The organism is Pseudomonas sp. PDM27 (genome assembly GCF_019219205.1).
Lineage (GTDB): Bacteria > Pseudomonadota > Gammaproteobacteria > Pseudomonadales > Pseudomonadaceae > Aquipseudomonas > Aquipseudomonas laurylsulfatiphila.
The window spans coordinates 225913-283065 of the sequence record NZ_JAHUWF010000007.1; the positions used below are offsets into that span (position 1 = coordinate 225913).

Annotated in this window: 55 protein-coding genes (1 of these 55 only partly in view); 34 read left to right on the forward strand and 21 right to left on the reverse strand. The window is 61.2% G+C overall.

What is annotated here, in order from left to right; translation table 11 throughout:
* Window positions 1-61: 61 nt before the first annotated feature.
* From lapD to KW838_RS16650, 4 genes are all read right to left on the reverse strand, one after another.
* Window positions 62-2023 (reverse strand): cyclic di-GMP receptor LapD, encoded by a 1962-nt coding sequence (gene lapD / locus KW838_RS16635; RefSeq protein WP_218501806.1) that lies wholly within the window; start codon window positions 2021-2023, stop codon window positions 62-64.
* A gap of 22 nt (window positions 2024-2045) precedes the next feature.
* Window positions 2046-2753: a cysteine protease LapG gene (gene lapG / locus KW838_RS16640; protein WP_218501808.1), complete on the reverse strand. Its 708-nt coding sequence runs from the start codon at window positions 2751-2753 to the stop codon at window positions 2046-2048.
* A 242-nt stretch (window positions 2754-2995) separates the two neighbouring features.
* Complete coding sequence (locus KW838_RS16645; RefSeq protein ID WP_102699488.1) at window positions 2996-3391, reverse strand: YbaN family protein; 396 nt, start codon at window positions 3389-3391, stop codon at window positions 2996-2998.
* Window positions 3392-3401: 10 nt separating this feature from the next.
* Window positions 3402-3989, reverse strand: a complete 588-nt coding sequence (locus KW838_RS16650; protein ID WP_007975277.1) for a YecA family protein — start codon at window positions 3987-3989, stop codon at window positions 3402-3404.
* A 408-nt stretch (window positions 3990-4397) separates the two neighbouring features.
* On the opposite strand from KW838_RS16650, the gene recQ reads away from it, so the two are divergent.
* From recQ to KW838_RS16670, 4 genes are all read left to right on the forward strand, one after another.
* Entirely contained in the window at window positions 4398-6524 is a 2127-nt protein-coding gene (gene recQ, locus KW838_RS16655) for a DNA helicase RecQ (RefSeq protein WP_218501810.1), read from the forward strand.
* Window positions 6525-6643: 119 nt separating this feature from the next.
* Window positions 6644-7078, forward strand: a complete 435-nt coding sequence (locus KW838_RS16660) for a MarR family transcriptional regulator (protein ID WP_102699486.1) — start codon at window positions 6644-6646, stop codon at window positions 7076-7078.
* A 128-nt stretch (window positions 7079-7206) separates the two neighbouring features.
* Window positions 7207-8460, forward strand: a complete 1254-nt coding sequence (locus KW838_RS16665) for a FimV family protein (protein ID WP_218501812.1) — start codon at window positions 7207-7209, stop codon at window positions 8458-8460.
* Window positions 8461-8493: 33 nt separating this feature from the next.
* Window positions 8494-8781 (forward strand): SelT/SelW/SelH family protein, encoded by a 288-nt coding sequence (locus tag KW838_RS16670; RefSeq protein WP_218501814.1) that lies wholly within the window; start codon window positions 8494-8496, stop codon window positions 8779-8781.
* Here KW838_RS16670 and KW838_RS16675 read toward each other — a convergent pair.
* Complete coding sequence (locus KW838_RS16675) at window positions 8775-9668, reverse strand: DMT family transporter (protein WP_102699484.1); 894 nt, start codon at window positions 9666-9668, stop codon at window positions 8775-8777. The two genes, KW838_RS16670 and KW838_RS16675, sit on opposite strands and share 7 nt — an antisense overlap.
* 71 nt (window positions 9669-9739) lie before the next feature.
* On the reverse strand, window positions 9740-10504 hold the full coding sequence (locus KW838_RS16680) for an AraC family transcriptional regulator (RefSeq protein ID WP_218501816.1): 765 nt from the start codon (window positions 10502-10504) through the stop codon (window positions 9740-9742).
* Between the two features lie 134 nt (window positions 10505-10638).
* On the opposite strand from KW838_RS16680, the gene KW838_RS16685 reads away from it, so the two are divergent.
* On the forward strand, window positions 10639-11454 hold the full coding sequence (locus KW838_RS16685; RefSeq protein ID WP_218501820.1) for a UDP-2,3-diacylglucosamine diphosphatase: 816 nt from the start codon (window positions 10639-10641) through the stop codon (window positions 11452-11454).
* 138 nt (window positions 11455-11592) lie between these two features.
* Here the strand turns inward: KW838_RS16685 and KW838_RS16690 are convergent, their stop codons facing one another.
* The gene (locus KW838_RS16690) at window positions 11593-12183 is read right to left on the reverse strand and encodes an HD domain-containing protein (RefSeq protein ID WP_218481648.1); all 591 of its coding nucleotides are present in this window, start codon (window positions 12181-12183) and stop codon (window positions 11593-11595) included.
* 27 nt (window positions 12184-12210) lie between these two features.
* On the reverse strand, window positions 12211-12522 hold the full coding sequence (locus KW838_RS16695) for a DUF962 domain-containing protein (RefSeq protein WP_007975287.1): 312 nt from the start codon (window positions 12520-12522) through the stop codon (window positions 12211-12213).
* A 160-nt stretch (window positions 12523-12682) separates the two neighbouring features.
* Between KW838_RS16695 and KW838_RS16700 the strand changes: the two genes are divergently transcribed.
* The gene (locus tag KW838_RS16700) at window positions 12683-13744 is read left to right on the forward strand and encodes an AraC family transcriptional regulator (protein ID WP_218501822.1); all 1062 of its coding nucleotides are present in this window, start codon (window positions 12683-12685) and stop codon (window positions 13742-13744) included.
* Here KW838_RS16700 and KW838_RS16705 read toward each other — a convergent pair.
* Window positions 13701-15155, reverse strand: a complete 1455-nt coding sequence (locus tag KW838_RS16705) for a TrkH family potassium uptake protein (RefSeq protein ID WP_102699478.1) — start codon at window positions 15153-15155, stop codon at window positions 13701-13703. The two genes, KW838_RS16700 and KW838_RS16705, sit on opposite strands and share 44 nt — an antisense overlap.
* 121 nt (window positions 15156-15276) lie before the next feature.
* Here KW838_RS16705 and KW838_RS16710 point away from each other — a divergent pair, with 121 nt between their 5' ends.
* Complete coding sequence (locus KW838_RS16710; protein WP_102699477.1) at window positions 15277-15843, forward strand: NAD(P)H nitroreductase; 567 nt, start codon at window positions 15277-15279, stop codon at window positions 15841-15843.
* Window positions 15844-15979: 136 nt separating this feature from the next.
* On the opposite strand, the gene KW838_RS16715 is transcribed toward KW838_RS16710, so the two are convergent.
* From KW838_RS16715 to KW838_RS16740, 6 genes are all read right to left on the reverse strand, one after another.
* On the reverse strand, window positions 15980-17323 hold the full coding sequence (locus tag KW838_RS16715) for a HAMP domain-containing sensor histidine kinase (RefSeq protein WP_218501824.1): 1344 nt from the start codon (window positions 17321-17323) through the stop codon (window positions 15980-15982).
* Window positions 17324-17510: 187 nt separating this feature from the next.
* A complete protein-coding gene (locus tag KW838_RS16720) occupies window positions 17511-17960 on the reverse strand; it encodes a Spy/CpxP family protein refolding chaperone (RefSeq protein WP_218501825.1) in 450 nt (149 codons plus the stop codon).
* 243 nt (window positions 17961-18203) lie between these two features.
* Entirely contained in the window at window positions 18204-18881 is a 678-nt protein-coding gene (locus KW838_RS16725; protein WP_007975295.1) for a response regulator transcription factor, read from the reverse strand.
* A gap of 7 nt (window positions 18882-18888) precedes the next feature.
* On the reverse strand, window positions 18889-19302 hold the full coding sequence (locus KW838_RS16730; RefSeq protein WP_102699474.1) for a translation initiation factor 2: 414 nt from the start codon (window positions 19300-19302) through the stop codon (window positions 18889-18891).
* 111 nt (window positions 19303-19413) lie between these two features.
* Window positions 19414-19713, reverse strand: coding sequence for a YciI family protein (locus tag KW838_RS16735; RefSeq protein ID WP_102699473.1), 300 nt, complete (start codon window positions 19711-19713; stop codon window positions 19414-19416).
* A gap of 1 nt (window position 19714) precedes the next feature.
* The gene (locus KW838_RS16740) at window positions 19715-20311 is read right to left on the reverse strand and encodes a septation protein A (RefSeq protein WP_102699472.1); all 597 of its coding nucleotides are present in this window, start codon (window positions 20309-20311) and stop codon (window positions 19715-19717) included.
* 87 nt (window positions 20312-20398) lie between these two features.
* On the opposite strand from KW838_RS16740, the gene KW838_RS16745 reads away from it, so the two are divergent.
* The 7 genes from KW838_RS16745 (at window position 20399) to arfB (ending at window position 28128) form a co-directional block, all read left to right on the forward strand.
* On the forward strand, window positions 20399-21262 hold the full coding sequence (locus KW838_RS16745) for a PHP domain-containing protein (protein ID WP_218501826.1): 864 nt from the start codon (window positions 20399-20401) through the stop codon (window positions 21260-21262).
* A gap of 13 nt (window positions 21263-21275) precedes the next feature.
* Window positions 21276-21905 (forward strand): L-threonylcarbamoyladenylate synthase, encoded by a 630-nt coding sequence (locus KW838_RS16750; RefSeq protein WP_033047950.1) that lies wholly within the window; start codon window positions 21276-21278, stop codon window positions 21903-21905.
* A 60-nt stretch (window positions 21906-21965) separates the two neighbouring features.
* Window positions 21966-22724 (forward strand): ScpA family protein, encoded by a 759-nt coding sequence (locus KW838_RS16755; RefSeq protein WP_173862173.1) that lies wholly within the window; start codon window positions 21966-21968, stop codon window positions 22722-22724.
* Between the two features lie 11 nt (window positions 22725-22735).
* The gene (scpB, locus tag KW838_RS16760) at window positions 22736-23686 is read left to right on the forward strand and encodes an SMC-Scp complex subunit ScpB (RefSeq protein ID WP_218501829.1); all 951 of its coding nucleotides are present in this window, start codon (window positions 22736-22738) and stop codon (window positions 23684-23686) included.
* A 294-nt stretch (window positions 23687-23980) separates the two neighbouring features.
* Window positions 23981-25201: a 23S rRNA pseudouridine(2605) synthase RluB gene (rluB, locus tag KW838_RS16765; RefSeq protein WP_218501831.1), complete on the forward strand. Its 1221-nt coding sequence runs from the start codon at window positions 23981-23983 to the stop codon at window positions 25199-25201.
* An 871-nt stretch (window positions 25202-26072) separates the two neighbouring features.
* On the forward strand, window positions 26073-27485 hold the full coding sequence (locus tag KW838_RS16770) for an amino acid permease (protein ID WP_102699469.1): 1413 nt from the start codon (window positions 26073-26075) through the stop codon (window positions 27483-27485).
* Window positions 27486-27714: 229 nt separating this feature from the next.
* Window positions 27715-28128: an alternative ribosome rescue aminoacyl-tRNA hydrolase ArfB gene (gene arfB / locus KW838_RS16775; RefSeq protein WP_003222786.1), complete on the forward strand. Its 414-nt coding sequence runs from the start codon at window positions 27715-27717 to the stop codon at window positions 28126-28128.
* Here the strand turns inward: arfB and KW838_RS16780 are convergent.
* From KW838_RS16780 to phhA, 6 genes are all read right to left on the reverse strand, one after another.
* Window positions 28125-29324, reverse strand: coding sequence for an MFS transporter (locus KW838_RS16780; RefSeq protein WP_007975306.1), 1200 nt, complete (start codon window positions 29322-29324; stop codon window positions 28125-28127). The two genes, arfB and KW838_RS16780, sit on opposite strands and share 4 nt — an antisense overlap.
* A gap of 100 nt (window positions 29325-29424) precedes the next feature.
* Window positions 29425-29622 carry a hypothetical protein gene (locus tag KW838_RS16785; protein WP_102699463.1) on the reverse strand — a complete coding sequence of 66 codons (198 nt, stop codon included), beginning with the start codon at window positions 29620-29622 and terminating at the stop codon, window positions 29425-29427.
* A gap of 74 nt (window positions 29623-29696) precedes the next feature.
* Window positions 29697-29828, reverse strand: a complete 132-nt coding sequence (locus KW838_RS29540) for a hypothetical protein (protein ID WP_015096286.1) — start codon at window positions 29826-29828, stop codon at window positions 29697-29699.
* Between the two features lie 264 nt (window positions 29829-30092).
* Window positions 30093-31286 (reverse strand): amino acid aminotransferase, encoded by a 1194-nt coding sequence (locus tag KW838_RS16790; protein ID WP_218501833.1) that lies wholly within the window; start codon window positions 31284-31286, stop codon window positions 30093-30095.
* Entirely contained in the window at window positions 31286-31642 is a 357-nt protein-coding gene (locus tag KW838_RS16795; RefSeq protein WP_007975310.1) for a 4a-hydroxytetrahydrobiopterin dehydratase, read from the reverse strand. The genes KW838_RS16790 and KW838_RS16795 overlap by 1 nt, the downstream gene beginning before the upstream one ends.
* A gap of 105 nt (window positions 31643-31747) precedes the next feature.
* Window positions 31748-32533: a phenylalanine 4-monooxygenase gene (gene phhA, locus KW838_RS16800; RefSeq protein ID WP_008001807.1), complete on the reverse strand. Its 786-nt coding sequence runs from the start codon at window positions 32531-32533 to the stop codon at window positions 31748-31750.
* Window positions 32534-32935: 402 nt separating this feature from the next.
* On the opposite strand from phhA, the gene KW838_RS16805 reads away from it, so the two are divergent.
* From KW838_RS16805 to KW838_RS16900, 20 genes are all read left to right on the forward strand, one after another.
* A complete protein-coding gene (locus KW838_RS16805) occupies window positions 32936-34495 on the forward strand; it encodes a sigma-54-dependent transcriptional regulator (RefSeq protein ID WP_095945466.1) in 1560 nt (519 codons plus the stop codon).
* Window positions 34496-34651: 156 nt separating this feature from the next.
* Complete coding sequence (locus KW838_RS16810; RefSeq protein WP_218475398.1) at window positions 34652-34819, forward strand: periplasmic nitrate reductase, NapE protein; 168 nt, start codon at window positions 34652-34654, stop codon at window positions 34817-34819.
* Between the two features lie 37 nt (window positions 34820-34856).
* Window positions 34857-35123: a chaperone NapD gene (locus KW838_RS16815; protein ID WP_095058996.1), complete on the forward strand. Its 267-nt coding sequence runs from the start codon at window positions 34857-34859 to the stop codon at window positions 35121-35123.
* The gene (gene napA / locus KW838_RS16820; protein ID WP_218475396.1) at window positions 35114-37618 is read left to right on the forward strand and encodes a nitrate reductase catalytic subunit NapA; all 2505 of its coding nucleotides are present in this window, start codon (window positions 35114-35116) and stop codon (window positions 37616-37618) included. Before KW838_RS16815 ends, napA begins: the two co-directional genes overlap by 10 nt.
* A 23-nt stretch (window positions 37619-37641) precedes the next feature.
* Window positions 37642-38121 (forward strand): nitrate reductase cytochrome c-type subunit, encoded by a 480-nt coding sequence (locus tag KW838_RS16825; RefSeq protein WP_218501890.1) that lies wholly within the window; start codon window positions 37642-37644, stop codon window positions 38119-38121.
* Between the two features lie 9 nt (window positions 38122-38130).
* On the forward strand, window positions 38131-38727 hold the full coding sequence (locus KW838_RS16830; protein ID WP_218501837.1) for a cytochrome c3 family protein: 597 nt from the start codon (window positions 38131-38133) through the stop codon (window positions 38725-38727).
* 203 nt (window positions 38728-38930) lie between these two features.
* The gene (locus tag KW838_RS16835) at window positions 38931-39671 is read left to right on the forward strand and encodes a flagellar basal body rod protein FlgF (RefSeq protein ID WP_218501839.1); all 741 of its coding nucleotides are present in this window, start codon (window positions 38931-38933) and stop codon (window positions 39669-39671) included.
* A gap of 45 nt (window positions 39672-39716) precedes the next feature.
* Entirely contained in the window at window positions 39717-40502 is a 786-nt protein-coding gene (gene flgG / locus KW838_RS16840) for a flagellar basal-body rod protein FlgG (RefSeq protein ID WP_007975316.1), read from the forward strand.
* A 52-nt stretch (window positions 40503-40554) separates the two neighbouring features.
* The gene (gene flgH / locus KW838_RS16845) at window positions 40555-41250 is read left to right on the forward strand and encodes a flagellar basal body L-ring protein FlgH (protein WP_102699460.1); all 696 of its coding nucleotides are present in this window, start codon (window positions 40555-40557) and stop codon (window positions 41248-41250) included.
* A gap of 18 nt (window positions 41251-41268) precedes the next feature.
* Complete coding sequence (locus tag KW838_RS16850; RefSeq protein WP_218501892.1) at window positions 41269-42378, forward strand: flagellar basal body P-ring protein FlgI; 1110 nt, start codon at window positions 41269-41271, stop codon at window positions 42376-42378.
* An 11-nt stretch (window positions 42379-42389) separates the two neighbouring features.
* The gene (gene flgJ / locus KW838_RS16855) at window positions 42390-43676 is read left to right on the forward strand and encodes a flagellar assembly peptidoglycan hydrolase FlgJ (protein ID WP_218501841.1); all 1287 of its coding nucleotides are present in this window, start codon (window positions 42390-42392) and stop codon (window positions 43674-43676) included.
* Window positions 43677-43699: 23 nt separating this feature from the next.
* Entirely contained in the window at window positions 43700-45745 is a 2046-nt protein-coding gene (flgK, locus tag KW838_RS16860; protein ID WP_102699457.1) for a flagellar hook-associated protein FlgK, read from the forward strand.
* Between the two features lie 13 nt (window positions 45746-45758).
* A complete protein-coding gene (locus tag KW838_RS16865) occupies window positions 45759-47330 on the forward strand; it encodes a flagellar hook-associated protein 3 (protein WP_218501843.1) in 1572 nt (523 codons plus the stop codon).
* A 115-nt stretch (window positions 47331-47445) separates the two neighbouring features.
* On the forward strand, window positions 47446-51039 hold the full coding sequence (locus KW838_RS16870; RefSeq protein ID WP_218501845.1) for a glycosyltransferase: 3594 nt from the start codon (window positions 47446-47448) through the stop codon (window positions 51037-51039).
* Window positions 51040-51931: 892 nt separating this feature from the next.
* Window positions 51932-52705 carry a glucose-1-phosphate cytidylyltransferase gene (gene rfbF, locus KW838_RS16875; RefSeq protein WP_218501847.1) on the forward strand — a complete coding sequence of 258 codons (774 nt, stop codon included), beginning with the start codon at window positions 51932-51934 and terminating at the stop codon, window positions 52703-52705.
* Entirely contained in the window at window positions 52687-53769 is a 1083-nt protein-coding gene (gene rfbG / locus KW838_RS16880) for a CDP-glucose 4,6-dehydratase (RefSeq protein WP_218501851.1), read from the forward strand. The genes rfbF and rfbG overlap by 19 nt, the downstream gene beginning before the upstream one ends.
* On the forward strand, window positions 53766-54326 hold the full coding sequence (locus tag KW838_RS16885) for a dTDP-4-dehydrorhamnose 3,5-epimerase (protein ID WP_218501853.1): 561 nt from the start codon (window positions 53766-53768) through the stop codon (window positions 54324-54326). The genes rfbG and KW838_RS16885 overlap by 4 nt, the downstream gene beginning before the upstream one ends.
* Window positions 54323-55549: a class I SAM-dependent methyltransferase gene (locus KW838_RS16890; RefSeq protein WP_218501855.1), complete on the forward strand. Its 1227-nt coding sequence runs from the start codon at window positions 54323-54325 to the stop codon at window positions 55547-55549. Before KW838_RS16885 ends, KW838_RS16890 begins: the two co-directional genes overlap by 4 nt.
* Entirely contained in the window at window positions 55546-56667 is a 1122-nt protein-coding gene (locus KW838_RS16895) for a DegT/DnrJ/EryC1/StrS aminotransferase family protein (RefSeq protein WP_218501857.1), read from the forward strand. The genes KW838_RS16890 and KW838_RS16895 overlap by 4 nt, the downstream gene beginning before the upstream one ends.
* A protein-coding gene (locus KW838_RS16900; RefSeq protein WP_102699450.1) for a NeuD/PglB/VioB family sugar acetyltransferase crosses the window boundary here: on the forward strand, window positions 56664-57153 show its 5' portion. Its footprint extends 176 nt past the window's final position; the window shows 490 of its 666 coding nt (coding positions 1-490); the start codon lies at window positions 56664-56666; its stop codon lies off the right edge, out of view. The genes KW838_RS16895 and KW838_RS16900 overlap by 4 nt, the downstream gene beginning before the upstream one ends.

Sequence of the window (57153 nt, forward strand, 5' to 3'; positions counted from 1 at the left end):
TTAAACCCTGCCCTGATAGCTTGCCTACTGTCATAAATAACAGGTGCGAGGTGTTTTCCGATCAATGGTCGGAAGTGCTTCGGCTGCCTGGTTCCGGCGGCCCGATCAATCGCCCCATCGCGCCGAATACACCCAGCTCCCGGATGATTTCCAGTTCCCCGGGTGTCTCGACCCTCTCGGCAATCAGCGGCAAATCAATGCTATGGGTCGCGCGAAAGATCGCGTCGATGAACAGCCGTTTGTCAGGCTGCTCGTCGATGTTTCTAATGTAGGCCCCATCGATTTTCAGGTACGCCAAACCCAATTGGGTGAGGTTGCCGATCTGGCTGAAGCGCCCGCCGAAGTGTTGCAGGCCGATGCGAAAACCGGTGTTCAGCAGGCTGTGGCTCAAACGCTGCAGTTCTTCGGGGGAGGGCAACTGGCGCTCGTCGATTTCCAGGGTCAGCAGCGGTGCCAGTTCGGGAAGGGAGTCGAGCAGGTCGAGGATTGTTCGCCATTGCAGCGGATCGCGCAGGGTGCTCCCGTACAGGCTCAGTGCCAAGGGCCTGCGGTTGACCACCAGGTCGTCCAGCGTGGCTTCGAGCATGGCCAGGTCGAAGCGTGCCGACCAGCCCAGACGCTCGATCCACGGCAGAAAATGCCCGGCGGCAATCGCCTCGCCCTGTGGGTCGAGCAGGCGTGCCAGCACTTTGTGATGCAGCACCTGGCGGGTGTCGGCGCATTGCACGACGGGCTGGAAGTACAACTGCATCTTGCCTTCGGTCAAGGCGTCGTCGATCCAGGTGCGCCAGTCGTGCTGGGAGTGATTCGGCGCGGTGTCATGCTGGCCCAGATACACCCAGGGTCGCTCGGGACGCTGCCGGGATTCAGTCAATGCCTGATCGAGGCGCAGCAGTACGTTGCCGATCGGCTCTCCGGGGCGATAGGCGACAACGCCCAGGTGGGCGACCGGCATGCAATCACTGGCGCCGGTCAGGCGCAGGTTCTCCAGGCTGATGCTGACATCGGCGGCCAGGCGCGCGGCGCTCTCGGCGTCCAGGCCCGGGGTCAGCAGGCTGAACTCCCCACCGCGATTGCGCGCCGCCAGCCAGGTGCGACGTTCCGGCAATTGAGTCAGGCGCCTGAGCAGTTCGCCGGCGGCGCTGATCAGTGCGTCGGTTCGTTGGCCCCCCAGTCGCTGGTTGAGCCCGTTCAGGTCGTTGATCCGCAACATCAGCAGATGGCCATCGCGGCTCTGTTCGCAGACTCTCAAGTGGTCGGCCAGTTTTTCGTCGAGCAGGCGCCGGTTGGCCAGGCCGGTAAGGCTGTCCAGGTAGGATTCGGCCCGCAGTTTTTCGCTGCGTGCAGCCTCTTCGACGAACAGCGCCTTGAGTTTTTCGACCATCTGGTTCATGGCCAGCACCACCCGTTTCAGCTCCGGTGTGCGTGGCAGGTTGGGCAGGCTGAGAAACTCGCGTTTACTGATGGCTTCGGCTTGTCGGACCATGCTGTCGAGTGGGCGGAATTGCCTGCGCAGCATCCATCCTCCAATCACCGCACTGAACAGCCCGCACAACAGCAACCAGATCAGGCTGCCGAGGGTGCTGTCCCAGAGCTTGGCCAGGGCGAATTGCGGATTGCTCAGCACTTCGACCCGTGCCAGCTGTTCCCAGCCGCGCATGACCAAGGCGTCGCCACCTTCCGGGCGCAGGTTGACCAGGCTGACGAACCAGTCAGGCACACCGTCGACTTTTGTCGGAGTGCTGCGCTCCACCAGGGTTTGCTGATCCTTGAGCCTGATCACGCGGATGTTGCTGAAATAGCCGCTGTCGAAAATCGAACTGACCATCAGCTCCATCATTGCCGGGTCATCGACCTGTGCCGTCAGCGACAGCCCCAGCGCGGTGGCCGCGTCCTGGGCGTGGGCACGCAGCTGACTGAGCGTTTGCTCGCGGGAGCTTTCGAGGCTGGCAAAAAAACTGCCGCTGAACGCCACCAGCAGGAACAGGCAGATGGCCAGGAACAACTGTTTACGCAGTGTCATGTCTCGCTCCTTGCCATGGCGGTTAGCCGTCGCCGATGTCGAACCCTTCGCTCTGCATCTTTTTCAACACGTCCTGCCAGCGCGACAGCTTCTTCGAGTCGCTGCTGCGTTGGCCGCCGTTCTTGCCCGGCAGGTACAGGCCTTCGGCGTTGAAGGCGTACACCGGCAGCAAGTCTTTGCGTTGGGAGGCGGGGCGGATATCGCCGATCAGGTTGTCCAGCACCAGTGGATCGGCCGTGGGGGTGCTGTAGAACGTCAGCACCATGTGCGCCTGGTTCTGGCTCAGGGCCTTGACGTAGGTGATGCGCAGTTTTTCGCTGGGGAACCCGAGCCGGCGCAGGCTGAAATACTTAGCCAGCGCGTAGTCCTCGCAATCGGCGGCACCCTTGATCAGGGCTTCGACGGGTGTAGCCCAGTAATCGGTCTGTTGCCAGATGCGCGTGTCGTCCTGGAAATTCAACTGCTGATTGAAGAAGCGGTTCACCGCGTTGAGCTGCTCACGTTCGGGCACGCCGCGTGCACTTTGCAGCATCTGACTCCACGCCTCGATCCGGTTCCGTGCCGGTCCCGGCGGGCCGTAGCGTTTTTCCACGGTTTGCAGGATCTGCGCAAAATCCCAGTCGGCCCGGACGCCGTTGATAACGGTCAATAGCAAACCGGCCAGCAGCAACCCGCCGCCGAGCCGAAGTCGGAGCGCTGGCCATCCTGGACTACGCAGACTGCGGGCCATGTCTGGCTGCTCGAGTGTAGGTTCGTGGAGTTTAGGTGGAGATTTTGCAGGGGGAGGGCAGGTCGTCGGGCGAGGGGCGCTCACTGAGCTTTTTGTGGCGAGGGGGCTTGCCCCCGTTGGGTTGCGAAGCGACCCCAAACCATTCAATCCAGATATCCCTGGTACACCGCGGCCACCTGTTTTGCGGCTGCTGCGCAGCCGAGCGGGGGCAAGCCCCCTCGCCACAAGGGGCCCGGGAGCCTTCAGTATTTGCGCAGGGTTTTTTGCCTGAGGATGTAGATCGTCACCAGCACCGCACTGGTCAGCATGAACCCTCGTGCCCAAGGCAGCGGTACCAGATAGCAGGAGAACAGGATGCTCGCCCACATCAGGCCGATGGCGTAGACCTTGCCCTTGAGCGGAATGCCGTTGCCGTCGAGGTAATCGCGAATCCACGGACCCAGCCGCGGATGCTCGACCAGCCATTGATAGAAGCGCGGCGAACTGCGGGCAAAGCAGGCGGCCGCCAGCAGCAGGAAGGGGGTGGTGGGCAATACCGGCAGGAAAATTCCGATGACCCCCAACGCTACGCTCAGCCAGCCGATGGCCAGCAGCACGTAGCGCAACATCAGGGGGCGGTTGCCTATGGGATTGTCCATAGGCAGAACCTTAGTGGTGACGGGGTTTGAGAATCGCCGGTTTTTCGTCTGGCGCGTTGCACAGCAGGTACAGCGCAGTCAGGGCTTCCGGGATCTGCACGATCATGTCGTCCATCAGGTTGGCGTCGGCGGCAATGTCGGAGAACTCCGGTTGCTCGTCGAACAGGCCCGATCCGACCATGATCGGCAGCAGCATTTCGCTGACTTCGTCTTCGGCGGTTTCAAACCAGGCTTCTTCGCGCAGGAACACGCCCTCCATGAAACCGATGCACCAGCCGCGCAGCTCGGAATCGTCCGGGTCGTCGCCCAGGTCCAGGTCGCACGGCAACTCGAATTCCTCGTCGGAGGCCAGTTGACGGGCGATGTGGGCCTTGAGGCCGATCAGCGTGGCTTCGATCTCTTCGCGCTGGGCTTCGCCACTGTAATGCGGCTCTTCGGCGAACAGTGCGTCGATCCATTCACGGTCCGGGACCACTTCGGAACAGATCGACAGCGCAGTGAGGTAGCCGTGGGCGGCCACGTAGTCCAGCGCCTCGTCATGCAGTTCATCAGCGTCGAGGAAGACTTGCAGGCGGGTTAGTTGCTCAGCGAAGGACATTAAAGGACTACCTTGGGGAATGTTCGATGCGGGAATTCTAGGCCTTCTTGAGCGCTTGGGCCAGCCGCACGGCATATTTGCCCGTTTGTGGCAGTTGCCAAGCGATATCCCTGTGGGAGCGAGCCTGCTCGCGATGGCGGTGGTTCAGGCGAAATCAATGTTGGCTGAGATGGCCTCTTCGCGAGCAGGCTCGCTCCCACGGTTTTTGCACATCAGGTTTGCCGGAGTCTTATCAGCGGTGCCCAATGCCTGCCGGGGCTCGGGTATACTCGCGCGTTTTGTGATGCCCTGCTGGCTTCACGGCTGAAATGTGAAGCGTCATGCAATGCGCACTTACGATTTGTCGGTGCAGCGTCGCGGGTTCTGAACCAGCCTTGCAGGGATGTTTCGGTGATTTTTGGAGTTTTTATGCTCGAACAGGCTCAACGCGTCCTCAAGGACATCTTCGGCTACGACAGTTTCCGTGGCCGCCAGGGTGCAATCATTGAGCGCGTGGCCAGCGGCGGCGATGCCCTGGTCCTGATGCCTACCGGTGGCGGCAAGTCATTGTGTTTCCAGGTCCCGGCGCTGCTGCGCGAAGGCCTGGCCGTGGTGGTCTCGCCGCTGATCGCCCTGATGGACGACCAGGTCGCCACCCTCGAAGAGCTGGGCGTGGCCGCCGCCGCGTTGAACTCCACCCTCAGCGCCGAGCAGCAGCGTGACCTCGCCGCCCGCATCCGCCGCGGTGAAGTGAAAATGCTCTATCTGGCGCCGGAACGTCTGGTCCAGCCGCGCATGCTGTCATTTCTGCAAGGATTGAACATTTCCCTGTTCGCCATCGACGAAGCCCACTGCGTGTCGCAATGGGGGCATGACTTCCGTCCGGAATACCTGCAACTGGGCCAGTTGGCGGAAATGTTCCCCGACGTGCCGCGCATCGCCCTGACCGCCACGGCCGACAAGCGCACCCGGGAAGAAATCGTCACCCGGCTGCACCTGCAAGACGCCGAGCGCTTCCTGTCGAGCTTCGACCGACCGAACATCTTTTATCGCATCGTGCCCAAGGAGCAGCCGCGCAAGCAGTTGCTGGCGTTCCTCGCCGAACGCCGCAGCGATGCCGGCATCGTGTATTGCCTGTCGCGCAAGAAAGTCGAGGAAGTCGCCGCATTCCTCAGCGAGCAGGGCTTCCCGGCGCTGCCGTACCACGCCGGTCTGCCCAACGACTTGCGGGCTTACCATCAGAAGCGCTTCCTCAACGAAGAAGGCCTGATCATGGTTGCCACCGTGGCCTTCGGCATGGGCATCGACAAGCCCAACGTGCGTTTTGTCGCGCATCTCGATTTGCCGAAATCCCTGGAGGCCTACTACCAGGAAACCGGTCGTGGCGGCCGTGACGGCCTGCCGGCAGACGCCTGGATGGCCTACGGCCTGCAAGACGTGGTGATGCTCAAGCAGATGCTGCAGAACTCCGAAGGCGACGAGCGCCACAAACGCCTGGAACAGCACAAGCTCGACGCCATGCTTTCCCTGTGTGAAGAAACCCGCTGCCGTCGGCAAACGCTGCTGGCCTACTTCGACGAGGACATGCCCCAGCCTTGCGGTCATTGCGACAACTGCGTCGACGGCGTGCAGACCTGGGATGCCACCGAGCCCGCGCGGCAGGCGCTTTCGGCGATCTATCGCACCGGTCAGCGCTACGGCGTCGGGCACCTGGTGGATGTATTGCTGGGCAAGGACAACGAAAAGGTCCGTAACTTCGGCCATCAGCATCTTTCGGTGTTTGGTGTCGGCAAGGCGATGGCGGAGGGCGAGTGGCGCTCGTTGTTCCGCCAACTGGTGGCCCGAGGTCTGGCTGACATCGACCTCGAAGGCTACGGTGGCTTGCGCCTGAGTGACAGTTGCCGGCCGCTGCTCAAAGGCGAGGTGACCCTTGAGCTGCGTCGCGACCTCAAGGCGCAAACCGTGGCGAAAAGCAGCAAGAGCCAGGCGAGCCAGCTGGTCCGGGGCGAGGAGCGCGAACAGTGGGAAGCCCTGCGTGCCCTGCGACGCAAGCTCGCCGAAGAACATGGCGTGCCGCCGTATGTCATCTTCCCCGACTCGACCTTGCTGGAGATGCTGCGCAGCCAGCCGACCTCGCTGGCGGAAATGGCCACGGTCAGCGGCGTCGGCGCGCGCAAGCTTGAGCGTTACGGCGAAGCCTTCCTCGAAGTCCTCGGCGGCCAGGTCGAGGCGCCGAAACCGGTGGCCGACGTACGTCACGAACTGATCACGCTGGCGCGGGCCGGTATGACACCGGTGCAGATCGCCGGTCAGTTGCAGTGCTCGGAAAAGAACGTCTACACCATGCTGGCCGAAGCGATCGGCAAGCAGCAGTTGTCGCTGGAGCAGGCGCTGGATCTGCCGGAAGACCTGATGGGTGAAGTCCAGGACGCCTTCCTCGACGGCGAAGGCGAATTGCCGCCGGTTTCCGAGATCGCCACGCTGTTCGCGGGCCGGGTACCGGAAGGGGTTTTGTACTGTGTTCGCGCAGCCTTGCAGTCGGAATTCGAGATTTGAGACATCCGTCGTGCTGATGTAACGATTCAGTACAGATCAAGCCTTGCCTCGGATCGAGGCTCATGCTTAGCTGACTAATAATTAGTTTTTATTTATTTCAGTCTAATCATGAGTGTTTTATGCCGTTAACCGATCAACACCGCTTTGGCATGCAATTGGCCCAGATGTCCCGTGGCTGGCGTGCCGAACTGGACCGCCGACTGGCGGGCATGGGCTTGTCCCAGGCGCGCTGGCTGGTGCTGCTGCACCTGGCCCGTTTCGAAGAAGCTCCGACCCAGCGGGAGCTGGCACAAAGCGTTGGCGTCGAAGGCCCGACCCTGGCCCGTTTGCTCGACAGTCTGGAAAGCCAGGGGCTGGTGCAACGCCAGGCGGTGCTGGAAGACCGTCGGGCGAAGAAAATCGTGCTCTGCGCCCCGGCGCTTCCCTTGATCGAACAAATTGAAACCATTGCCACGCAACTGCGTCACGAACTGTTCGAAGGCGTCGATGAGGCGGATTTGAAGGTGTGCATGCGGGTTCACGGGCATATCCTGGGCAACCTTGAAAAACCCTGAGGCATAACCGACTGCCAGGCTTTTTGAGAGACCGCATTGCGCAGACTATAAGAACTACTCGGCAATATCGTGTTCGTAACGGATGTACGAACGCGTACGGGTAGTTTTTGTAGATCTGAAGGATGCTCATGCTCAAGTGTTGGCGGTTGGTTTTGCGTGGTTGTTCACAGGGGTTGCTGGCCGGGGCGGCGGTCACTTACTCGGCATGGGCGCCGGCGTTGGGCCTGGGTGAAATCACCCTGCATTCGGCGCTGAATCAACCGTTGCGTGCCGATATCGCCCTGGTGGATGCGGCTGGCCTGGAAGAGGGCGAGCTGTCGGTGAGCCTGGCAACGGCAGACGAGTTCAACCGTGCCGGGGTCGACCGGGTCTTTTTCCTCGACAATCTGAAATTCACCCCGGTCCTGCGCGGCAAGCGCAGCGTGATCCAGGTGACATCCAGCAAACCGGTCAGTGAACCCTTCCTGAATTTCCTCGTGCAACTCGATCAGCCCGGCGCTCGGTTATTGCGCGAGTACACGGTACTGATCGATCCGCCGGGTTCGCCAGGCATTGTTACTGCCACCGATGAACCGGTTTCCAGTTCCCCTGCGTCCGCATTCCCCAGGGTTCAACCGGTCGAAACGCCGCCACCCGTGGCAAAGACGGCGCCAGCCACAGACGCCTCCATGGTCGACCCCGCTGTGGAGCAACTGGCTGCCAGCACCCTGCAAAACCACCAATTGCAATCCACTGTCGATGAGCTCAATGCGAAGCTGCAAAGCCAGGATGAGCTGATCGATGGCCAGAAACAGCAGTTGGCCGAATTGCAAACCCAGCTGGCTGAACTCAAGAAGGTAAAAGCGCAACCCATGGTTTCTGATGCAGTGGCACCGGCCCCCGCCATTGCTGAAACCCCCGGGGTTGGTTGGTTGCAGATTGCCGGCGTGTCGGCGTTGATGGGGTTGCTGGTGCTGGGCTGGTTTGTACGCCGTCGGCGCCAGCAGCATCAGGCCACGGATTCGGAGGCTCTGTCGCCGCCGCATGAGCCGTCGGCTGAGTTCTTTACCGAACCAGTGATCTGGCCGCCCGTCACGCAATCGCCCACTGCACAGCGTGACGGGGTGCCAGCCAATGATGAACTCGAGTGGGTCGATAACCGTCATACCATCCCGGTCGCTGCTGCCGTGGCGGCGGCTCCGGGTTTGGCGATGTCCGGCGAATCCGCCACTGACGATGAGTACCGGCTCAACCTGGAGGAGCTGTCCATGGCGTCGAGTTGGGACGTGATCAGCCCAGGCGAGACCAGGCAACCGGTGGCGCTGACCATGATCGAGCCCGCGTTCGGGTTAGAGGCACATCCTGATCAGCCGACTCGACAGTCACCGGCCGGGCTATCATAGCGGCGTCGTCAAACTCTGGAGTCAAGCCCCATCATGACCGCCCACAAACCGGAAGTCGTCATCACCTATTGCACGCAATGCCAGTGGCTGTTGCGTGCGGCCTGGCTGGCCCAGGAACTGCTCAGCACCTTCGGTGACGACCTGGGTAAAGTCTCCCTGGTGCCGGGCACCGGCGGGGTCTTTCATGTGTTCTGTGACGCCGTGCAGATCTGGGAGCGCAAGGCGGACGGTGGCTTCCCTGAAGCCAAAGTGCTCAAGCAGCGGGTCCGCGATCAGATCGACCCGGACCGCGACCTGGGGCACAACGACCGCACTCAGTGAGACGCCGCCTCGGCGGTAACGGCCTTCTTGCTCGAACTGCCTGAGAGCCTGCTGGACACCACGATTGCCACAATGATCAACGCACCTCCCAGCAACATGCGCAGGGTGGGGTTTTCGTTGAACAGTAGCCAGGCGACGGTGATGCCATAGACCGGCTCCAGGGCGAACACCACGGCGGCGGTGCGTGCCTTGATCACCGCCAGGCTGGCGACGAACAGACTGTGGGCGACACCGGTACAGAACACACCGAGCAGGCCGATCCACAGCCAGTCGATGGCGCGAACTTCGCTCAATTGAGGCGCCGCCACCGGCAGCAGGCACAGGGCAACCACCACGTTCTGGCACAGCGCCGCCTGCACGGGCGGGACGCGCCCGGAGCTGGCACGGTTGGTCAGCGACAGCAGGGCGAACAACAAGCCGGAACCCACGGCCCACAGCAAGCCGGTGGTGGCGCCGCTGGCCAGGTCAAAATCAGGCGTGACCAGCACCAGGCCGACACTCACCAGCAGCACCAGCACAATCTCATTGGCGCGAATGCGCTCGCGGAAGATCAGCCCTTCGAGGATCACGGTAAAGGCCGGGAAACTGGCGAAGCCGAGCGTTGCAATCGCCACGCCTGCGACTTTCACCGCAATGAAGAAACTCACCCAGTGCCCGGCGAGCAACAAGCCGCTGAGCAGCAGCCGACGCCAGTCCACGGCCTCGAGTTTCTGCCAGCGCGTCTGGCTGGCGAACCGTGCAAAAAATGCCAGTGCGAGCACGGCAAAAGCGGCACGGCCGAACACGATGATCGCCGGTGATGCGGCAGCCAGTTTGCCGAACACGCCGGTCAGGCCGAACATCAATGCGCCGATATGCAAGGCGCCAAGTGCGGTACGGGGAGTCATTGCAATCCTTGATGACAAACGAACAGAGGCCTCATTGAAGCGCGTAATGCCCCGTCAAGTCTGTCGGCAGACTAGCGTTTTTTGTCGCCAGCCTCGCGCCGCAGTTTTCCGGGCGACGCCCCGAACTCGCGCAGCACTGCCGCTGCGAAGGCACTCTGGGAGCTGTAGCCGACGCGGCTGGCAATCTCGCCGATGGGCAGCGCCGAGTTGCGCAGCATGCCCACCGCGATGTGCAGGCGTCGACTGCGGATGTAGTCCATCGGCGTCTGCCCGCATTCAGCCACGAACCGCGCATGCAAACGGGCACTGGAGAGGCCGGCCACCCGGGCCAGGTCGGCCACCTGCAGCGGGTACGCCGCGTACTGATCGATGTGTGCATTCAGCGCGGCATAGGGCAGGCGCCGACCGCCGACGGCGTCGGGCCTGGCGTTGTTCAGGCTGGCCAGCAACAGCACCGCGCCTTGTTGTGCGATCAGCGGATCATCGACCGGACTGTTCGCCAGCCAGCTGACCAATTGGCTTTGTCCCGCGTCCAAGGGCAGGCGGCCGGCGTTGTCGAGCAAGCGTCGGCTGGACTCGGCGTGATCGCCCAACGACTGCGAAACCCATTGTTCGCTGGGCACATCCAGCACCAGGCAGCGACTGCCATTGGCGCTGCCACACGCATGATGCGCACCGGAGGGCACCACCACGAAACTCTGCTGGACCACCTGGCTACCACGGCCGTCGACCTCGAAATCCAGGGCGCCCGAAAGCCCGAACACCAATTGCGCGTGTTCATGGCTGTGGACGATCAGGTCGTGGCTGTATTGGCGCAGCGTGAGGATCGGTCTCATCGCGGGTCTCCCGGTTCAGGGCGTCAGTCTACACCGAGCGGGCCCACTAGCGTTGTCACAGGACTGACTTGACGCTGTCATGGACCATTAACCGGGCCGCGGCAGACTTGGCAAAACTTGCCAGAGGGTTGCCCATGACCAGCGCCGAGCTCGCCAAACCCACCCGTAAGCAACGCGTACGGACGCTATGGATTTCCGACGTGCATTTGGGCACCCGGGATTGCCAGGCTGAACACCTGTCGCAGTTTCTCAAGAGCTACCATGCGGACAAAATCTACCTGGTCGGCGACATCATCGACGGCTGGAAACTGCGCGGTGGCATGTATTGGCCGCAAGCGCACACCAACGTGATCCGTCGCCTGCTGACCATGAGCAAGCGTGGCACCGAGGTGATCTACGTCACCGGCAACCACGACGAGTTCCTGCGCCGCTATTCGAAGCTGATCCTGGGCAATATTCAGTTGGTGGACGAAGCCGTGCACGTCACCGCCGACGGCCGGCATCTGCTGGTGATCCATGGCGACCAGTTCGATGTGATCACCCGTTATCATCGCTGGTTGGCCTTTCTCGGTGACTCGGCCTACGAATTCACCCTGACCCTCAACCGCTGGCTCAATCATTGGCGCGCGCGATATGGTTACGGCTACTGGTCGCTGTCGGCCTACCTCAAGCACAAGGTGAAAACCGCGGTCAGCTTCATCAGCGACTTCGAAGAAGCCATCGCCCATGAATGCGTCAAGCGCGAGCTGCACGGCGTGGTGTGCGGGCACATTCACCATGCCGAGATTCGCAAGGTGGGCGAGGTGGACTACCTCAATTGCGGCGACTGGGTGGAGTCGTGCACGGCGCTGATCGAGCACTGGGATGGTTCGATCGAGTTGTATCGCCTGGCGGATGCCCAGGCGCGGGAGGCGCAGATCAAGGCGGCCAAGGTTGCAGAGTTGGCCTGACAGTCATTCGGTGTTTGTGCTGGCCTCTTCGCGGGCAAGCCCGCTCCCACAGTGGGTGAAGGTGAACACAAAACTTGTGGTCGCCAGATAACCCTGTGGGAGCGGGCTTGCCCGCGAATGGACCGCGCAGCGGTCCTGTCAGGCCGGCGAGTGCTCTTCCATCGCCGCCTTGTAGATCGAGTTCCTCGGCCGCGCAAACAACCGCTCCATCATCGGTTCGAAGAAGCTCAGCGGCAGCGTGTCGTACGCCGGATCAAACGCCGCCGCATCGTATTTGGCACAGAACTCGACGGTCGCCTGGTACTGCGGGTGGTCCTGGAACTGCTCACGCAGATGCCGATCCATGCCCAGGTGATGAAAGAAGTAGTAACCCTGGAAAATCCCGTGTTTCTCCACCATCCACAGGTTCTCGGCGCTGACGAACGGCTTGAGGATCGCTGCGGCGATGTCCGGGTGGTTGTAGGAACCCAGGGTGTCGCCGATGTCATGGAGCAGGGCGCAGACCACGTATTCTTCGTCGCGACCATCGCGAAAGGCGCGGGTGGCGGTTTGCAGGGAATGGGTCAGGCGATCCACCGGGAACCCGCCAAAATCCCCCTCCAGTAACTTCAGGTGCGCCACGATCCTTGTCGGCAATTGTCGCGCGTAGGCAGTGAAGTCTGCGGCGATGATCGCCCAGTCTTCCTGTGTGCCGTCCTTCATGTGGGTGAAGCGGGCATTGGCATTCATAGGCAACTCTCTTGTGACGGATGTTCTCTAGAACGGAACGCGCCCCAGCACCATGTCCCGGTACATGACAAAATCGCCGAGCAGGCTGTAGAAGGGGTGTTGGAACGTTGCCGGGCGGTTCTTCTCGAAGAAAAAATGCCCGACCCAGGCAAAGCTGTAGCCCGCCACAGGCAGGGCCCACAACAGCATCCAGGCTCCGCGACCAACGGTCAGCGCCAGTATCAAGATAACCAGCGTCGTGCCGATAAAATGCAATCGGCGGCAGGTACTGTTGCTGTGCTCGCTGAGGTAGTAAGGGTAAAACTCAGCAAAGCTGTTGAAGCGCTTGATGTTTTCCACGACTGCGATCTCTGTGGTTATTGTTCTGGCTGCAAGTTGTTCTGCGGGTAGCTTATTTGAGTCTAGAGTGATCAATGGCATCAGGCAGTGACAATAGGCGCCACTTTAATATCCTTCGGTCAATAGCCGTCGCACGCGGCTCACCATGTAAGAAAACGCCATGAGCGAACGAACGACTTCTGCAAGCTGGGCGATGGGGATTGTCAAAGCACTGGAGATGGACGGCCTGGATTGCCGGGTTCTGTTCAAACAGCTGGGGCTCGATTACGCGGCACTGGATGATCCGGATGCGCGCTTTCCGCAGGACTCCATGACACGGCTGTGGCAACGCGCGGTCGAACTGTCCGGCAACCCGGCCATCGGCCTGAACATGGGCAAGGTGGTGCGGCCGGCGCAGTTCCATGTGACCGGTTACGCCTTGATGTCCAGCCAGACACTGGCCGAAGGTTTTCAGCGTCTGGTGCGCTATCAGCGAATCATTGCCGAAAGTGCCGACCTGAGTTTCCAACTGCTGGACGAAGGCTACGCGCTGATTCTGACGGTGCATGGCGACCACTTGCCACCGACCCGGCAGAGTGCCGAAGCTTCACTGGCCTGCGCGCTGGCGCTGTGCAGCTGGTTGACCGGGCGTACGCTGCAGCCACGCAAAGTGCTGCTGCAAGGCGCCGAACCGGTCAATCCTGAACCCTATAGACAAGCCTTCCATGCACCGCTGGTGTTCAACGCGCCTTACGATGCGCTGATTTTCGAGCGTGCGGACATGGAAGCGCCCTTGCCGACGGCCAACGAAGCCATGGCGCTGCTGCATGACCGTTTTGCCGGTGAGTACCTGGCGCGCTTTTCCGAAAGCCGCGTGACGCACAAGGCAAGGCAGGTGTTGTGCCGCCTGTTGCCCCAGGGCGAGCCCAAGCGCGACACCGTGGCGCAGACGCTGCACCTTTCCCAGCGCACCTTGCAACGGCGCTTGCAGGAAGAGGGCACGAGTTTTCAGGCGCTGCTGGACGATACCCGGCGCGAACTGGCCGAGCAGTACCTGGCGCAACCGAACATGACCTTGCTGGAAATCGCCTACTTGCTGGGGTTCGCCGATCCGAGCAACTTCTTCCGCGCTTTCCGCCGCTGGTTCGATGCCACACCCGGCGAGTACCGGATGCGGCTGATGCAGGCACCTGAAGCGGTCAATGACGCCAAAATGCCGGAATACACAGCACAAACACAGTGATGATCTCCAGTCGGCCGAGCAGCATGCCGAACGACAGAATCCACTTGGCGGCATCCGGCAGGGTCGCGAAGTTACCGGCCGGGCCGATGGTCTCACCGAGCCCCGGGCCGACACCGGACACGGTACTGGCCGCGCCGGTGAGGGCGGTCATCCAGTCCACGCCGAGCAGCGACAGCAGCAGCGCAATCACGCAGATGGTGATCGCAAAGAAGAACGAAAAGGTCAGGATCGAACGCACGATTTCTTCGTCGAGGCGGTGACCGTTGTACTTCTGCTTGATCACCGCGCGCGGATGAATCAGCTGGTTAAGGTTGGCCTTGAGCAGGATATAGGCCACCTGGAAGCGGAAAATCTTGATACCGCCTGCAGTCGAGCCGGAACAACCGCCGACAAACCCCAGATAGAAGAACAGCATCAGCGAGAAATTGCCCCAGAGGCTGTAGTCCCCCAGTGCAAAACCGGTGGTGGTCACTACCGACGTCACGTTCAGCGCCACGTGCCGCAACGCCTCCAGCCAATGCAGCTGGGTCGTCCACCAATACCAGGTGCCGAGCACCAGCCAGGTCACCAGCAACATGCCGAGCAGGCCTTGAACCTGTTCATCCTTGATCAGCGCCCGACGGTTACCCCGCAACGTAGCGACATACAGGGTGAACGGCAGGGCCCCGAGAATCATGACGACGATCGCGACCCAATGCACCGCAGGCTCCGGCCACTTGGCCAAAGACTGGTCGGAGGTGGAGAAGCCACCGGTGGAAATCGCCGACATCGCGTGGTTGATCGCATCGAACGGGCTCATCCCGGCCCACCAGAACGCCAGGCTGCCGACAATGGTAATGCCGACGTAGGCCGCCACGATCAGGCGCGCCACCATGTGCGAACGGGGCATGACTTTTTCCGAACGGTCCGACGATTCGGTCTGGAACAGCCGCATGCCGCCGATGCGCAGCAGCGGCAGAATCGCCACCGCCATGCCGATGAAGCCGATGCCGCCGAGCCAGTGCAGCAACGAGCGCCACATCAGGATGCCGGGGGACATGCTGTCCAGGCCGCTGAGTACGGTTGCGCCAGTGGCGGTGATGCCGGACATGCTTTCGAAGAACGAGTCGGTGTAGCTGATGTGTTGGGTCAGCAGGAACGGCAGCGCGGCGAAGATGCACACCACCAGCCAACTGCTGACGGTCAGCAGGTACATGTCCCGGGGGCGCAGGTGCACGTGCTCGGGGCGCCCCGGAATCACCAGCGCCAAACCGGCGACAAAGGTGATCATGCTGGCCCAGAGGAACGACGGCAGATCGCTGGTGCGGTCGAAAATGACCAGCGTGGCCATGGGGATGACCATGGAGATCGCCAGCGTGATCAGGAAGATGCCGATGATGAAACCAATGATCCGTAAGGTCGGCAACGCCATGAGGTCCGCTCGGCTGATAGAGGAAAGGGCGCCATTCTACCTGTGAGGCAGGGCATGTAAACCGGCACTGCTGCGGCAGTTACAGCTAGAATAGCCGCACAAATTTTTCAGGAGGTGGCCGATGCAGGCTCTCGACGCTTTGCTCAACCGTGTTTCCGTTCCGCGACTGATTGACCCTGCACCCACTGCCGAGCAGCGCGAGGTGCTGTTCGGCGCCGCCATGCGCGCCCCGGATCACGGTCACTTGCAGCCTTGGCGCTTCCTGACGGTGGAAGGTGCGGCACGTGAGCAAATGGGCGAGCTGCTGGTCGAAGCGGCGAAATTGCAGGACGGCGAAGTCAGCGAAGCGGCCATCGACAAGGCGCGCAATAATCCGCTGCGGGCGCCGTTGGTGGTGGTGGTGATTGCGCGGTTGCAGGATCACGTCAAGTATCCGAAGTCCGAGCAGTTGCTGGCGGCGGGCTGTGCGGCCCACGGGATCTTGCTGGCGGCCTATGCGCAGGGCATTGGCGCGGTGTGGCGTACCGGTGACCTGGCGTACTCGCCGCATGTGGCCAAGGGTTTGGGCCTGGCGGAGGGGGAAGAGGTGATTGCTTTCCTGTACCTGGGCACACCGCAGAAAGAACCGCGGGTGGCCGAGAAGGTCGACCTGGCCGAATTCGTCAGCGAATGGTCCGGGAAGGTCTGACACCGCAGGCCCTGTGGGAGCGAGCTTGCTCGCGATAGCGGCAGTACATTTAACATTGAAGTGACTGAAAAACCGCCATCGCGAGCAAGCTCGCTCCCACAGTAGATCTGTGTCATTCAGAATTGGGGGGACAGCCTCAGGGCTGTACGACAGCCCCCGGTACCAACGGCAATTCCAGGCTGGCAATGAACCCGCCTTCAGGGTGATTGGCCAGTACCAGGCAGCCGCCATGGCGCTCCGCCGCTCGCCGGGCGATCGCCAGGCCCAGGCCGTGTCCGGCCGCGGTCTGCCCCGGTGCCCGATAGAACGGCTCACCGAGCTGGCTCAAATATTCGGCACTGACCCCCGGTCCATGATCGCGCACGGTCACGACGATCCGCTCACCTTGGCGCAGCGCCTGCATTTCGATCGGCAGGCCACCCACCGGATTGAAACGCTGGGCGTTGCGCAGCAAGTTGTCCACGGCCCGTTCGATCATGGTCGGCCAGCCCTTCAGATTCAGTTGCGACTCAGCTTCGAGGTGTACGAGCTGTTCGGGTGAAGCGAGTTGAGCATCCTTCTGCAAGGTATTGAGCAAGGCATTCAGATCCACCTCTTCGGCACTGGCGTTATCGGAGTCGACCCGCGCCAGCACCAGGATTTCGCTGATCAGCGCTTCCAGTCGGTCGCACTCCCGGGTCAGGCGCGGCCATAGCTGTTCCCGTTCCTGTGGGCCGGCCCGTTCGGCGAGCGCCAGCGCGATACGCAGACGGGCCAGAGGCGAGCGCAGTTCGTGGGAGACATCGCGCAGCAGTTGCCGCTGGCTGCCAATCAAACTTTGCAGGCGCGCACCCATGCGGTTGAAGTCATTGGCCAGGACGCCAAACTCATCGCGACGGTTGGCCAGCTTGACCAGGCTGTTCTGTTGATACGTGGTTTGTCCCAGGTCATGCACCGCTCCGCGCAGACGGCTGAGCGGGCGAGTGATGGAAAAGGTCACCAGCAGGCTGAACAGGGTCAGCACCACCAAGGCGATTCCCAGGGCACTGAGCGGCCAGAGCAGGCTCTCGCGGTGCCAGGCGTCCAGTTCCGGGTGTGGAATGCGATAGATGAACAGGAAGGTGTCACCGGTTTTTTCGCTGGTGAACTCATCGGTCAGACGCCGCCATGGCAGGCGTCGGTCATCATTGTTCTGGCGCGCCTCAAAGGCCGCCGCACGTCTGGGGAAGGTGCCGCGTACCACCGGATCGCCACTCTCGTTGAGCACCTGAACGTCGATGTGATACTGGCGTTTGCGCTGCTGGAGAATGTCCTGGGCGGCGTCTTCGCCCTGACTTTCGTAAGTCTGCGTCCACTGTTCGGGCAGCGTGTTGAGGCCCGGGTGGCGGCTGAGAATCCAGGCGTCCTGGTTGAGCATGTGCCCGAGCAGGATGGAAAGCCCTGCAACCAGAGCGATGGCCAGCCAGAAGCTGGCCAGGATACGCCAGAACAATGAACGCACGGAAAATCCTCAAACAAGCACAGAATCCCATGTAGGAGCGAGCCTGCTCGCGAAAAACGCATAGACAACACGGGCTGCCTGATGCCGCGCGTTATCGTTGACGTCCATCGCGAGCAGGCTCGCTCCTACAGTAGATCAAAAGCATCAGACCCAACGGTGTTCAGCCGTCGGGTCCGGGGTTAACGCATTATTGCGTCTTTTGCGGCTGTTGCGCTTTCCAGGCCTTGAACTCGGCCCACTCGGCGCGACGTTCGGCCTGTTTTTTCTGGATCTCGTCGAATTTCTTCTGTTGATCCGGTTTCAGCACCGCACGCACGTCGGCTTCGGCTTTCTGGCGCTTGGCGGTCATTTCGTCTTTCATGGCTTTCTGGTCGGCTGGCGAGAGTTTCTCCAGGTATTTATCGACCAGTTGCTTACGCTCGTGCATCTGCTCGCCCATGATCTTGCGGATCTGCTCGCGCTGTTCGCGGCTCAGGTCCAGTTCACTGTACGGGCCTTTGCCGTGCATGCCGTGCATCTGACCGCCGTGGCGCGAACCGTCCATCGACCCACCCATGGGGCCTGCGCCTTCAGGCATGGCCATGGCCACGGTCGGCAGGGCAGCAGCGAACATCAGAGCGATAAGAGTCTTGCGCATGGTGAATCTCCTTGTCTCGTTCCCGGTACGTTCCGGATGAGTACAGATTACGCAGATCAAGGTCAGCGGCGGTCAGCGAAGGGTAAAGCTTGGGTAAAGACGATTTCCCGCCGACCTGACAAAACGCCCGATTCCCCTGTAGGAGCTGCCGCAGGCTGCGATCTTTTGATCTTGATCTTAAAAAGCAAGATCAAAAGATCGCAGCCTGCGGCAGCTCCTACAGGGACCGTATGTCGTCAGGGGTCAGAGGCTGTAGTAGTAGCCGCGGCTGCGCAGGGCCACGATGCGCGGACGGCCATCGGGGTGTGGGCCGATCTTCTTGCGCAGGTTGCTGACGTGCATGTCCAGGCTGCGGTCGTACAGGGTCAGCTTGCGGCCGAGGGCAATCTGCGCCAGTTCCTGTTTGTCCAGGGGTTCGCCAGGCTGCTTGAGCAGGGCTTCCAGCAGGCGGCTTTCGGAAACGGTGAGGGTGAACTCCTGCTCGTCGATGCTGACCACGCCGCGCACCGGGCTGAAACACAGGTCGCCCAGTTCCAGCTGGCTGGACACCGCTGCCGGGTGGCTGCGGCGCAGGACGGCGCGCAGGCGGGCGGTCAGTTCCCGTGGATCGCAGGGTTTGGCCAGGTAATCGTCGGCGCCCAGTTCCAGGCCAAGGATACGGTCCAGGGGCTCGCCCCGGGCCGAGAGCATCAGCACCGGCAAATCCGGGTGATCGCTGCGCAACTGCTTGAGCAGCTCCAGGCCGCTGCCATCGGGCAACATCACATCCAGTACCACGGCCGCCGGAGCGGTTTCGGCCAGCGCACGGCGAGCGCTCTGGCCGTCGTGACAGGCTCGTACCTGAAACCCTTCCTGGCTCAGCCAACTGCTCAGGAGCTCACACAGCTCCTGGTCATCATCAATCAGTAACAGCTCGCTCATGACTCACTCAATTTAGCCATTGTCGACGTTTTCGACTTGCTCCACTGGCGAAGATACCGCAGAGCAGCGCCAATAGCGCTACCCCGGCGCCAATGACAAACCATTGTTGCTGGTCGGTCAGCAAACGCGGCAGCGGACTGCTGGCCTGGGCTTCCTTGAGTTGCAGCTTCAAGCGCTGATTCTCCTGGCGCAACCGGGCCAGCAGCGGGCTTTCGCGTTCGCCATCGACAGTTTGCAATTGCTTGTTCAGTTCTTCCCGTTGCCGTTCGCTTTCTTTCAAGCGTTGCTGCAGCTCGGTGATCTGGCTGCCGGCACTCAAGGAAAGCGGCGTCGAGTTTCCACCCTCGGCGTATTCTTCACCGTGGGCGGGCGCCACGATCGACAACGTGACCAACATCAGACACAACGGACCCTTGCGCATCGCGACTCCTGATTCCAATACGAGTATTGGGCAAGTTGTCGGCCGATAAACAGGAATAATGAGCGATTGAGAACGCGATGAACCGACAAGGTTCACCGCGTGGGGGAATTGTTACGGCAGGACTTGCTTGAACGGTTTGACCAGAACGTTGGCGTAGACGCCTGCGGCGATGTACGGATCGGCGTCGGCCCAGGCCTGGGCGGCGCCCAGGGAATCGAACTCGGCGACGATCAGGCTGCCGGTGAAACCCGCCGCGCCCGGATCATTGCTGTCGACCGCCGGGTGCGGGCCGGCCAATACGATGCGACCTTCGCCCTTGAGCGCTTGCAGGCGCTCGAGGTGCGCAGGCCGTGCGGCCAGGCGGGCTTCCAGGGAGTTGGCGACGTCTGTGGCAATGATTGCGTAAAGCATGTCAGTCCTCGGTTTTTGGCGTAGTGGTGTCGGCATCGTGCAGGTGGCGGGACAGGTAAATGCCCTGGCCGACCAGGAACAGCAAAGTCATGCCCAGGCTGCCGAAGACCTTGAAGTCGACCCAGTAGCTCTGGAAGGTGAACGCGACAAACAGGTTGGCGGCACCGCAAAACAGGAAGAAGGCGATCCAGGCGATGTTCAGGCGTGTCCAGACCGGTTCCGGCAAGGTCAGCGCGTGGCCCATGATGCGTTTGATCAGCAGGCTGTCACCGACGAAGTGGCTGCCGATGAACGCCAGGGCGAACAGCCAGTTGACCACCGGGGCTTTCCACTTGAGGAACGTCTCGCTGTGGAAGGCCAGGGTCAGGCTGCCGAAGACCAGGCAGGCGATCAGGGTCAGCCATTGGCTCTTCTCCAGCTTGCGCTGCTTGATGAACAACGTGCCGTAGACCACCAGGGAACTGACGATCAGCATCGCGGTGGCGCTGTAAATACCGCCTACAGTGAGCTCATGGCCGGCGATGTCGACGACCCGTGGATCGATTTTGAAGACGATGAAAAACAGCAGGAGCGGGATGAAATCGATGAATTGTTTCACAGTGGCAGCCAGAAGCAGGATGTGGCGGCATAATAACAAACATATGGGCGCGCGATAGCGCCAGCTGATTTGAGGTTACAAAGCCCTGTGAATGTTGATTTGCACTGCCATAGCACGGCCTCCGATGGCGCCCTGGCGCCTGCGGTTCTGGTGGCGCGGGCGTTCGAGAAAGGCGTGCGAGTCCTGGCCTTGACCGATCACGACACCCTTGAGGGCCTCGACGAGGCCCTGCACGCGGCTACCGCGTTAGGGATGCAACTGGTCAATGGCGTCGAATTGTCCTGCACCTGGGGCGGCGCGACCATTCATGTGCTGGGCTACGGTTTTGACGTGAACGCCGCGCCGTTGGTCGAGGCCATCGCCAGATTGCATGATGGCCGCTGGCTACGCTCCGAGGAAATCAGCCGCAAACTGGCGCTCAAAGGCATGCCGGGGGCGCTGGATGGCGCCCGGGAGATCCAGCAGGCGCTGGGCGACAGCGGAAACGCGCCGGCCCGCCCGCATTTCGCCGACTGGATGGTGCGAGAAGGTTTCGTCAAGGATCGCGCCGAGGCGTTCCGCAAATGGCTGGGTGCCGGCAAGCTGGGCGACGTCAAGCAACACTGGCCGACCCTGGAAGAAACCGTCGAAACCCTGCGTGCGGCCAAGGCCTGGGTCAGCCTGGCACACCCCTGGCACTACGAATTCACTCGAAGCAAGCGACGTCGCCTGATTGCCGACTATATTCAAGCAGGGGGCCACGCCATCGAAGTGGTCAATGGTTACCAGCCTGCCGAACAAGTGGGCAGCCTGGCCATTCTGGCCCGCGAGTTCGGTCTGCTGGTCAGCGCCGGCAGTGATTTTCATGGCCCCGGAGGCTGGTCGGAGATCGGTGAATACCGGCCACTCCCGGAGGATCTGCCACCGCTATGGTGTCGATTCAAACATGACCCAGTTATTGCCGCCGTCTGAACAGGTAGAGAATGTGAGTCAATTTTTCCAGATTCATCCGGAAAACCCGCAAGCGCGCCTGATCAAACAGGCCGTCGAGATCATCCGCAAGGGCGGGGTGGTGATTTATCCCACAGACTCTTCCTACGCCATTGGTTGCCAGATCGGCGACAAGGTGGCTGTGGAGCGCGTGCGACGTTTGCGCGGGCTGGATGAAAAGCACAATTTCGCGCTGATTTGCTGTGACCTGTCGCAACTGGGCCTGTTCGCCAAGATCGACACCGGCACTTTCCGCTTGCTCAAGGCCCACTTGCCGGGGCCGTACACCTTCATTCTCAACGCCACCCGCGAAGTGCCGCGACTGTTGCTGCACCCGAAAAAACGCACCATTGGCCTGCGGGTGCCAAGCCATCCGATTGCCCTGGCGCTGCTGGAACAGCTCGGCGAACCGTTGATGAGCGTGAGTCTGATCATGCCCGGTGAAACCGACCCGATGTATGACCCCCATGAAATGCGCCAGTTGCTCGAACACCAGGTCGACCTGATCATCGATGGCGGCTTTGGCGGGATCAAGGCGTCCACCGTGATCAACCTCGCCGACGGCGAACCGGAAGTCATCCGCGTCGGTTGCGGCGACCCTGCGCCGTTCATGGTCGAGGCCTAGATGTCCGCAGTAGAACCCGTCGACAGTCAGGCCGGAGCCCAGCAGGAACTGCCCTTCGCCATGGTCTATGGCCAGGCGGTCATGGAAATGCCGCTGGACCTGTACATCCCGCCGGATGCCCTCGAGGTCTTCCTCGAGGCCTTCGAAGGCCCCCTCGACCTGCTGCTGTACCTGATCCGCAAACAGAACATCAATATCCTCGACATCCCGGTGGCGGAAATCACCCGCCAGTACATGGGCTACGTCGAGTTGATGCAGTCGGTGCGCCTGGAACTGGCCGCCGAGTACCTGGTGATGGCCGCGATGCTGGCCGAGATCAAGTCGCGGATGCTGCTGCCGCGGGCCGAAACCGTCGAAGACGAAGAGGACGACCCGCGCGCCGAACTGATCCGCCGCTTGCAGGAATACGAGCGTTTCAAGGCCGCCGCCGAAGGCATCGATGGCCTGAGCCGCGTCGGTCGCGACGTGGTGGTGCCCAAGCTCGACGCCCCGGAAGCCCGGGCACGCAAGTTGTTGCCGGACGTGCGCCTGTCCGAGTTGCTGTTGTCCATGGCCGAAGTGTTGCGCCGTGGCGACATGTTCGAAAGCCATCAGGTCAGCCGCGAGGCGCTGTCTACCCGCGAGCGCATGAGCGATGTGCTGGAGCGCCTCAAGGGCGGCGGTTTCGTGCCGTTTGTCGAGCTGTTCACCGCTGAAGAAGGGCGCCTTGGCGTGGTGGTGACCTTTATGGCGATCCTTGAACTGGTCAAGGAATCCCTGGTCGAGCTGGTGCAGAATGAGCCATTTGCCGCGATCCACGTGCGAGCCCGAGCCGAATAACGAGTCGAAACATGAACCTGACTGAACCCCGTGACCTGGCACCCTTGCTTGAAGCCTTTCTGTTGGCCTCGGGAAAGCCGCAATCCCTGGAAAGCCTGTTCGAGCTCTTCGAGGAGGGCGAGCGCCCGGAGCCACCGGTCTTCAAGAAGGCCCTGACGATTCTCGCCAAGTCTTGCGATGGCCGCGCGTTTGAACTCAAGGAGGTGGCCTCGGGGTATCGCCTGCAAATTCGCGAGAAATTTGCGCCGTGGGTCGGGCGTCTGTGGGAGGAGCGCCCGCAGCGCTATTCGCGCGCCATGCTCGAAACCATGGCCCTGATCGCCTATCGCCAGCCGATCACCCGCGGCGAAATCGAAGACGTGCGGGGCGTGGCGGTCAACAGCAACATCGTCAAGACTTTGATGGAGCGTGAGTGGATCCGCATCGTCGGCTACCGCGACGTACCCGGCAAACCGGCGATGTTCGCCACCACCAAGGCGTTTCTCGATCACTTCAACCTGAAAAACCTCGACGACTTGCCACCGCTGGCGGAACTGCGCGAGCTGGAACCGGACCCGGTGCTCGATTTCGACGACGCCCCCGTACCCGCCGGGTTGCAAGAGTTGGCCGACGCCAGCGCGGAACCGGAAGAGCCGAAGGAAGAAACCAGTTTCCACACGCTGTTGCTGGAGCTGGACAGCATGGAGGAGGGGATCAAGACCGACTTCGATGACCTGTTGCGTGATGGCGCGGTGACTGAGTTTGATTCGGAACAGCCCGACATCGAGCCTGAGCCTGAGCCGGAAATGGAACCGGAGCAGGAAGACGATATCCTCGGCGTGGCCGAAGCCCGGGAAAAACTCCTGGCCGCCGTTGCCGCCCTCGAACCACCGAAACCCGAGCCCGAACTGTCCGACGAAGAGGCTGAAGCCCTCGCCCTGGCTCAAGCTATCGAAGCAGAACGCCGCCAGTTCGAGGACTGATGCGAGTCTCATGAGCAATGGAGATTCACTGTGGGAGCGAGCTTGCTCGCGATGGCGGCAGGTCAGTCGCTTCGATGTCGGATATGCCTCCGTCATCGCGAGCAAGCTCGCTCCCACAGGGGGGATGTGTTCGCAAGCAAGTTGCGTGTCACCGGTCAGCGGAAAAACCAATAACCTTGCCTTGATCAGCTAGTCTCTGATGCGCAATCGTCCGCATGCGCGTATGATTCGCGACCCTTCGGCGATCCCTTCGCCAAAGTACCCAGATTTCAGACCACACCGGGAGGTGCCCAGATGAGTATCAAAGACCAGCAAGACGACCAGCCGATCGGCCCAGCAGGCGAAAAACTGCAAAAAGTCCTCGCCCGTATCGGCGTTGGCTCGCGCCGTGACGTGGAAGCCTGGATCAGCCACGGCCGCATCAAGGTCAACGGCAAAGACGCCACCCTTGGCCAGCGCGTCGACATGCACGACGCCATCACCATCGATGGCAAGGTGATCAAGCGTGAAGAGGCCGCCGAATCGGTGCGCCGCGTGATCATGTACAACAAACCCGACGGCGAAATCTGCACCCGTGTCGATCCGGAAGGCCGTCCGACCGTGTTTGACAAGATGCCGCGTCCGAAAGAAGGTCGCTGGATCAACATCGGTCGTCTGGACATCAACACCACCGGTCTGCTGATGTTCACCACCGACGGTGAGCTGGCCAACCGCCTGATGCACCCTTCCTACGAAATGGACCGTGAATACGCGGTACGTGTGCGTGGCGAAGTCGATGACGAGATGATCGAGCGTCTGAAGGCGGGTGTTGTCCTTGAAGATGGCCCGGCCAAGTTCACCGATATCAAGCAGGCGCCAGGCGGCGAAGGTTTCAACCACTGGTACCACTGCGTGGTGATGGAAGGTCGTAACCGCGAAGTTCGTCGCCTGTGGGAATCCCAGGGCCTGGTGGTCAGCCGTCTGAAGCGCGTGCGTTTCGGTCCGGTGTTCCTCAACTCCGACCTGCCGATGGGCCGCTGGCGCGAAATGAGCCAGTACGAAGTCGACATTCTGAGTGCCGAGGTCGGCCTGACGCCGGTCGCGATGCCGCAGATGAACGCCAAGAGCAAAGACAAGCTTGACCGTATGCAGCGCAAGTCGTCGCGTCCGATGGCCAAGACCGAGCGTGTGCGTACCCTGCGTCCAGCCGCTGGGGGGGCTGCTGCTCCTGTTGCTCCACGTGCCAGCCGCGAGCCGCAGATCGAAGGCGAGCGTCCAGGGCGCAAGCCTGCTGCGCGCCAGGACGGCGAACGCGGTCCACGCACGCCACGTCCGGCCAATGGCCGTGCCGAGCGTGGCGAAGGTCGTGGTACGCCGGTAGCCGATCGCCCGGCCGACACCAAGCGCCCGGCCAAGCCGGCGCCGAAGCGTCCGGGGATCAAGCTGGTCGACGGTGACACGCCATCGGGCAAGCGCCGTGGCGCACCGGCCGGTTCCGGCCAGCGTCCGGGCTTTGGTCGTCGCAAGCCGGAGTGAGGCAGCGGTAAGCTTCAAGCTGCAAGCGACAAGTAAAAAACGCCAACCTTCGGGTTGGCGTTTTTTTTTCGTCTGGATTCATGTCCGTATCGTTTTTGAGGACGCCATCGCGAGCAAGCTCGCTCCCACATTTTGATCGCGATTCTCCGAGCAAACTCATTTCCCTGTGGGAGCGAGCTTGCTCGCGATGGCGTCAGTCGCCGCACTGAGCACTCCAATCTGGAAACCCGGGTTTACGCGCTGTAAAGAAATGCTGACGAAATACACGGATTAACCCCGTGAAATCGCCATTTCTCGAATGTCGTAAGAAAATACTTACGCGCTATTGCCTTGTGTCCTTCTCCCCGCGCTCTGGCCCGCTTGTTTCACCGCTCCATGCAGGGTGTCATGCGCGCCATGCCTGTCGTGCAGGTGCATAACAAAAAGGAGGCGCAATGAACGCCGTATTCCATCTCCATCTCTCTGCGAGAGGCGGTTTTCCTGCCTTTCCCGTCGATGATCCGCAAGGATCTGACCCATTTTTTGCAGCCGCCCGGGCCTCCCGGGGCGGACACAGGCAATCCCGGCCATAGACACGCTTGTCCAGCGGGTCTGGCAGCAGGGGGTTACAGGTGTACAATGCGCCGCGTTTTACCTGTGACCTCCTGCGCATCTGCGCAACCCTCAAGGCTATCCGCCTTGTTCACTCCGCCGCGTCACGAGCGTGTCGGGTTCGATTTCGTCACAGATAAAAACAAACAGGTGACGCATGACCGTTGTAAATACGCTGAACTCCTGGTGCCTGCGCTGGGGTTTGATCGGTGCCGCTTAACGCCTTTCTTGAGCAGCAACGTCTACTGAACATCATCAAACCTTGCGTGAGACCCTTTTCATGAGTGGACAAAACCCGCAATCAGGCGAGCTGAAACGCGGCCTGAAAAATCGCCACATTCAATTGATTGCCTTAGGTGGCGCGATCGGTACCGGTCTGTTCCTCGGCTCGGCCGGGGTACTCAAGTCCGCCGGCCCGTCGATGATCCTCGGCTACGCCATCTGCGGCTTCATTGCTTTCATGATCATGCGCCAACTGGGCGAAATGATCGTCGAAGATCCGGTAGCCGGCTCCTTCAGCCACTTCGCCCACAAGTACTGGGGCGGCTTTGCCGGTTTCCTGTCGGGCTGGAACTGCTGGATTCTGTACATCCTGGTGGGCATGTCGGAGCTGACCGCGGTCGGCAAGTACATCCACTACTGGGCGCCGGACATCCCGACCTGGGTCTCCGCAGCGGGCTTCTTCGTGCTGATCAACCTCATCAACCTGGCCAACGTCAAAGTGTTTGGCGAGGCCGAGTTCTGGTTCGCGATCATCAAGGTCGTGGCGATCGTCGGCATGATTGCCCTGGGCAGCTACCTGCTGGTCAGCGGCAATGGCGGCCCGCAAGCGGCGGTGAGCAACCTGTGGTCCCACGGTGGCTTCTTCCCGAACGGTGTCAGCGGTCTGGTGATGGCCATGGCGTTCATCATGTTTTCCTTCGGTGGTCTGGAAATGCTCGGTTTCACCGCCGCCGAAGCCGACAAGCCGAAAACCGTGATCCCGAAAGCGATCAACCAGGTGATCTACCGGATCCTGATTTTCTACATCGGTGCCTTGGTAATCCTGCTGTCGTTGACCCCGTGGGACAGCTTGCTGGCCACCCTGAACGCCTCCGGTGATTCCTACAGCGGCAGCCCGTTCGTGCAAGTGTTCTCGATGCTGGGCAGCAACACCGCGGCGCACATCCTCAACTTCGTGGTCCTGACTGCGGCGTTGTCGGTGTACAACAGCGGCACCTACTGCAACAGCCGCATGCTGCTGGGCATGGCCGAGCAGGGCGATGCGCCGAAAGGCCTGGCGAAGATCGACAAGCGCGGCGTGCCGGTGCGTTCGATCCTGGCCTCGGCCGCCGTGACCCTGATCGCGGTGCTGCTGAACTACCTGATCCCGCACAGCGCGCTGGAACTGCTGATGTCGCTGGTTGTTGCCACCCTGGTAATCAACTGGGCGATGATCAGTTACTCGCACTTCAAGTTCCGCCAGCACATGAACAAGACCAAGCAGACGCCGCTGTTCAAGGCCCTGTGGTACCCGTACGGCAACTACATCTGCCTGGCGTTCGTGTTGTTCATTCTCGGCGTGATGCTGTTGATTCCGGGGATCCAGACATCGGTCTACGCAATTCCGGTATGGCTCGTGTTCATGTGGGTCTGCTACGGCATCAAGAACAAGCGCAGTGCACAACATGCGTTGCAGGCGGCAGTGAAGTAACTCCGCGCGAAAACAACAAACCCGGCCACGCGCCGGGTTTTTTGTGGATATCGAATTCATGGCAGGACATTAAACCCTGTGGGAGCGAGCTTGCTCGCGATGAGGCCGTGTCAGTCGACATCATCGTTGCCTGACACACTGCTATCGCGAGCAAGCTCGCTCCCACAGGGATCGCGTTTGTCCGACCCTTTCGCGGTATCCTGCACCCTCTGAATACGGACGCTTTTCCATGCTGGTGATTTCCAACAATGTGCATCTGCCGGATGCCGAGATCGAGTTGACGGCCATTCGCGCCCAGGGCGCGGGCGGGCAGAACGTCAACAAGGTCTCCAGTGCCGTGCACCTGCGCTTCGACATTCCGGCGTCGTCCTTGCCCGAGTTCTACAAGGAGCGCCTGCTGGCGCTGCGCGACAGCCGCATCACCAGCGACGGTGTGTTGATCATCAAGGCCCAGCAATATCGGACGCAGGAAGCCAACCGTGCCGACGCGCTGGAGCGACTGACCGAGCTGATCCTCAGCGCCACCAAAGTCGAAAAGAAGCGCCGCCCGACCAAGCCGACCCTCGGCTCAAAGAAGCGCCGCCTCGAATCCAAGACCAAGCGCGGCAGCATCAAGGCCGGGCGCGGCAAGGTCGACTTCTAGCGGGCGTCCCGCGCCTCGCGTTGCTTCGGTGCCTGCCGGTACAAGTAAAGGCTCAGTATCAATCCGCTCAACGCGGCGAGGGCGGCAAACAGGAAGATTGAAGCGAAACCGAACCCGGCCGCAATGGCCCCGGCCAGTGGCCCGGTGATCCCCAGCGATAAATCGATGAACAGCGAATAAGCGCCAACGGCTGCGCCACGACTTGAGGCGGGCACCAGGTTGACCGCCTCCACGCCGAGCGCCGGAAACACCAGCGAAAAGCCGAAGCCGCTCAGTGCCGCGCCGGCCAATGCCCAATGCGCATCAGGTGCCAGCCACAGCAATAGCAAGCCCAGGGTTTCCACCGACAGGCAGGCAATGGCGACGCGAAAGCCGCCGAGACGGTTGATCAGGTTGCCGAACAGCAGGCGCGCGCCGATGAAGCTGGCGCCGAACAGGCTCAGGCACAGCACTGCGTTGTCCCAGTGTTGCGTGGCGTAATACAGGGTGATGAAGGTGGCGATGGTGCCAAAGCCGATGGAGCCCAGGGCCAGGCCACAGCCGTGGGGGAAGACACGCCCGAGCACATGCATGAACGGCAGGCGCTCACCGGCAACGATCGGCGCGGCGGTTTTCGGCCAGGCCAGCAGCAGGCCGAGCACGGCCAGCAGCACAATGCTCACGCCCATGCTCCACAAACCCAGTTGATGGACGATCAACACACCCAAGGGCGCACCGACGGCCAGTGCGCCGTAGCTGGCGATACCGTTCCAGGAGATGACCTTGGCCGTGTTCGCCGCGCCGACCCGGCCGATACCCCAGCCAATCGAACCCGAGCCCACCAGGCTTTCCGCGCTGCCGAGAACCAGACGGCCGATCAACAGGCTGATCAGGCTCAAGGTCGGCAGGCTCTGGGTCCAGGCCGAGATCAACATGAACACGCCGCTCAGGCCGCAACCGGCCAGGCCATACATCACCGCCAGTTTGCTGCCCTTGTTGTCGATGATCTTCCCGGCATAGGGGCGGCTGAGCAGGGTGGCCAGGTATTGCACGCTGATCACCAGGCCCGCGACCACCGCGCCGAAGCCCAGGTCGCTGTGGACGTAACCGGGCAATACGGCCAGGGGAATGCCGATGTTCAGGTAGCCGATGAAGGTGAAAAGGACGATGGAAACGACTTGCAGCGTGACCGCCAGGGGGCGCTGGTTTTCAGGCATGGGGAAAGGGTCCACGGTAAAGCAGGATAGATAGGCTGCTTATGATAGCGGTGTGGACGGTCGTTGGTTGTGAAAAAGTAAAACTATTTGCCGGGCGGCGTCATTCAGCTTTGACGGGAGCAACCAGTTGCGTAGTGACCAGGGCCGCCAGCGCATTTTCCTGGGTGCCGAAACGGGCGAGCAAGGCGGCTTGTTTTTCGGGGGAGAGGCGATTCCAGATCTCGATCATTTTTTCGGCGGTGCCAATCAGGACGCTGGCCTGCTTTTCATCAAAGGTTTCGCTGAGTTCATCGGTCATGGTGCGGGCTCGCGTTTCAGGCAGTGTGGAAAGCGCATGTTAGCGCTTTCCACACGGTCTGTACGGCGGGTGTTTCAGTCTTCGCTGTCAGCCTGGCGGCGGTCAGTGGCTTCTTTCGGCTCGGGCTGTTGGGCACCGGCTTGTTGCGTGGTCGTCTGCTCAGGTACGTGCAGGCTTGGGAAGGGGAGATTAGGAATCTCGTGCATGGTTGCGCTCCTCGCTAAGTCTGTTGATAGATCTGGTAGATCCGCGCTTTGAAAAAGCCTGGGCAGGATACAGCACTGAAAATGACAAACGGACTTTTATATCCATTTGTTTCGACGGATGGGGTTGTCTAGACATGACTGGAAGAGCGACACAAAACAAATGTGGGAGCGAGCTTGCTCGCGATAGCGGCCTGACAGTCAACAGAGATGTTGAATGTTATGGCCTCATCGCGAGCAAGCTCGCTCCCACAGGGTTTGGTGGTGTTATTTGCAGACTGCGGCAATCGCCTCGGCCAGCAGATCCAGGCGCGTGGCATCGATGCCTGCGACGTTGGCGCGGCCGGAGTTGACCATGTAGACGCTGTGATGCTCGCGCAGTTGCTTGACCTGATCCGGCGTCAAACCGGTGTAGGAAAACATCCCGCGTTGCACGCCAATGTGCGCAAAGTGCTCGCGCAAACCGTGAGGCTCCAGTGCTTCCACCAGACCGCTGCGCAGTTGGGCGATACGCAGGCGCATCCCTTCCACCTCATCAGCCCAGAGGTTTTTCAACTCCGGGTCGCCGAGGATGGTCGCGACCACAGCCGCACCGTGATCTGGCGGCGTCGACCACAGGTTGCGGGCGATGTTGGCCAGCTGGCTGCGGATATCGGTGAGCTTGTCGGCGCTTTTCGCGCAGACAATCAGCGCGCCGGTGCGGTCGCGGTAGAGGCCGAAATTCTTCGAGCAAGAGCTGGTGATCAGCAGTTCCGGCAACTCGGCGGCGAACAGCCGGGTCGACCAGGCATCCTGCTCCAGGCCATCGCCGAATCCTTGATACGCAAAGTCGATCAGTGGCAGCAATTCGCGCTTGCGTACTACCTCCAGCACCCTCTGCCAGTCGTCGTGGGACAGATCGAAACCGGTCGGGTTGTGGCAGCAGGCGTGCAGCAACACCACGTCACCCTTGGGCGCTTCGTTGAGCACTGCCAGCATGCCGTCGACGTCCAGACGGTTGTCGCTGCCGACGTAGGGGTAATGGCTGACCTTGACCTTGGCGGCCGCGAAAATGCTTTCGTGGATCGGCCAGGTCGGGTTGCTCAACCAGACGCCGCGCCCCGGCAGGCACTGGGCGATGAAGTCCGCACTCAGGCGCAAGGCCCCGGTGCCGCCCGGAGTCTGGGTGGCGCCGGCGCGTTGTGCGCTGATCAGCTTCGAGTCGGCGCCTAGCACCAGCTCATTGATCGCCTTGCCGAACGCCGGTTCGCCGTGACCACCGATGTAGGTCTTGGTGGACTGGCCGTCCACCAGGCGCTGCTCGGCAAGTTTCACCGACTCGAGAATCGGCGTCAGGCCCTGGGCGTCCTTGTAGACACCCACGCCCAGATCGAACTTGCGCGGGTTCGGGTCCTGCGCGTAGGCCTCCATCAAGCCCAGAATCGGGTCGCCGGGCACTCGGCCGATGGCGTCGAAGTGCATTACTTGCGCCCCTCAGCATCCTTGGCTACTTCGTCAGTGCGCGCGGCCATGATGAAGTCGTTGCGGTGCAGGCCCTTGATCGAGTGGCTCCACCAGGTCACGGTCACTTTGCCCCACTCGGTCAGCAGGCCTGGGTGATGGCCTTCAGCCTCGGAGATCTCGCCGACGGCGTTGGTGAACGCCAGGGCGTGCTTGAAGTTCTTGAACAGGAAGACCTTTTCCAGCTGCATGATGCTGTCGCGTACTTCGATGTTCCAGTCCGGGATCTGCTTGATCAGGATCGGCAGTTCTTCGTCGCTGACTTGTGGGGCGTCGGCGCGGCAGGCTTCGCAATGGGCTTGGTTCAAAGTGGACATGGTGTGTTTCCTGTAATCGAGTGTTTTTATATCGGTCGACAGTGCCGTCACGCTAAACCAAAGCGACGGTGACTGACAGACTCACTTGTCAGCAAAAGTCGCGGTTCACGCGGCCTTTGGGGGAAATTTCGGCGTGTGCAGACCCATCTGCATCGCTTGCTTGACCATGCCCATGATGTCTTCGTGGGCCAGGTCGAACAGGCGCTTGAGGTTCGGCAGAACGAAATACAGGGGTTGCAGGATGTCGATGCGGTACGGCGTGCGCATGCATTCCAGCGGGTCGAAGGCTTGGTGTTCAGGCTCGTTCGACAGGCAGTAGACGGTCTCTTTCGGTGAGGACAGGATGCCGCCGCCGTAGATGCGCTGGCCTTGCGGGGTATCGACCAGGCCGAATTCGATGGTCATCCAGTACAGGCGCGCCAGGTACACGCGTTCTTCCTTGGACGCCTTGAGGCCGAGCTTGCCGTAGGTGTGGGTGAATTCAGCGAACCAGGGGTTGGTCAGCAGCGGGCAGTGACCGAAGATCTCGTGGAAAATGTCTGGCTCTTGCAGGTAGTCCAGTTCTTCACGGGTACGAATAAAAGTCGCCACCGGAAACTGTTTGCTGGCCAGCAATTCAAAAAAGGTCTGGAAGGGAATCAGTGCGGGAACCCGGGCAACCTGCCAGCCGGTGGTTTCACCGAGGACCTTGTTGATTTCGCCGAGTTGAGGAATGCGGTCGTGGGGCAGACCGAGTTTTTCGATACCGTCCAGGTACTCCTGGCACGCACGCCCTTCGATCACTTTCAGTTGGCGAGTGATCAGCGTGTTCCACACCGCGTGTTCTTCGGCGGGGTAGTCGATAAAACCTTGCGCATCGGGCTCGCGAGCCACGTATTGCGTCTGCTTCATACTGCTCTCCTGCTAGGGGATTTCGTTCTTGTTATGTACTGCTATGGACTTAGAAATACCCCAAGGTTTGCGGCATTGCAGCAGGTGATCGGCACATCGAGCAGGAAAAACTCTCAAGAATCGTAAAGTTTTCGTTACGTATTGGCTGCTGTCGCGCAGGTTGTGGGATTTGCAGGTTTGAAAAGCGCGCTGGCTGTCACATAATCTTGACGACTATCTGAGCGCCTTGGCAGAAAAATTCGTCCAGGGCGCTGCAATAACACTGTGGGAGCGAGCCTGCTCGCGAAGACGGCCTTCCAGTTGATAGATATGTCGACTGATACACCGCTTTCGCGAGCAGGCTCGCTCCCACAGGGTGCATTCCAGGCATCCACCACAATCACTGCTTTTCAGGCCTTTTTCATGCGTATCAAAGTCCACTGCCAGAACCGCATCGGCATCCTGCGCGACATTCTCAACCTGCTGGTGGAGTACGGGATCAACGTGGCCCGCGGCGAGGTGGGGGGTGAGCATGGCAACGCCATCTACCTGCATTGCCCGAACCTGATCAACATTCAGTTCCAGGCCTTGCGTCCGAAATTCGAAGCGATTGCCGGGGTCTTCGGCGTCAAGCGTGTAGGGCTGATGCCCAGCGAGCGTCGGCACATGGAACTCAATGCCCTGCTCGGTGCGCTGGAGTTTCCGGTGCTGTCGATCGACATGGGCGGTTCCATCGTCGCGGCCAACCGGGCAGCGGCGCAGTTGCTGGGTGTGCGGGTCGACGAGGTGCCGGGTATTCCCCTGTCGCGCTACGCCGAGGATTTCGATTTGCCGGAACTGGTGCGCGCCAACAAGTCGCGAATCAACGGGCTGCGGGTCAAGGTCAAGGGTGACGTGTTCCTGGCCGACATCGCGCCCTTGCAGTCGGAGCACGACGACAGCGAGGCCATGGCCGGTGCTGTGCTGACGCTGCACCGCGCCGACCGGGTGGGTGAGCGCATCTACAACGTGCGCAAGCAAGAACTGCGTGGCTTTGACAGCATCTTCCAGAGCTCGAAAGTGATGGCCGCGGTGGTGCGCGAAGCGCGGCGCATGGCGCCGCTGGATGCGCCGCTATTGATAGAAGGCGAAACCGGTACCGGCAAAGAGTTGCTGGCGCGGGCCTGCCACCTGGCCAGTCCGCGCGGGCAGTCGCCGTTGATGGCGCTCAATTGTGCCGGGCTGCCGGAGTCCATGGCCGAGACGGAATTGTTCGGTTATGGCCCCGGTGCCTTTGAAGGGGCACGGGCCGAAGGCAAGCTCGGGCTGCTGGAACTGACGGCGGGCGGTACGCTGTTTCTCGATGGCGTCGGGGAAATGAGCCCGCGCTTGCAGGTGAAATTGCTGCGCTTTTTGCAGGACGGCTGCTTCCGTCGTGTCGGCAGCGACGAGGAGGTTTACCTCGACGTGCGAGTGATCTGCGCGACCCAGGTCGACCTGTCCGAATTGTGCGCGCGCGGCGAGTTCCGCCAGGACCTCTATCACCGCTTGAATGTGTTGTCCCTGCACATCCCGCCGCTGCGCGAATGCCTCGACGGTTTGACGCCGCTGGTGGAGCACTTCCTCGATCAGGCCAGTCGGCAGATCGGATGCCCGTTGCCGAAACTCGCCCCGGCGGCCATGGAGCGGCTCAGCCACTACCACTGGCCGGGCAACGTCCGGCAACTGGAGAACGTGCTGTTCCAGGCGGTTTCCCTGTGCGACGGCGGCACGGTCAAGGCCGAGCATATTCGTTTGCCGGATTACGGCGTGCGTCAGCCATTGGGTGATTTTTCGCTCGAAGGCGGGCTGGATGAAATTGTCGGGCGCTTTGAAAAAGCGGTGCTGGAACGGCTTTATTCGGAACATGCCAGCAGCCGATTGCTCGGCAAGCGGCTGGGTGTCTCTCACACAACGATTGCCAACAAGTTGCGTGAATATGAAATAGGCAAACTTGAACGTTGAGGGCTTTTTGAAATAAAACTTTTTCTAAGTGTTAATGATTCTCCAGTGCTTATTGTTCCTGTTTAAAGCGCTAAATCCCCTGCCATTGATCTAAATCATGGAACCTGCCGAACAAGCCATCTAGGCTCTTCTCAACGTTTGGCAGGAGCGCTGACCATGCCGTCAGTGGATGATTCTACCCGGCGAGTTCGCAAAGAAACTCGCCTGTTCTATTTCCTGATCATTGTTCTGTTTCCACTGTTATCGGTGGCGATAGTCGGTGGTTACGGTTTTTTTGTCTGGTTTCTGCAAATGCTCCTCGGTCCGCCAGGCCCCCCCAACTGATCGACATCCATCTCTAACTCAGCAGGGAGTACGGGTCGTGGAAAAGACGCTGCACATTGCCAGTCTGGTGGTTCATGCCCGTCCTGCCTTGTTCGAGGCGGTCAAAGCCAACCTGCGTTTGCTTACGGGCGTTGAGCTTCATCAGGAAAGCCCCGCCGGCAAGTTAGTGGTTGTGCTGGAAACCGATCACGAAAGCCAGATTCTTCAGCGAATCGATCAGATCAATCGCTTGCCGGGCGTGCTCAATGCCGCTTTGGTTTATCACGAGATTCTCGATGTAACGGGAGAAAGCACATGCCTATGACTCGGCGAGAGTTTGTCAAAGCCCAGGCAGCCGGTATCGCGGCTGCGGCTGCGGGGCTCCCGGTGTTTACCTCGGCCAGCAACCTGATTACCGAACAGGACATGGTTTCCCTGAACTGGAACAAGGCGCCCTGTCGTTTTTGCGGTACCGGTTGCAGCGTCATGGTGGCGACCAAGGACAACAGGGTTGTTGCCACTCACGGCGATGTGAAAGCCGAGGTCAATCGCGGGTTGAACTGTGTCAAAGGCTACTTTTTATCCAAGATCATGTACGGCGTTGATCGCCTGACGCAGCCGCTGTTGCGCATGACCAACGGGCAATATGACAAACAAGGCGAGTTTCAACCGGTGTCCTGGAAACAGGCGTTCGATGTGATGGAGTTGAAGTACAAGGAAGCGCTGAAGAACAAGGGCGGGGAATCTGTCGCCATGTTCGGCTCCGGGCAGTGGACGATCTGGGAAGGGTACGCGGCCAACAAGTTGATGAAGGCAGGGTTCCGTTCGAACAACATCGACCCCAATGCGCGCCATTGCATGGCTTCGGCGGTCATGGGGTTCATGCGCACTTTTGGTATCGATGAGCCGATGGGCTGTTACGACGATATCGAAGTCACCGATGCATTCGTCTTGTGGGGTTCAAACATGGCGGAAATGCACCCGATTCTTTGGAGTCGGGTCACTGATCGCCGTTTAAGTCAGCCGAATGTGAAGGTGGCCGTACTTTCCACTTTTGAACATCGCAGTTTTGAACTGGCCGACATTCCGATGGTGTTCAAGCCGCAGACTGACTTGCTCATTCTCAACTACATCGCCAACCACATCATTGAAAGCGGTTCGGTCAACAAAGACTTCGTCAGCAAACACACCCGATTCGCCAAAGGCACCGATGACATCGGCTACGGTTTGCGTCCCGATAATCCGCTGGAGATGAAGGCCAAGAATGCCGACAAGGCAAACACCTGGACCGACATCGACTTCGAGCAATTCGCCGCTTTCGTCAAACCCTACACCCTGGAACGCACCGCAAAGGAAACCGGGGTGCCGGCCGAGCGCCTCAAGGCATTGGCTGAACTGTACGCCGACCCCAAGCGCAAGGTGGTTTCGTTCTGGACCATGGGCTTCAACCAGCACACCCGGGGTGTGTGGGCGAACAACCTGATCTACAACATCCACCTGCTGACCGGGAAAATCAGCGAGCCGGGCAACAGTCCTTTCTCCCTGACGGGCCAGCCTTCGGCCTGCGGCACGGCGCGAGAAGTGGGTACGTTCTCCCATCGCTTGCCGGCCGACCTGGTGGTGACCAATCCAGCGCACCGCGCCACGGCGGAAAAAATCTGGAAATTGCCAGCGGGCACCATCAAAGAAAAAGTCGGGTTCCACGCCGTGCAGCAGAGCCGCATGCTCAAGGATGGCGTGCTCAATGTGTATTGGACGATGGCCAGCAACAACATGCAGGCCGGGCCCAATATCATGCAGGAAGTGTTGCCGGGGTGGCGTAATCCCGAGAACTTCGTGGTGGTGTCGGATGTGTATCCCACCGTTTCGGCGCAGGCAGCGGATCTGATCTTGCCCACGGCCATGTGGGTCGAAAAAGAGGGGGCTTACGGCAATGCGGAGCGGCGTACGCAGTTCTGGCATCAATTGGTCTCGGCACCGGGTGACGCCAAGTCGGACCTCTGGCAATTAGTCGAATTTTCCAAGCGCTTTACAACCGACGAAGTCTGGCCGGCAGAACTATTGGAGAGTTCACCGCAGTACAAGGGCAAGACCCTGTATGAGGTGTTGTTCAAGAATGGCCAGGTCGATCAATTCCCCGCTGAGCAACTGGCTGAGGGCTATCAGAACGACGAGGCCCGGGATTTCGGTTTCTACCTGCAAAAAGGCCTGTTCGAAGAATATGCCCAGTTCGGCCGTGGACATGGTCATGACCTGGCGCCCTTTGATCGTTATCACTCCGAGCGTGGGTTGCGCTGGCCCGTCGTCGAAGGCAAGGAAACGCTGTGGCGCTTCCGCGAAGGTTACGACCCCTATGTCGAGAAGGGCAGTGGTGTGCAGTTCTACGGCTACCCCGACAAGAAAGCGATCATTTTCGCGCTGCCTTACGAGCCGCCTGCGGAAGCCCCGGACGCGGACTTTCCGTTCTGGTTGAGCACCGGACGGGTGCTTGAGCATTGGCACACAGGGACCATGACCCAGCGCGTCGAAGAACTCTATAAAGCAGTCCCCGATGCGTTGGTCTACATGCACCCGGCCGACGCCAAGGCCCTGAATGCCCGACGTGGCAGTGAAGTGAAGCTGATCAGTCGACGCGGCGAGATGCGTGCACGGATTGAAACCCGAGGGCGCAACAAGCCGCCTCAAGGCCTGGTGTTCGTGCCGTTTTTCGATGCCAACAGGCTGATCAATAAAGTCACGCTTGATGCGACGGACCCCATCTCCAAGCAGACCGATTACAAAAAATGCGCGATCAGGATTGAGTTGATCAAGACGGCATAAGGAGCGCTTTCATGAATTATCGTGTGCTGTCCCTGCTTGCCGCTCTGCTGGTGTGGCTGCCCATGGCATTTGCGGCAGAACCCGGGTACCCACTGGATGCGCCGGCACCGGATGGGCGGCGAGTCGGCGGGACCTTGACTCAGGAGCTGCCGGCACCGCCCATCGCGGAAGACGAGAACAAGGACCTCAAGCGTGAACGTAATTATCCCGACCAACCGCCCACCATTCCCCACAGTATTCGCGGGTATGTCATCGACATGAACAGCAACAAGTGCCTGACCTGCCACAGTCGCGCCAACAGTGCGCGCACCCAGGCGCCGATGATCAGCATCACGCACTACATGGACCGTGACGGCCAGGCATTGGCGGCGGTGTCGCCGCGCCGGTACTTCTGCAATCAGTGTCACGTACCGCAAAAAGATGTGAAGCCACTGGTGAACAACAGCTTCAAGAACATCGACCAGGTGCTGCAAGACGAAATCAACCGCCAGCCGAAACCTTGAGGAGAGGCCATGAAATCTTTGCTTGCCTTGCTCAAGGATTATTGGAGTGTACTGCGTCGGCCCAGCGTGCATTACAGCCTGGGCTTCCTGACCCTCGGCGGATTTATCGCCGGGGTGATTTTCTGGGGTGGGTTCAACACCGCGCTGGAAGCGACCAACACCGAGAAGTTCTGCACGTCCTGCCATGAAATGCGCGACAACGTTTTTGTCGAGTTGCAGGAAACCATTCACTACACCAATCGCTCGGGCGTGCGCGCCACGTGCCCGGACTGCCACGTCCCCCACGAGTGGACCCACAAGATCGCCCGCAAGATGCAGGCCTCCAAGGAGGTCTGGGGCAAGCTGTTCGGCACTATCAGTACCCGGGACAAGTTTCTGGGCATGCGTCGGGAGCTGGCCGAACACGAGTGGGCACGGCTCAAGGCCAACGATTCCCGGGAGTGTCGCAACTGCCACAACTTCGAGTTCATGGACTTCACGCGGCAGGGCAAGCGCGCCACCAACATGCACTCCACCTCATTGGCCAGCGGACAGGCAACCTGCATCGACTGCCATAAAGGCATTGCCCACAAATTGCCCGACATGAGTGGTGTGAAAGGCTGGTAGCCGGCTTTTCACGGCGTTGCCTCCAAGCGGCATAACTGCGCCGGTTTTTCGTCTTCGATACATTGTCCGTTTCCCTTCTGATTGGCCTCCAACCCCCGGTTTCATGGGGGTTGGAGCTGCTGCGCACAAGTTGGTCTGCAAATTGCTACAGCCTGCGCAACACAGCAGTGGGCGGCAAACGTCCGGCAGGCAGAGGAAAGAGTGTGGACAAGTACCTTTATGTGGCAATGACCGGCGCCAGCCAGAATGCACTGGCGCAAAAGGCGCATGCCAACAACCTCGCGAACATCTCCACCAACGGCTTCCAGAAAGACCTGGAGCAGGCCCGTTCGATGCCGGTGTTCGGTGACAGCTTTCCGGCGCGTGCGTTTGCCATGTCCGAACGCCCGGCCACGGATTTCTCCCCGGGCTCACTGGCGGAAACCGGCCGCGACCTCGACGTTGCCGTGCAAGGCGGCGGCTGGATTGCCGTACAGAATCCCGATGGCGGTGAAAGCTACGTGCGCACCGGCAGCCTGAACGTTGACGCCCTGGGCGTGCTGCGTGCCGGCAACGGCATGCCGGTCATGGGCAATGGCGGGCCGATTGCCGTGCCGCCGGAGCAGCAGATCGAAGTCGGCGAGGACGGCACGATCAGCATCCGCGCGATGGGCGAAGGTCCGCGGGTGATGGCTGAAGTGGACCGTATCAAGCTGGTCAACCCGGACCTGAAGAACATGACCAAGGGCCTGGATGGTTCGATTCACACCAAGGACGGCAAGCCGGCGCAGGCCGATGCCGACGTCAAGCTGGTGTCCGGGTTCCTCGAGTCGAGCAACGTCAATGCCGTGGAAGAGATGACCTCGGTACTGGCCTTGTCCAAGCAGTTCGAGCTGCACATCAAGATGATGAACACCGCCAAAGACGATGACCAGGCCATGGCTCGGGTCTTGCAGATCAGCTAATTACCAGAACGTCGCGCCGTAAAACAGGCGCACGAGGAGAATCGAATGCTTCCGGCTCTATGGGTTGCCAAAACAGGTCTGTCCGCCCAGGACACCAACCTGACCACCATTTCCAACAACCTGGCGAACGTGTCGACCACGGGTTTCAAACGTGACCGCGCCGAGTTCCAGGACCTGCTCTACCAGATCAAGCGTCAGCCAGGTGCCCAGTCGACCCAGGACAGCGAACTGCCGTCGGGTCTGCAACTGGGTACCGGTGTGCGCATCGTCGGCACCCAGAAGAACTTCACCGCCGGCAGCCTGCAAACCACCGAGCAGCCACTGGACATGGCCATCGACGGTCGCGGTTTCTTCCAGATCCTGCAACCGGACGGCACCACGTCCTACACCCGTGACGGTACCTTCCACCTGGACTCCAACGGCCAGATCGTCAATGCCAGCGGCTTTGCCCTGGAGCCGGCGATTGTCATTCCGAACGACGCGCAGACCTTCACCGTCGGCCGCGACGGCACCGTGTCCATCACCGTTGCCGGCAACCCGGCTGCCCAGGTGATCGGCAACCTGCAGACCGCCGACTTCATCAACCCGGCCGGCCTGCAGGCAGTGGGCAACAACCTGTTCCTGGAAACCGCCGCCAGTGGCGCGCCGCAAGTCGGCACACCGGGCCTGAACGGTTTCGGCACCACGCTGCAGAACACCCTGGAAACGTCCAACGTCAGCACCGTTGAGGAGATGGTCAACATGATCACCACCCAGCGCGCCTACGAGATGAACTCCAAGGTGATCTCCACCGCCGACCAGATGCTCTCGTTCGTAACGCAGAATCTGTAATCAAGTCTATGGGGCGGCCATGAGGCTGCCTGCAACACCGTGAGGTAGGGTCATGAATCGCTATGTATCTGTTCTGGCACTGAGTGGGATCGCCGCGCTCGCAGGTTGCGTGCCTTCGACGCCCAAGCCCAATGACCCTTACTACGCTCCGGTGTTGCCGCGCACGCCGTTGCCGGCGGCCGCGAACAACGGCTCGATCTATCAGGCCGGTTTCGAACAGAACCTCTACAGCGACCGCAAGGCGTTCCGGGTCGGTGACATCATCACCATCACCCTGAACGAAAGGACCCAGGCCAGCAAAAACGCCAACTCGCAAATCGGCAAGAACAGCAAGGCCAACATCGGCCTGAGTTCGCTGTTCGGCAGCAGCGCCACCACCAACAACCCGTTCGGCGATGGCGACCTGAGCCTGAGTGCCAGCTACGAAGGTGACCGCGCGACCAAGGGTGACAGCAAGGCGGCGCAGGGCAACACCCTGACCGGTTCGATCACCGTGACCGTTGCCGATGTGTTGCCCAACGGCATCATCGCGGTGCGCGGCGAGAAGTGGATGACCCTCAATACCGGCGATGAGCTGGTGCGGATCGCCGGCCTGGTTCGCGCCGATGACATCTCGACCGACAACACCGTGTCGTCGACCCGTGTCGCCGATGCACGCATCACCTACTCGGGCACCGGTTCGTTTGCCGATGCGAGTCAGCCAGGCTGGTTCGACCGTTTCTTCCTCAGCCCGCTGTTCCCTTTCTAGGTGGCTTTCCAGTTGAGCATGTTGAACTTCAAACACCTTATGGTGGCCGCCCTGATGCTGTCGGCAGCCTTCAATGCTCAAGCCGAGCGCCTGAAGGACATCGCCAGTATTTCCGGCGTGCGTTCCAACCAGTTGATCGGCTACGGCCTGGTGGTCGGGCTTAACGGCACCGGCGACCAAACGACGCAGACCCCGTTCACCCTGCAGACCTTCAACAACATGCTCTCGCAGTTCGGCATCAAGGTGCCGCCGGGTTCGGGCAACGTGCAGTTGAAGAACGTGGCGGCCGTGTCGATCAGCGCTGACCTGCCGGCGTTTGCCAAGCCGGGGCAGCAGGTCGACATCACTGTTTCCTCCATCGGCAACTCCAAGAGCTTGCGCGGCGGTACCTTGCTGCTGACGCCACTCAAGGGGATCGACGGCAACGTCTATGCGGTGGCCCAGGGCAACCTGGTGGTTGGCGGTTTCGATGCGGAAGGGCGCGACGGCTCGAAGATCACCGTCAACGTTCCGTCGGCCGGCCGCATCCCCGGTGGTGCATCGGTGGAGCGCGCGGTGCCGAGCGGTTTCAACCAGGGCAACAGCCTGACGCTGAACCTCAACCGTTCCGACTTCACCACGGCCAAGCGCATCGTCGACAAGATCAACAACATGCTCGGCCCTGGCGTGGCCCAGGCCATCGACGGCGGTTCAATTCGCGTCACCGCGCCGCTCGATCCAAGCCAGCGGGTCGACTACCTGTCGATCCTGGAAAACCTCGAGATCGATCCGGGCCAGGCGGTGGCGAAAGTCATCATCAACTCCCGTACCGGCACCATCGTGATCGGCCAGAACGTCAAGGTTTCCCCGGCCGCCGTGACCCATGGCAGCCTGACCGTGACCATCACCGAAGACCCGATCGTCAGCCAGCCCGGCCCTCTGTCCAATGGCACGACGGCGGTGGTGCCGCGTTCGCAGGTCAATGCCCAGCAGGAAGCCAAGCCGATGTTCAAGTTCGGCCCTGGCACCACCCTCGACGAGATCGTGCGGGCGGTGAATCAGGTCGGCGCGGCACCGGGTGACCTGATGGCCATCCTCGAAGCGCTGAAGCAGGCCGGCGCCCTGCAAGCCGACCTGATCGTGATCTGAGGACGGCCATCGTGGATATGCGCAAGAGCGGTCTGGTCAGCAGCAGCGATTCGGGTTCCTACTCGGACCTCAATCGTCTGAATCAGCTCAAGGTCGGCGACAAGAACAGCGACGGCAACCTGCGCAAGGTGGCGCAGGAGTTCGAGTCGCTGTTCATCGGGGAAATGCTCAAGTCCATGCGTTCGGCCACTGACGCGCTGGGCCAGGACAATCCGATGAACACCCCGGCGGCCAAGCAATATCAGGAAATGTACGACCAGCAACTGGCCGTTTCCATGTCCCGCGAGGGCGGTGGTATCGGCCTGGCTGACGTGTTGATGCGCCAGATGTCGAAGAACAAACCGCTGGCGCCGGGTGAAGCCGCCGCAGCGTCTCTGGCCAAGCAAGAGGCCGCGAAAGCCGCCGTGCAAACGCCGGTGGCGGCCGGTACGGTGGCAATCAATGGGCCGCTGTCGCGGGTCAATGGCCAGCGTCCGTTGTGGGCTTCGCGCTCGGTCCATGCGCCGCAGGAGGCGGGTGAGGGTGGTCATCGCAATGACATGGCGCTGATCAATCAGCGACGCCTGGCATTGCCGCCGAAACTGGCTGATCGTCTGTTGGCCGGGCTGGTGCCTTCGGCGACGACCGCTGCCACGACGATCAACCGCACGCAGCCGCTGGAGCGCGCCACGAGCACCGGCTCGGGGCCACTGTACAACGGCGACTGGCTGGCGACTGCGCAGCAATCCTCCTCGGGCGGCATGCAGATCTACGGTCGCGCCATGGCGCAGATTCCGCTGGCGCCCCCGAAGAAAGCCTTCAGTTCCGCCGACCAGTTCGTCAACACCATGTTGCCGATGGCCAAGGAGGCGGCGGCGCGGATTGGCGTCGATCCGCGTTACCTGGTGGCCCAGGCGGCCCTGGAAACCGGCTGGGGCAAGTCGGTCATGCGGGCTCAGGACGGCAGCAGCAGCCACAACCTGTTCGGCATCAAGGCCGGCAGCAGTTGGCAGGGCGGTTCGGCGCGGGCGATCACCAGCGAATTCAGAGACGGGCAGATGGTCAAGGAGACGGCCGAGTTCCGTTCCTACGACTCCTACAAGGACAGTTTCCATGACCTTGTGACTTTGCTGCAGACCAATAATCGCTATCAAGATGTCGTGAAGTCGGCCGATAACCCAGAACAGTTTGTACGCGAGTTGCAGAAGGCCGGTTACGCAACCGACCCGGACTACGCGAGCAAGATTTCGCAGATAGCCAAGCAGATGACGAGTTACCAGAACTACGCTGCGGCGGGCGTTTCCACCACGCCTTTATAGGCACAAGGTATAAGGTCTGAAACATGAGTTTGCTCAATATCGGGATGTCGGGGCTCAGTGCTGGCCATAACTCGTTGGTCACGACCGGCAACAACATTGCCAACGTCGACACCGCCGGGTACTCGCGCCAGCAAACTGTGCAGGGCACCAAAGGCTCGATTCAGTACGGCAACGTGTTCATCGGCACCGGCACGACGCTGGCCGATGTGCGCCGCGTGTACAACTCCTATCTCGATTCGCAGCTGCGTACCGCCACCTCGCTCGACAGTGAGGCGGCGTCGTACAACGCCCAGGCCACTCCGCTGGACGCCACGCTTTCCGATAGCAACACCGGGCTGACCGGTGTACTGCAAAAGTTCTTCACCTCGATGCAGGGCGTTTCGACCTCGGCCACCGACGACACCTCGCGCCAGTCGGTGCTGACCGGTGCCCAGGCCTTGTCCGCGCGCTTCAATTCGATTGCCAAGCAGTTGAACGATCAGAACACCAACCTGAACGGCAGCCTCGGTGACATGGCGGATCAGGTGAACAAGCTGTCCACCACGATCGCCACGCTCAACCAGAAAATTTCCGAGCTCTCCACCGGCAGCAGCCAGCCGAACGACCTGCTGGACGCACGCACCGAAGCCGTGCGCCAACTGTCCGCACTGGTCGGCACCCAGGTGGTCGAGCGCGGCAACAGCTACGACGTCTACATCGGCAGCGGTCAGCCACTGGTGGTCGGCAACACCACCAACACCCTGCAAACCGTGCCGGGCAAGGAAGATCCATCGCGCATGGCGCTGCAGCTCAACCGTGGCTCCAGCACCATCGACGTGACCTCGGTGGTCAGCGGCGGTGAAATCGGTGGCCTGCTGACCTACCGCAAGGAAGTGCTCGACCCGTCGCTCAATGAGCTGGGGCGCGTGGCACTGGTGGTGGCGGACCAGATCAATCGCCAGCAGGCGCAGGGCATCGACAAGAACGGTGATTTCGGCGCGGCGATCTTCAGCAACATCAACAGTGCCGCGCTGATCAGTCAGCGCAGCATTGCGGCGGCGGGCAACAGTGCCGGCTCCGGCAACCTGGATGTCACCATCAAGGACACCGGCAAGCTGACCACCAGCGACTATCAGGTGACGTTCACCAGCGCGACCAACTACACCGTCAAGCGCTCGGACGGCACCGACATGGGGGCCTTCAGCACCACCACGACCCCGGCTCCGGTGATCGACGGCTTCAGCCTGAACCTGAACGGCGGTGCGCTGAGCGCCGGCGATTCGTTCAAAGTGACACCGACCCGCGGCGCGGCGGCCGGTATCCAGACCGTGCTCACCGACCCGAAAAAAATCGCGGCCGCAGCCCCCCTGACCGGCGTGACCAGTGCCAACAACACCGGCACCTACACCCAGCCGACGCTGACCAGCACCCTCGACATCTACAACCCGGCGGCCCAGGCGGAAATGCAGACCGCGCTCAAGTACTCGACGCCGGTCAAACTGGTTTTCGGCGGCGCCAGTGGCGGTAGCCAGAGCTACAACATGGTCGATGCCAAGGGTAACTCGATCGGCACCGGCACCATCGTTCCCGGCCAGAGCAACACCTTGAACCTGAAAGTGGGCATGGTCGATGCCAGTGGTGCGCCGGTCATGGACACCAGTGTCACGCCGGCCGTGCAGAAGACCTTCACCGTGCAGACCACGGTCGGCGCCACGCCGGCCAGCGGTGAAAGCTTCACCATCAACCTGACCGGCGCGGCGTCTTCGGACAACCGCAACGCCCAGGCGCTGGTCGGATTGCAAACCAAACAGACCGTAGACACCGGCACGGCGAGCAAGGGCATCAGCCTGACCGACGCCTACAACAAGCTGGTGACCAACGTCGGCGCCAAGGCTGCCCAGGGCAAGTCCGACAGCGAAGCCACCACGGCGATCCTGGCCAATGCCAAAGGGGCACGGGATTCGAATTCCGGGGTAGACCTGGACGAAGAAACCGGCAACCTGGTCAAGTACCAGCAGTACTACACCGCGTCTTCGCAGATCATCAAGGCTGCGCAGGAAATTTTCACCACGCTGATCAACAGCCTTTAAGGAGTCGTAATTCATGCGCATTTCCACCGCCCAGTATTACGAAATCACCGCTGCCAATTACCAGCGCAACTTCAACAAGGCCATCGCGACCAGTAATGAAGCCAGCAGCCTGACCCGCATCAATACTGCCGCCGATGATCCGATCGGTGCCGGTCGTTTGCTGCAACTGGGTCAGCAGAGCGCGATGCTTGATCAGTACGGCACCAACATCAGCAGCACCAAGAATGCGTTGAGCCTGCAGGAAACGACGCTCAACGCCATCGGTACGGCCTTGCAGCGCGCCAAGGAATTGGCCCTCGCCGCCAGCAACGGCATTGCCACCGACGCGGACCGCAAGGCTTATGCGTCGGAGCTGGGGCAGATCCAGCAACAAGTGCTGGGCCTGATGAACGCCAAGGACGCGAACGGCAACTACCTGTTCTCCGGTTCGAAAACCGACACCGCGCCTTACTCGCAGAACTCGGACGGCACCTACAGCTACAACGGCGACCAGACCACCGTCGACCTCGGCATTGGCGATGGCATGACGGTCGGGACCAACACCACTGGCTGGGATGCTTTCCAGCAGACCATCAATACCAATCGCACCCAGACCACCCTGACCGCTCCGGCGGTGGATGACGGGCGCGTGGTGCTGTCCAACGGCACGGTCGGCACCAGCTCCACCTACAACGCGAAATTCACCGGCGGCCAGCCCTACACCGTCAGCTTCCTCAGCAGCACCCAGCTGAAGATCACCGACTCGCTGGGTAACGACGTGACCGCCGAAGCCAGCCAGAACGGTGTCATCAGCAACGCCAACGGGGCCAACCAGACGGTGAGTTTCCGTGGCATTGACCTGAAGCTGAACATCAACCTCAAGTCCGGTGATACCAACCCGGATGCGGTGATCGCCGGTCACAGTTTCAACCTGTCCTCCACGTCGGACACCTTCAACACGTCGCGCAGCGCCGGGAACGCGTCGACCGCGGTCATCACCGGTTCCAGCGTGACGGACCCGACGGCGTACACCAACGCCTTCCCGTCGGGCGGGGCGATCCTCAAGTTCACCAGCGCCACCGCTTTCGACCTGTATGCGGCGCCGATCACCGCCGACAGCAAGCCTGTGTCGTCGGGCACCGTATCCGGCGGCAATGCGACCGCCGCGGGCGTGACCTTTGCCCTGGGCGGTGGCGCTCCGACGTCCGGCGACCAGTTCGTGATTCAGTCCAACAACCATCAGACCCAGAACGTGCTCGACACCCTCGGCCAGATGATGACTGCGCTGAACACGCCAATCGACGGCGACGCGGTGGCCAAGCAGAAGTTTCTCGGCGCCATGGAATCGGGAATGGGCAACATCGACAGTGCGGCCAACCAGATCGGCTCGGCCATCACCACCATCGGTGCGCGCGGTCAGGCGCTGGATAACCAGACCGCGACCAACGAAAGCCTGACCCTGGCGAACTCCGCGAGCCAGTCGTCGATTCGCGATTCGGACCCGGCTGAAGTCATGACCCGCCTGACCTTGCAGCAGACCATGTTGCAGGCTGCACAGCTGGCGTTCAGCAAGATCTCCCAGCTGGGCCTGTTCAACAAGATCTGACGGTGCTCGGGCGCGCAGGCGCCCGCTTGCCTTGCCCCTTGAGTATTTATCGTCTTTTTTGCGGTAACAAAGGGCTCGCTTTTCAGGGCGGGCTCGCACCGCCTGTGAGCCCGCCGTGAATTCACTTCCGCTTGTCAGCCTGGTCATTCCCGCCTTCAATCCACGCTTTTTCGGTCGTGCGTTGCACACGGCTGTGAGCCAGAGCTACGGCAATCTAGAGATCATCGTTTGCGATGACAGTCGCGGTCATGAGATCGAAGAGATCGTGGCTTCGACGGTTGAGCAGGGCGCGGCCGTACGCTACGTGCGAAATCCGCGAACCCTGGGCCTGGTGGGCAACCTTCAGGCGTGCCTGGAGCAGGCGCAAGGCGAGTACATCAAGTTTCTTTGTGATGATGACCAGTTGTTCTCGGCCTGCATCGAGGTTCAGGCCCAGGCGCTCATCGACAGCGCTGACGTCAATCTGGTGGTGGCCCAGCGGCTGCTCTGGGATGCCGATGACATGCCGCTGCCTTCGCGCCTGGAAAACACTCCGCTTTCCCCGGTGGGCGGGGTGTTCAAGGGCGAGGACTTGCTGGCGATCTTCGAAAACTTCCCGGTCAACATCCTCGGTGGTTTCAGCAACGCGATGTTCCGTCGGGCTGACGTGCTCGAACTGTTCCCGGCGCTGACTCAGCCCGGCAATTGCTTTGTCGCGACCCTCGATTTCGCCTTGTACGTCTGCCTGATGCGGCGCGGCAATCTGGCGGTGTCCAATCACGTGCTCGGCGTCGAACGCTTGTACCCGGAGCGTTTGAGCGGCCAGCAATCGATGAAGGACGCGGCCGAAACCGAGCGGCAATGGCTGTCGCAAATGCTCAAGGCCCGTGGTGGCGAATCCGCACCGGCTCAGGGGTGGGTGCGCTATGTACCGCTGACCCAGGTGAACGAGGTGCCGCGGGTTTGGGAAGAGTTGCCGCTGAGCCGGACCCTGGGTACAAAGCAGACCACCCAGGATTGGCACGTCGGCATCGCCAGTGTCAGTTTCGCCCAGTTGTATGCCCAGTGGCTGGCGTGTCGCACGCTCACTGACGGTCAGCGCGAACTGCTGCCGGACACGCTGGAAGCCTGGCCAACCCGACCCAAAATCGTGCCGATCATCATCGATGAGCAAGGCAGTCGTTCGGCGCTGGAGCTCACCCTGCAGTCACTGGCGGACCAGGATTACGCCCCTGAACTGACGCTGGTGCTGTCGGCATCCTGTACTGACGCCCGGCTGGACGAGCGTGTGTTCCGCTTGCCGTTGCAGGACGACTGGCAGCAACAGGTCAACGAACTGTTGCCACAACTGGAAGGCGCTGACTGGTTCTATCTGCTGCGTGCCGGTGATCGTCTGGTGGCGCCGGCCTTGCTGGTCATGGCTGAACGAATTGCGCTGTCGCCCGGGTTGACCTGCCTGTACAGCGACGAAGGCGGGCTGCATCAGGGCGAGTCGGCCGAGCCTGCATTCAAACCGGACTTCAACCTCGATCTGATGCGCAGCTACCCCTACGTGGGACGAGCGCTGGCGTTCGAGCGCGAGCAGTTCCTGGCGCTCGGTGGTTTCGATTCGACCTACGGCGAACTGGCACCTCACGATGTCTTGTGGCGAATGGTTGAAAGTACCGGCACCCAGGTGATCGGGCACGTTTGCGAGGTGCTGCTGGAGTCGGCATTCGATTTGGCCAAATGGCTGTCGCTGCCGGACGTGGTGGACACCAATCCGCGCCTGCTGGAGGCACACTTGCATCGCCTGGGTGTCGCCCACGACATTCGCCAGGGCAGTTCGCCGTTGCTCAACCGGGTCGATTACCTGCATGCGGATCGACCGCTGGTGTCGATCGTGATCGTCAGCAAGGACCAGACCCTGGCGCTGCAACGCTGTGTCGAGAACCTGCTGGAGAAGACCGCCTACGGCGAATACGAGTTGCTGTTGGTCGACAATGGCAGCCAGGGCGCAGAGGCGCTTGAGTGGTTCGCCGGCATGGCGCAATTGGGCAGCGACCGGATACGGGTGCTGCGCTGTGAGTGGCAAGGCAATGCGGCAGCGGTGCGCAATTTCGCCGTGCAGCAGGCGGCTGGCGAATACGTCTTGATGCTCAATCCCTACACGGTGATTACCCAGGCGCAATGGCTGGGCGAGTTGCTCAATCATGCGCAGCGTCCGGAAGTCGGCGTGGTCGGGGCCAAGCTGTTCAACCCCGATGGCCGCGTGCTGCATGCCGGCCTGATCCTCGGGTTGCAAGGGCCGGCCGGCGTGCCGTTCCATGGTGAGACGCTGCATGCGGCGGGCTACATGTACCGCTTGCAGGTCGCTCACAATTACAGTGCCGTCGGCGGCGATTGCCTGATGGTGCGCAAGGCGGTTTTTGATGCGGTCGGTGGCCTGGATGAGCAGGGCCTGGCGCAGTCCCTCAACGAAGTGGACCTGTGTCTGCGCGTCGGCCAGGAAGGTTATCTGGTGGTCTGGACGCCTCACGCTCAAGTGGCATTGGGCGCGCAACCGGCTGCGGTTGCGCAGGAAGGTGATCAGGCCCGGGCCGAACAGGAGCAGGAAGTATTCTATAAGCGCTGGCTGCCGATCGTGGCCCGTGATCCGGCCTACAACACCAACCTGGCGTTGCAAGGGTTGGGCGGGGCGAGCTTCAGTCTCGAGCCCGGCCTGCGATCCGGCTGGAGCCCGTTTTCCAAGGCGCACTTGCCGAAGATTCTCGCGTTGCCGGTCAACGCATCCGCCATCGGCCATTACCGGGTCACGCAACCGCTGATCGAGCTCGAGGCGGCTGGTCGGGCGCACGGGCGCATCCATTACAACCTGCCGACCATCATCGAAGTCGAACGCCATTCGCCTGACGTGATCATCCTGCAGGGGCGCTATTCCGAAGGTCCGATCAACGAAATCCCGAGTCTGCAAAAGTATTCCAGCGCACGGCGCATCTATGAGCTGGATGACTTCGTGATCAACGTCCCGCACCGCAATGCGCATATCCGCAACATGCCGGGCAAGGACGAAATGGAGAAGCTGGTCCGGCGCGCCATCGGCATGTGCGATCGCGTGGTGGTCTCCACCGAGTCGCTGGGCAACGCGCTGTCGGACATGCATCACGACATTCGCGTGGTACCCAACATGTTGGCGTCGCACTTGTGGACCGACCTGCGCAGTCAGCGCCGCACCTCGAAAAAACCTCGGGTCGGCTGGGGTGGTGGCACCAGCCACCACGGTGACCTGGCGGTGATCGCCGATGTGGTCCGCGAACTGGCCAATGAAGTCGACTGGGTGTTCTTCGGCATGTGCCCGGACGATCTGCGCCCGTACATGCATGAGTTCCATGGCGTGATCGGGCTGGACGTGTACCCGGCCAAGCTGGCCAGCCTGAACCTGGATCTGGCGTTGGCGCCGCTGGAATTCCACATCTTCAACGACTGCAAGAGCAACCTGCGCTTGCTGGAGTACGGCGCTTGCGGCTACCCGGTGATCTGCACCGACACCGAGGCCTATCGCGGCTACCTGCCGTGCACCCGGATCAAGACCAATTCCACGGATGAGTGGCTGCAGGCGATCCGCATGCACCTGGCCGATCCGGATGCCAGCTATCGCATGGGCGACGAGTTGCGCGAGATCGTGCTGCGCGACTACGTGCTGCGCGGCGACAATTTGCGCTACTGGGAAAATGGCTGGCTGGCGGACTGACCGTTCGCGCATCGCTCCAGACCAGGCAGGCGACGTCGAGTCGCCTGCCTTTTTTTTGCCGCTTTCACGGGTTTGGAGATCCCATCATTTTCGCCCCGGACGCGCTCCCCTGTAGGAGCTGGCCTGCCAGCGATGGCCGTCAACGATAACGCGTGTGACCTGGATGAACGCGGCGCACTTGAGTCCATCGCCAGCAAGGCTGGCTCCTACAGTTTCCCAGCGTGGGCACGGTCCCTTGTAGGAGCTGGCCTGCCAGCGATGGTCGTTAACGATAACGCGAGTGAACGGGATGAACGCGGCGCACGTGAGTCCATCGCCAGCAAGGCTGGTTCCTACAGTTTCCCAGCGTGAGCACGGTCCCCTGTAGGAGCTGGCCTGCCAGCGATGGTCGTCAACGATAACGCGTGTGACCTGGATGAACGCGGCGCACTTGAGTCCATCGCCAGCAAGGCTGGCTCCTACAGTTTCCCAGCGTGGGCACGGTCCCTTGTAGGAGCTGGCCTGCCAGCGATGGTCGTTAACGATAACGCGTGTGACCTGGATGAACGCGGCGCACGTGAGTCCATCGCCAGCAAGGCTGGCTCCTACAGTTTCGGTGTGGGCACGGTCCTTTGTGGGAGCTGGCTTGTCGGGTCGCCGCATCGCAGCGATGGTCGTCAACGATAACGCGGGTGAACAGGATGAACGCGGCACAGTGGACTCCATCGCCAGCAAGCCCGGTAGCGGATTGAAGGAGCTGGCGCGTTTCCTGCAAGTCCCCCTCATATCGCCATAAAACGAGCACTTCCGGTGAGTCCGGATGTGCGCTGAACGGCGGCAGGTTTAACCCAGATGGCCCGCAAAAGCTTGATACAGCTTGGCTGAGCCCTGTGACGAACAAGAGGGAAAGGGGATGAAGGCAGTTATTTTGGCGGGTGGCCTGGGTACGCGCATCAGCGAGGAGTCACACCTCAAGCCCAAGCCGATGATCGAGGTCGGCGGCAAGCCAATTCTCTGGCACATCATGAAACAGTACTCCGCTCACGGAATCCACGATTTTGTGATCTGCCTTGGCTACAAGGGCTATGCGATCAAGGACTTTTTCGCCAACTATTTTCTGCACACCTCCGACGTCACGTTCGACATGCGCAACAACCGCATGGATGTTCACCAGAACTACAGCGAGCCATGGCGCGTCACGCTGATCGACACTGGCGAAGAGACCATGACCGGCGGCCGTTTGCGCCGCGCCCGCCGCTACCTCGAAGACGAACAGGCCTTCTGCTTTACCTATGGAGACGGCGTGTCGGACCTTAACATCGGTGCCCTGGTGGATTTCCATCTCAAGCACGGAAAAATGGCGACTGTCACAGCAGTACAGCCACCTGGCCGCTATGGTGCGCTCAACCGCGATGGCGACAAGGTCCTGGGTTTCACCGAAAAACCTCGCGGCGACGGTGGCTGGATCAACGGCGGGTTCTTTGTCCTGTCGCCCAAGGTGCTGCCGTTGATCGACGGCGACGACACCTCGTGGGAATCCGGCCCGCTGGATGGCCTGGCTGCGCGCGGCGAGCTCATGGCGTTCCAGCACGACGGTTTCTGGCAACCGATGGACACCCTGCGCGACAAGAACCACCTCGAGGCCTTGTGGCAGAGCGGGGAGGCCCCATGGAAGCAATGGGACTGAGCCCGCAATTCTGGCGCGGCAAGCGAGTGCTGGTCACCGGCCACACCGGGTTCAAGGGCAGTTGGCTGACGTTGTGGCTGCAAAGCCTGGGTGCCGAGGTCAGCGGGTTTTCCCTCGACCCGTCCACCGAGCCGAGCCTGTTCGAACTGGCTCGCGTTCACGAAGGCATCAATGATCAGCGCGGTGACTTGCGTGACCTGGGCGCGTTGCTGGAACTGATCGCCGAGACCCAGCCGGAAATCGTCCTGCACCTGGCAGCACAACCGCTGGTGCGCGAAGGTTACCGCGACCCGTTGGGCACGTACTCCAGCAACGTCATGGGCACCCTCAACCTGCTCGAAGCGATCCGTCAGGTCGGCGGCGTGCGCGCCTGCGTGCTGGTGACCACCGACAAGGTCTACGCCAATCAGGAGTGGCTGTGGCCGTACCGCGAAAACGAAGCGTTGGGCGGGCACGATCCCTACAGCAGCAGCAAGGCGTGTTGCGAATTGCTGGCGCAGTCCTACGCCGCCTCGTTCTTTGCCCCTGAAAAGCATGCCGAACATGGCCTGGCGTTGGCCACGGCCCGTGCCGGCAACGTGCTCGGTGGCGGCGATTTCGCCCCGGAGCGGTTGATTCCAGATGTGCTGCGGGCGTGGTCGGCGGACGAGCCCGTGACCTTGCGTTATCCGCAGGCGGTGCGCCCGTGGCAACACGCGCTGGAACCCCTGGCCGGCTATCTGCAATTGGCTGCCGGACTGTATGAGCAAGGCCCGAAATTCGCCGGTGCCTGGAATTTCGGGCCCGGTGAAGCGGACATGTGCAGCGTCGGTGAAGTGGTCGAACTGCTCGCCAGCCGTTGGCCGCAAGCACGCGGGCTACGCATCGAACCGAGCGATATGCACGAGGCCGGCCTGTTGCGCCTGGACAGCAGCCGCGCCCGTCAATTGCTCGGCTGGCAACCGCGCTGGTCGTTGCAGCAGTGCCTGACCCAGACCCTGGATTGGCATCTGGCATGGCAGAACGGCGATGACATGCGCACCATCAGCCTGGCGCAATTGAACCTGTACCGAGGCGCGCTGTGAGTGAGTTTCTGCTGAAGGCGTTGCCACTGAGCGGTTTGTTCAGTGTGCAGCACAAACGCTTCGAGGACGGGCGCGGGCACTTTTCCCGGTTGTTTTGCGAGGGCAGCCTGAGTGCGTTTGGCCAGGCGTTTCATATCCGCCAGATCAATCATTCCTGCACCCGCGAACGCGGCAGCGTGCGTGGCCTGCATTACCAGAGCGAGCGCGCGCCGGAAGCCAAGTTGATCACCTGCCTGCGTGGTGAAGTCTGGGATGTCGCGGTGGATTTGCGTCCCGACTCCGAAACCTTCCTGCACTGGCACGCCGAACACCTGCGTGCCGGCGATGGCCGCAGCCTGTTGATTCCGGCCGGGTTCGCCCACGGCTTCCAGACCCTGAGCGCCGACGCCGAGCTGCTTTACCTGCACAGCAACGACTACACGCCGGAACATGAAGGCGGGTTGTCGGTGCTCGATCCACGGCTGGCGATTGCCTGGCCGTTGCCTGTCAATAATCTGTCGGTGCGCGATGCCAGTCATCCGCTGCTCGATGAACACTTTGCCGGAGTGCCTCTATGAACTGCCGTGGTTGCGCGACTGCGCTGACCCTGCCGCTGATCGACCTGGGCACCTCGCCGCCGTCCAATGCCTACGTGCGTGTCGATCAGTTGGAGCAGGCCGAGCAATGGGTGCCATTGAAGGTTGCCGTGTGCCAGCAGTGCTGGTTGGTGCAAACCGAGGACTACACCAGCGCCGACCGCCTGTTCGATGCCGAGTACGCCTACTTCAGTTCGTTCTCCAGCACCTGGCTGGCCCATGCCGAACGCTATGTGGCCGAGATGGTCGAGCGCTTCGGCCTGACCGCCGACAGTCGCGTGGTGGAAGTCGCGGCCAATGACGGTTACCTGTTGCAGTACGTGGCCCGGCGCGGCATCCCTTGCCTGGGCGTAGAGCCGACCCGCAGCACCGCGCAAGCGGCGCGGGAAAAAGGCCTGGAGATCCGCGAACTGTTTTTCGGTCGCGACAGCGCCGAACAGTTGAAAAGCGAAGGCTGGGGCGCCGACCTGATGGCCGCCAACAACGTGTTGGCCCACGTCCCGGACATCAACGATTTTCTGTGCGGTTTCGCAACCCTGCTCAAACCGACGGGCGTGGCGACCTTCGAATTCCCGCAGTTGCTGACGCTGATGGCCGGCCAGCAGTTCGACACGCTGTACCACGAACACTATTCCTACCTGTCGCTGACCGCTGTGCAGACCTTGTGCGAGCGCAATGGCCTGCAAGTGTTCGACGTCAGCCAGCTCTCGACCCATGGCGGTTCGCTGCGGGTGTTCGTGCAGCGACTGGATGGCGAGCGTCGCGAAGTGCAACCGGCGGTCCGGCAACAACTGCAGGCCGAACTCGCCGCCGGTGTGCAAACCCCGGAGTACTACACGACCCTGGCCCCCGCCGCCGAGCGCATCAAGCACGGCCTGCTGCGCTTTTTGTTGCAGGCCAAGGCCGATGGCAAGCGCGTGGTCGGCTACGGCGCCGCCGCCAAGGGCAACACCCTGCTCAACTACGCCGGGGTCAAGCCGGACCTGTTGGCCTGGGTTGCCGATGCCAACCCACACAAGCAAGGCAAGTACCTGCCCGGCAGCCGCATTCCGATCGTATCGCCAGCACAGATCGACATCGAAAAGCCGGACTACGTGCTGGTGCTGCCGTGGAACCTGCTGGATGAGATCACCCAGGCCTTTGCCGGCATTCGCGCATGGGACGGTCGTTTTGTCATTGCCATTCCCGAGTTGATCATTCGATGAGCCGAATTCATTACACCAAACCCAGTGTCGGTGAGCTGGAAGCGCAGTACGTCCTCGATGCCGTGCAGAACGGTTGGGGAGAGCGTTGCTACGAATACATCACGCGTTTTGAACAGGCTTTCGCGCAGCACATGGGCGTGCCCTATGCGATCGCCACCTCCAGCTGCACCGGTGCCCTGCACATGGGCATGGCGGCGTTGGGCATCGGTGCGGGTGACGAAGTGATCCTGGCCAATACCAACTGGATCGCGTCGGCGGCACCGATCACTTACCTGGGCGCGACTCCGGTGTTCGTCGATGTGTTGCCTGACAGCTGGTGCCTGGACCCGCAGCAGGTGCGTCGCGCGATCACCCCGCGGACCAAGGCCATTCTCGCGGTGCACATCTATGGCAACCTGTGTGACATGGACGCGCTGCTGGAGATCGGTCGGGAATTCAACCTGCCGGTGATCGAAGACGCCGCCGAAGCCATCGGCTCGCAATGGCGTGGCCGACCTGCCGGTTCGCTGGGGGCCTTTGGCGCCTTTTCGTTTCACGGCACCAAGACCATGACCACCGGCGAGGGCGGGATTTTCGTCTGTTCGGACAAGGCGTTGTATGAGCGCGTGCTGACCCTGTCCAACCACGGCCGTGTCGCCGGCAGCACACGTCAGTTCTGGCCGGATTTCATCGGCTACAAGTACAAGATGAGCAACCTTCAGGCGGCCGTCGGATGCGCCCAGATCGAACGGGTAGACCAGTTGATCGAGCGCAAGCGCGCGATCTTCGACCACTACGCCCAAGCGCTCGCGCACTTGCCGGGCGTGTCGATGAATCCGCAGCCCGGGCATTCACAAAACGGCAACTGGATGCCCACGGTGGTATTCGATGAAGCCACCGGGATCACTCGCGAAGAGCTGATCGCGGCCTTCCAGGCGGCCAATATCGATGCCCGGGTGTTTTTCTGGCCGCTGTCGTCGTTGCCGATGTTCCAGGACGTATCTGTCAACACGCCGGTGGCCTTTGCGTTGCCGGGACGAGCAATCAACCTGCCGAGCTATCACGACATGACGGATGCTGATCAGCATCGGGTCATCGAAGTGGTGCGCGATGTTCTCAAGCACAAGGGGCAACTGTGAAAGTCTATCTACTGGGCGCGGCCAATCCTGAAACGATCCGCATGATCCAAGCGGTACAACGATCCGTGCCAAACCAGGAATTTGCCTTCCTGGACAACGATCCGGCCAAGCAGGGCACCTTGTTCTACGGTATTCCCGTGGTGGGCGGGCTCGATCGCGTCGCAGAGCTCAAGGGCGATGACGTGCGGTTCGTCAACCTGATCACCGGCAGCACGACCACTCGCTATCAAACGACCTGCCAGATCGTCGAGGCGGGTGGCCAGTTGGGTAATTTCCTGCACCCCGCGATCGACCTGACCATGACCCGCATGGGTGTTGGCAACTACCTGCAAGAAGGCGTGATTCTGCAGGCGGAGGTGTCGATCGGCGATAACAGCAGCATTCACATGGGCGCATTGATTGCCCATGAAAGCCACGTCGGCAACTCGGTGTTCATTGCGCATGGGGTGAGCGTTTCCGGTTGCTGCGAGATCGGCGACGGCACGT

What these genes read in the sequence shown, in the direction of transcription:
- lapD (WP_218501806.1), bottom strand. Translation starts at nt 2,023, where the DNA reads ATGACACTGCGTAAACAGTTGTTCCTGGCCATCTGCCTGTTCCTGCTG.
- lapG (WP_218501808.1), bottom strand. Translation starts at nt 2,753, where the DNA reads ATGGCCCGCAGTCTGCGTAGTCCAGGATGGCCAGCGCTCCGACTTCGG.
- KW838_RS16645 (WP_102699488.1), bottom strand. Translation starts at nt 3,391, where the DNA reads ATGGACAATCCCATAGGCAACCGCCCCCTGATGTTGCGCTACGTGCTG.
- KW838_RS16650 (WP_007975277.1), bottom strand. Translation starts at nt 3,989, where the DNA reads ATGTCCTTCGCTGAGCAACTAACCCGCCTGCAAGTCTTCCTCGACGCT.
- recQ (WP_218501810.1), top strand. Translation starts at nt 4,398, where the DNA reads ATGCTCGAACAGGCTCAACGCGTCCTCAAGGACATCTTCGGCTACGAC.
- KW838_RS16660 (WP_102699486.1), top strand. Translation starts at nt 6,644, where the DNA reads ATGCCGTTAACCGATCAACACCGCTTTGGCATGCAATTGGCCCAGATG.
- KW838_RS16665 (WP_218501812.1), top strand. Translation starts at nt 7,207, where the DNA reads ATGCTCAAGTGTTGGCGGTTGGTTTTGCGTGGTTGTTCACAGGGGTTG.
- KW838_RS16670 (WP_218501814.1), top strand. Translation starts at nt 8,494, where the DNA reads ATGACCGCCCACAAACCGGAAGTCGTCATCACCTATTGCACGCAATGC.
- KW838_RS16675 (WP_102699484.1), bottom strand. Translation starts at nt 9,668, where the DNA reads ATGACTCCCCGTACCGCACTTGGCGCCTTGCATATCGGCGCATTGATG.
- KW838_RS16680 (WP_218501816.1), bottom strand. Translation starts at nt 10,504, where the DNA reads ATGAGACCGATCCTCACGCTGCGCCAATACAGCCACGACCTGATCGTC.
- KW838_RS16685 (WP_218501820.1), top strand. Translation starts at nt 10,639, where the DNA reads ATGACCAGCGCCGAGCTCGCCAAACCCACCCGTAAGCAACGCGTACGG.
- KW838_RS16690 (WP_218481648.1), bottom strand. Translation starts at nt 12,183, where the DNA reads ATGAATGCCAATGCCCGCTTCACCCACATGAAGGACGGCACACAGGAA.
- KW838_RS16700 (WP_218501822.1), top strand. Translation starts at nt 12,683, where the DNA reads ATGAGCGAACGAACGACTTCTGCAAGCTGGGCGATGGGGATTGTCAAA.
- KW838_RS16705 (WP_102699478.1), bottom strand. Translation starts at nt 15,155, where the DNA reads ATGGCGTTGCCGACCTTACGGATCATTGGTTTCATCATCGGCATCTTC.
- KW838_RS16710 (WP_102699477.1), top strand. Translation starts at nt 15,277, where the DNA reads ATGCAGGCTCTCGACGCTTTGCTCAACCGTGTTTCCGTTCCGCGACTG.
- KW838_RS16720 (WP_218501825.1), bottom strand. Translation starts at nt 17,960, where the DNA reads ATGCGCAAGACTCTTATCGCTCTGATGTTCGCTGCTGCCCTGCCGACC.
- KW838_RS16725 (WP_007975295.1), bottom strand. Translation starts at nt 18,881, where the DNA reads ATGAGCGAGCTGTTACTGATTGATGATGACCAGGAGCTGTGTGAGCTC.
- KW838_RS16730 (WP_102699474.1), bottom strand. Translation starts at nt 19,302, where the DNA reads ATGCGCAAGGGTCCGTTGTGTCTGATGTTGGTCACGTTGTCGATCGTG.
- KW838_RS16735 (WP_102699473.1), bottom strand. Translation starts at nt 19,713, where the DNA reads ATGCTTTACGCAATCATTGCCACAGACGTCGCCAACTCCCTGGAAGCC.
- KW838_RS16755 (WP_173862173.1), top strand. Translation starts at nt 21,966, where the DNA reads ATGGTCTATGGCCAGGCGGTCATGGAAATGCCGCTGGACCTGTACATC.
- scpB (WP_218501829.1), top strand. Translation starts at nt 22,736, where the DNA reads ATGAACCTGACTGAACCCCGTGACCTGGCACCCTTGCTTGAAGCCTTT.
- rluB (WP_218501831.1), top strand. Translation starts at nt 23,981, where the DNA reads ATGAGTATCAAAGACCAGCAAGACGACCAGCCGATCGGCCCAGCAGGC.
- KW838_RS16770 (WP_102699469.1), top strand. Translation starts at nt 26,073, where the DNA reads ATGAGTGGACAAAACCCGCAATCAGGCGAGCTGAAACGCGGCCTGAAA.
- arfB (WP_003222786.1), top strand. Translation starts at nt 27,715, where the DNA reads ATGCTGGTGATTTCCAACAATGTGCATCTGCCGGATGCCGAGATCGAG.
- KW838_RS16780 (WP_007975306.1), bottom strand. Translation starts at nt 29,324, where the DNA reads ATGCCTGAAAACCAGCGCCCCCTGGCGGTCACGCTGCAAGTCGTTTCC.
- KW838_RS16785 (WP_102699463.1), bottom strand. Translation starts at nt 29,622, where the DNA reads ATGACCGATGAACTCAGCGAAACCTTTGATGAAAAGCAGGCCAGCGTC.
- KW838_RS29540 (WP_015096286.1), bottom strand. Translation starts at nt 29,828, where the DNA reads ATGCACGAGATTCCTAATCTCCCCTTCCCAAGCCTGCACGTACCTGAG.
- KW838_RS16790 (WP_218501833.1), bottom strand. Translation starts at nt 31,286, where the DNA reads ATGCACTTCGACGCCATCGGCCGAGTGCCCGGCGACCCGATTCTGGGC.
- KW838_RS16795 (WP_007975310.1), bottom strand. Translation starts at nt 31,642, where the DNA reads ATGTCCACTTTGAACCAAGCCCATTGCGAAGCCTGCCGCGCCGACGCC.
- phhA (WP_008001807.1), bottom strand. Translation starts at nt 32,533, where the DNA reads ATGAAGCAGACGCAATACGTGGCTCGCGAGCCCGATGCGCAAGGTTTT.
- KW838_RS16805 (WP_095945466.1), top strand. Translation starts at nt 32,936, where the DNA reads ATGCGTATCAAAGTCCACTGCCAGAACCGCATCGGCATCCTGCGCGAC.
- KW838_RS16810 (WP_218475398.1), top strand. Translation starts at nt 34,652, where the DNA reads ATGCCGTCAGTGGATGATTCTACCCGGCGAGTTCGCAAAGAAACTCGC.
- napA (WP_218475396.1), top strand. Translation starts at nt 35,114, where the DNA reads ATGCCTATGACTCGGCGAGAGTTTGTCAAAGCCCAGGCAGCCGGTATC.
- KW838_RS16830 (WP_218501837.1), top strand. Translation starts at nt 38,131, where the DNA reads ATGAAATCTTTGCTTGCCTTGCTCAAGGATTATTGGAGTGTACTGCGT.
- flgG (WP_007975316.1), top strand. Translation starts at nt 39,717, where the DNA reads ATGCTTCCGGCTCTATGGGTTGCCAAAACAGGTCTGTCCGCCCAGGAC.
- flgH (WP_102699460.1), top strand. Translation starts at nt 40,555, where the DNA reads ATGAATCGCTATGTATCTGTTCTGGCACTGAGTGGGATCGCCGCGCTC.
- KW838_RS16850 (WP_218501892.1), top strand. Translation starts at nt 41,269, where the DNA reads ATGTTGAACTTCAAACACCTTATGGTGGCCGCCCTGATGCTGTCGGCA.
- flgK (WP_102699457.1), top strand. Translation starts at nt 43,700, where the DNA reads ATGAGTTTGCTCAATATCGGGATGTCGGGGCTCAGTGCTGGCCATAAC.
- KW838_RS16865 (WP_218501843.1), top strand. Translation starts at nt 45,759, where the DNA reads ATGCGCATTTCCACCGCCCAGTATTACGAAATCACCGCTGCCAATTAC.
- rfbF (WP_218501847.1), top strand. Translation starts at nt 51,932, where the DNA reads ATGAAGGCAGTTATTTTGGCGGGTGGCCTGGGTACGCGCATCAGCGAG.
- rfbG (WP_218501851.1), top strand. Translation starts at nt 52,687, where the DNA reads ATGGAAGCAATGGGACTGAGCCCGCAATTCTGGCGCGGCAAGCGAGTG.
- KW838_RS16890 (WP_218501855.1), top strand. Translation starts at nt 54,323, where the DNA reads ATGAACTGCCGTGGTTGCGCGACTGCGCTGACCCTGCCGCTGATCGAC.
- KW838_RS16895 (WP_218501857.1), top strand. Translation starts at nt 55,546, where the DNA reads ATGAGCCGAATTCATTACACCAAACCCAGTGTCGGTGAGCTGGAAGCG.